We start from the raw sequence: 57,671 nt of genomic DNA, 5'->3' as shown, positions 1-57,671 counted from the left end.
TGCCTTTGTCTTTGGAGCTTTCTCATCGTTTATTGATTGAGCTGGCAGCTATTCGCCGGGAAGGTAGAGAGATGACTTATCTTCGTCCCGATTCCAAATCACAGGTTACCATTCAATATGCCGATAATGATACTATCGAAAGAGTGCATACTATTGTGGTTTCGACACAACATGATGATTTTGGTCCAAATGATGTGTTGATGCTGGCAAAAATCAAGAAAGATGTTCGCAATATTTTGATTCCTCGTGTGATTAAACAATTGCCGGAACGCGTACAGGCAATGTTCGATGAGGATTTTATTTTGCATGTAAATCCAACCGGAAAATTTGTGATTGGTGGGCCTCATGGCGATACCGGATTAACGGGGCGTAAAATTATTGTTGATACCTATGGCGGTAAAGGTGCTCATGGTGGTGGTGCTTTCTCGGGTAAAGATCCTTCCAAGGTAGACCGTTCTGCGGCTTATGCCTCTCGCCATATTGCTAAGAATCTTGTAGCGGCAGGTGTTGCTGATGAAATTTTGGTGCAGCTTTCTTATGCTATTGGTGTTGCCGAACCGGTAGGGATTTTTGTAAATACTTACGGTAAATCAAAGGTAAATTTACAAGATGGTCAAATCGCCGATAAAATTAAAGATCTGTTCGATTTACGTCCGGCAGCTATTGAGCAACGCTTGAAATTACGAAATCCTATTTATGAGGAATCTGCTGCCTATGGTCACATGGGTCGTACTCCCAGAACAGTAGTGAAGCATTTCGAATCTCCTTATTTCGAGGATGTAGAAAGAGAAGTAGAATTGTTCACCTGGGAAAAATTAGATTATATCGAGAAATTAAAAGAAGCTTTCCATTTGTAAGCGATTACAAAAACAATAGATATAAGCCATTCCATTTATTTGGAGTGGCTTTTACTTTTTCTCAAGATCACATATAGTATCGAAAAGCAATGAATAATAATAAGAAATTGTAAATAAAGCCTAACAATACAAAATAAAACACCAAAAAAGTAAAGGGAGATAATAATAAAGCAAGGGGAATCACTAATAAAGCAGGGAAAAATACAAAGAAATCAAAATAAAATACTAAAAAAAATAATAAAAATTTGTATTTTGTATTAAACGAACGTGTTTTTAAGCTAAAATTTCATCATAATGATTCCCCAAGAGAAAACTCCAAGACCAATCAATGAATTGATTTTATCAGAAATGAATAAACAGGGACTTAGCGCATCTGATTTGGCTAAAAAATTGCAAATTAGTATGAATTCCATGTATCATATTTTGAAAAGCCCGACTTTGCAGATTCATCGACTTATTGATATTAGCTGGGCATTGCAGTTAAATTTTTTCAAAATTATTGCGGATGAAATCAATATTCAAAATCCACTCGATCCTGAAAAGGAAGCCCTAAAAGTCGAAAACAAAACCTTGAAAGAGGTGATAAAGCTTTTAGGAAAGGAATAGGAAATAAAGCTCGACACTTTCGTGGTGTATTAATTCTTGGCTTCCTTAGCGTGGGATTTTGGGTAATGCTTCGCCATATCGGTAATACTCTGCTCTATTGGGATAAACTCAAAATCCAAGCTGTTTTTTATTTTCTGATTAGTAAAGTATTTCACATTATGAGCAGCTCGCGCAGTTTCCTTCGTAAAGCCGGACTGCTTAAATAGAAATACTTTTTGCAGAGAAGCCAATCTCCAACCAATTTCAGTCATCTTTCTATTGGCATATTTTGTGGGACCGGCAATTCCTAAATACTTTGCGATGGTCTTGAAAATAAATTCATAAGTACAGTCTTCGCTGTTAAGAATAAAGCGTTCATTCACAATGTCACTTTCCATCAATTGAATCATTGTTTTGCTCACATCCCGAACATCAACATAACCGGTAATTCCTTTGGTATAGTATTTTAATCCTTTGGCAACAGTGCTAAAAAGCAAGGAACTCCCCTTGTTCCACTGTCCGGGACCAAGAATCACGGATGGATTTACAATTACAGCATCTAGGCCTTCCTCAATTCCTCTCCATACTTCCAGTTCTGAATTAAATTTACTGATAGAATAGGCCGATCTTTTATCTTCCGGTCTCCATGGTGTGTTTTCGGTAACGGTATTTTCGCCTTCAGCGGGGGTTCCCAATGCAGCTACAGAGCTAACCATGCAAAATTTTCTGATGTTGGCATCCAGACAAGCATTCACCAAATTGCGGGTACCTTTCACATTAATATCCTGCATGCTTTTACGATCTGATTTTCTAAAGGAAACCAGGGCTGCGCAGTGATATACCTCCCCGATTCCGACTAAGGCATCTTCCAAGCTAAAGGAATCGAGCATATCACCATCCAGCCATTCTATCCGATTAAAGAGTTCATCGGGAATTTCTGAATAGTAGCCAAAAGTTTGGCGAACGAGTTGTGTGTTGCTGGTTTTTCTTTTTAAGGCGCGCACTTTTTTCCCTTTCGACACCAAATCGAATAAAAGATGCGATCCTACAAGTCCTGTTCCACCGGTCACTAATATCATAAGAAGAGTGTATTACAATTATGAGGGGATAAAGAGAAACAAATGCTACTTTGCCCAATTTAATTTAATGGTTTGTTTCATGTGATCGTGCAAACTTAATGGCACCGGACTGGTTCCTGCAACGCTTTCGATAATCTCTTTTTCTGCCGAGGTGTATCCTTTGTCAGGAAAATTAAATTCTACCACTACTTCGGCAACTCTCCGAGGATCGCTGGTCATTATTTTGGTGATGTTCAGCTCTGTTCCAACAATATCAATATCATTATCCCGGGCAACAATTCCCATAATGGTCATAATACAGGAGCCTAAAGCGGTAGCAAGCAAATCGGTAGGCGAAAAAGCTTCTCCTTTTCCCTGGTTATCGGTTGGTGCATCGGTAAATATTTTATTTCCCGATTGCAAGTGAATGCATTCTGTTCTTAAATCGCCAAGGTATTTTGATTTTACTGTTGTCATGGTCTTTATGTGTTTTTTAATAGTGATTCATTTATCTATTGGTAATACTAGGTTTATTTTCAAATATAAATAAACCTGATGGAGCTTGTGGTAACAAGAAACAAGCAAGTAAATTTAATCAATAAAATTACACTCGAAAGAACGATTAAATTTTCTTTAGACTAACGAGTAAGCTGAATAAGAAAATTACAAACAGAATAAATACCAGTGCAAAATCTCATTGCTCTAAATAAATGTTCTGGATAATTCCCGACCAAGATTTATTGATACTTGTTACTATTATTGATAGAGAGAGCTTGCAATAGGCTCTCTCCAAATAATTTAAAAGCTATTTCCTGGTTTTTATTGTGGTATCTGTAGATATAAAGTTTTTTTTTATGAAAATAGTTAGCGCTTTTGTCATCCTTTTTATGAATCTGCCTGTTATAATTTAAATTAATAGAAAGAGCATGAAACCAAATGTGTTAAGAGGATTAGTTTACGTAGTTTTTTTTTCTTGTTTTTTGATTTTGTATCAAACGCTTTATGAGGGAAGAATCTTTTCTGTTATATCAGTTGTCCTTGCTGTTTTAGTAGCTGTATTAAGTTGGATCCTCATTCTTTTTCTTGAAAAACGACGCAATCTAAAAAAGAAGCAATAATGAATTAATGTTTTTAAAAGAATGAAAAATCATCATGAAAAAAATAAATCAAAACGTTATTAGAGGGTTTATATTCTTCGCGGTTTACCCGATTGTTCTCATTTCAATGGAGCATTTTGTTTTTCAGGAAGAATTTAATCGTGCGCTAATAATTAGTGCAATTATAGCATCCATATTTACCTGGTTTCTAATTCTTTTTCTTGAAAAATGGCGTAATCGAAAAAAGAAGCAATAATGAATTAATGTCTTTAAAAGAATGAAATATCCTTATTCTCTTGGATAAGGATTTCAAATCAAAATCATCATGAAAAAAATAAAACAAAATATAATTGGAGGGCTTATATTCTCCACGGTTTGCTCGATTGTTTACATTTTAGTGGAGCATTTTGTTTTTCAGGAGGAGTTTAATCGTAAGCTTATAATTGCTGCGATTATAGGATCTACATCTGCCTGGTTCCTAATTCTTTTTCTTGAAAAAAGGAGTAATCAAAAAAAGAAGTATAAGTAATATTTTAATTTTTTTGAGATTGTTTATTGTAGAATTTTAGAAGATGTAGATTCTACAAGATTAAAATTTCAGCTAAATAGAATACCCTAAGCAGAAATGTTTGGGGTCTTTTTTTCTATTTTAACTTTCAAATTATAAGCTAATTTTATCTATTAATTTCGATTTATAAGCGATCTGCAATTTGTCTGGAATTACCCTCATTGACTCACTGATTGAAAAATGTTTATCCCTTTGTAAATGCGATCACTAGGTTCAGCAAGTCTTGTATTTTTTCTATATTTGTAAACTTTTTAGCGAATACAAGATAAAATTAATATAAATGAGCACTAAATTTCCGGAATACAAAAACCTGGATCTTTCACAGATCAATAAGGATATTTTAAAAGAATGGGAAGCAAATAAAACCTTTGAAAAGAGTTTGGAGACTCGCGAAGGTCATCCCGATTTTGTTTTCTATGAGGGACCTCCATCCGCTAATGGAATGCCAGGTATTCACCACGTTATGGCACGTACCCTTAAGGATATTGTGTGCAGATACAAAACACTTAAAGGCTTTCAGGTAAACCGTAAAGCTGGTTGGGATACACATGGATTGCCTGTGGAATTGGGTGTTGAAAAGGAACTGGGAATTACAAAAGAAGACATTGGTAAAAAGATTTCGGTGGATGATTACAACAATGCTTGCCGTACCAATGTGATGAAATATACCCGTGAGTGGGAGGATTTAACTTCCAAAATGGGTTACTGGGTGAATATGGAAAACCCATATATTACCTACGATAATCGTTATATCGAAACGCTTTGGTGGTTGCTGAAGCAGATGTTCGAAAAAGATTTGTTGTATAAAGGTTACACCATACAGCCATTTTCTCCTGCTGCCGGAACGGGATTGTCAACCCACGAGTTAAATCAGCCTGGCTGCTATAAGGATGTAAAAGATACTACGGCGGTTGCTATGTTCAAGATAGCCCGTGAGGAGAAGAGTGAATTCTTGTACGAAGGATTGGATTGTGATGCTTACTTTATCGCATGGACAACCACTCCCTGGACACTTCCATCCAATACTGCTTTGGCAGTTGGCCCTAAAGTGGAATATTATCGTGTTCGCACTTTTAATCCATATACCGGAAAACCATGTGCAGTGGTGCTGGCGAAAGATTTATTCTATAATTTCTTCGATAAAAAATATGAAGGTCTGGAATTGCATGATTATCAACCAGGCGATAAACGTTTAACTTTCAAAATTCTTTCGGAGTGCAAAGGAACGGATTTGGAAGGAATTCGTTACGAGCAGCTGATGCCAATGGTGAAACCGGAAGGTGATGCTTTCCGAGTAATCTTAGGTGATTTTGTAACTACCGAAGATGGTACAGGTATCGTTCATATTGCACCTACTTTTGGTGCTGATGATGATAGGGTTGCGAAAGCTTCCAATATCTCCCCACTCATCCTCCGCGATAAGGAAGGGAAGATGCAACCAATGGTTGATAGAACCGGTAAATTCTTCTTGTTAGAGGATTTGGATGAGGAATTTGTGAAAAATTACGTGAATGTAGAGGCATATAACGAATATGCTGGTCGCTTCGTGAAGAATGCTTACGATGAAAGCCTTACTGATGATAATGCTACTTTAGATATCGACATAGCTGTTGCATTGAAAAAAGGCAATCTGGCATTTAAGGTGGAAAAACATGTTCACAATTATCCTCATTGCTGGAGAACTGATAAGCCTATTCTATATTATCCTTTGGATTCCTGGTTTATTAAATCAACAACCGTACGCGATCGGATGATTGAATTGAATAAAACTATTAACTGGAAACCAAAATCAACTGGTGAAGGTCGTTTTGGAAAATGGTTGGAAAATTTGCAGGATTGGAATCTTTCTCGTTCTCGTTATTGGGGAACTCCTCTACCTATTTGGGTTAGCGAGGATCGTAAGGATATAAAATGTATTGGTTCGGTTGCTGAATTAAAGGCCGAAATTGAAAAATCAATCGAAGCTGGTTTCATGACCGAAAATATTCTGGCAGAGTATGTGGAAGGTGATAACAGTAAAGAGAATTACGAGAAATTCGATTTGCACCGTCCGTATGTCGATAATGTTATTCTGGTTAGTGATTCTGGTAAAAAACTGGTTCGTGAATTAGATTTGATCGATGTTTGGTTTGATTCCGGTTCTATGCCATATGCACAGCAACATTATCCTTTTGAGAACAAGGAGAACTTTGATAAGATGTTCCCTGCTCAATTTATAGCCGAAGGTGTGGATCAAACTCGTGGATGGTTCTTTACCTTGCATGCCATTGCAACTATGGTCTTCGATGGTGTGGCTTTCGAAAATATCATTTCTAATGGTTTGGTATTGGATGCCAAGGGAAACAAGATGTCGAAACGTCTCGGAAATGCCGTGGATCCATTTTCTACAATAGAAAAATATGGATCTGATCCTTTGCGTTGGTATATGATTACAAATGCCCAACCTTGGGATAACTTGAAATTTGATTTGGGGGGAGTGGAAGAAGTTCGTCGTAAATTCTTTGGCACCTTATATAATACCTATAGTTTCTTTCAATTGTATGCAAATATCGATGGCTTTGATTATTCCGAAGCTGATATTACAATGGAAGATCGTCCGGAAATTGATCGTTGGATTCTGTCCTTATTAAATTCTTTAATCAAAGAAGTAGGGGAATGTTACGAATCCTACGAACCAACTCGTGCCGGTAGAGCAATTCAGGAATTTGTTTCTGAAAATCTATCAAACTGGTATGTACGTTTGTCTCGTAAGAGATATTGGGGAGGTGAAAAAACTACTGATAAGGTTTCTGCATATCAAACACTTTATAAATGTTTAGAGACCATTTCTGTTTTGGCTTCGCCAATTGCACCATTTTATATGGATCGCTTATTTAACGATCTGAATTCGGTAACCAATCGATTTACCGAAAATTCTGTTCATTTGCTTGATTTTCCTCAATATGATGGGGAAGTTATCGACAAAGCATTGGAGGAAAGAATGGATATGGCTCAGAAAATATCTTCTATGTCGTTGGGATTACGCCGAAAAGTGAAGATTCGGGTTCGTCAGCCATTAAGCAAGATTATAATTCCTATCCTGGACGAATCGATGGTAGATCAATTGGAAGCAATTAAAAATATTGTTCTTGCCGAGATCAATGTGAAAGAAATGGAATTCATTACGGATACTTCGGGTGTTTTAGTGAAAAAAATTAAGCCAAACTTTAAAACTTTAGGTCCTAAGTATGGCAAGATCATGAAACAAATTGCTGCAGCAATTGCACAGATGAGTCAGGAAGATATCGTTGCATTTGAAAGGGCTGGAAGTTATAGTATTCTTGTAAATGAACAAAACGTTGAGCTTAGTTTGGAAGATGTGGAGATCATTTCAGAAGACATACCTGGTTGGTTAGTTGCCAACGATGGGAAACTTACTGTGGCAATGGACGTAAACATCACCGAAGATTTGCGACAGGAAGGAATTGCTCGTGAGTTTATCAATAGGATTCAAAACTTGAGAAAAGACAGTAATTTTGATGTTACAGACAAGATCAAGCTTGAAATTATGATGCATGAATCAATCAATGATGCTGTGCTTGCTCACAAAGATTACATTGGTAGTCAGACACTAGCAGTTAGCGTAGAATTAGTTGAGAAGCTTGCAGAAAACGAAGCGAAAGCTGTAGAAATTGAACAAGGTATTGAGAGCTTTATTAAGATTGAAAAGGTTAGTGAATAATCGATTTTTTGTTATCTTTAAAAAAAAATGAAATAATGACAGAAAAGAAGCGATATACAGATGAGGATTTGCAGGAATTCAAAGAATTGATTCTAGCAAAACTTACAAAAGCCAAAAAGGATTTTGAAACGTTGAAGGCTGTTATATCTAACAGTTCCGGTAATGATATTGAAGATACTTCCCCAACATTTAAGGTTTTGGAAGAGGGCGCTTCAGTTTTATCAAAAGAAGAAGCTGGTCGATTGGCTCAACGTCAGGCAAAGTTTATTTCTCACTTGGAAGCTGCCTTGATTCGGATAGAAAATAAGACTTATGGTGTTTGCCGTGAAACTGGTAAATTAATCTCCAAGGAGAGACTTCGCGCAGTACCTCATGCTACTTTAAGTATCGAGGCCAAGAATAAACAAGTCTAAATTTAAGCATTAGGATATATAAAATGATTGGAAGATTTTCTTCCAATCATTTTTGTTTAAAATCAGAGGTTTACATTGCTTTGGAAGCAATAAATCTCTCAATAGATAATCAAAAAAACAAGATATGTCTTTATTTAAGAAATCGGTAGCACTTATCACATTGCTTTTGATTTTAGATCAGGCACTAAAAATATGGATTAAAACCCATATGATGCTAGGCGAAGAATTCTCGATATTCGGAAATTGGTTCGTGATCCATTTTATTGAAAATAATGGAATGGCATTTGGAATGGAGTTAGAAGGAGAATGGGGAAAGATTCTGCTTAGCTTATTCCGTATTTTTGCAGTTTGTGGTATCGGATGGTATCTGTATGATATTTGCCTGAAGAAAGCACCTTTAGGATTAATTGTATCTATTGCACTGATTTTTGCCGGTGCAATGGGAAATATTATAGATAGTGCCTTTTATGGATTAGTTTTTAACGATAGCTTCTATCAGGTGGCAACATTCTTACCCAAGGATGGTGGTTACGCAAGTTTTTTACATGGAAAAGTGGTAGATATGCTTTACTTTCCTTTATTAGAAGGTAGATTTCCGGATTGGATGCCAATATGGTCTGGTGAACATTATATATTTTTCCGACCAGTTTTTAATATCGCTGATTCGTATATTACGATAGGAGTTTCCTTTATCCTTTTATTTCAGCGGAGCTATTTTGTGAAAAATAAATAGATTGAAAATATAGTCATAAAAAAAGCCCTTTAGGGCTTTTTTTATGACTTGGTTTGAGCTGCTTTTCTTTTTCGTTGTGCTCTAAAATAATTAATCTGACTTCTAATACTCCAGACACCTCCCATAATAATAAGTAGGAATATCCATTGCTTTCGTCCCCAACCAGTATCCCCCAAAATCCCTTTGGATAACATTACAATGGACATGATAATGAGTAAACTGGTAAGCAATGCAGCTACATGGCCTATTGCGGGATTTTCTTTTCGAATTCCTTGAGTACAGAAATAGAGTATTATTCCGAAAAACATTGGAATGAGCGCTGTAAATTGTGTGTCGCCAATCTCAATATATCTGGAGAAAAACCCAAATATTCCTGCTAAAATCAGAAGTATAGAATACACCTTATTAATTTGATATGCTTCTTTCATGTTTTTTATTTTAATTTAGAACGAATTTAAATACTAAAATACAAAAACTCAGTAACATTCAAAATAAAAGCAAATATTCTAACAATATTAGACTCGGTGGAGGTGTAATAATCGAGCGATGCAATTGTTCTTTTCTATCGTAATAGTTTTAAGCTAATTTTTTTGCTGTCAAGAGGAGATGGATAGCAGTGAAAATCTTACTTACATACTTTAATACTACTAAAAATAAGAAAGGCCATCCCTCCGGACAGCCTTTCTTGGACAACCTTAAAACTCAACCATGAATTGATTATCTTACCGAAACTACCAGATATTTTGAAGATTTCCAGAATTCTGCTGGATCCAATATTGTAATTCCCTCAACCTTATCAACTCCCTCAACCTTATAAGAGTTGCTTGGACGACTTGTTACAAAACTGATCTTCTTACCATTCACTGGAATTGTAGTAGTTTTGGTGATATCAATTTTTTTAAATTCATTCGTATTAAAATCTTTATTTAAAATTGCAGTTTTTCCAATTCCGATAAATCCACCGTCTTTGGTAATTACATGTTTTTCCTGCAATTCTTTGCTGGTTCCGCATACATAGTAACCAGTGTTCAATTCACTAGTTTGTTCTGCAATAACCTTAGTTTTAGTATCATTTTCTGTATTTAATGCTACTACTGTTCCGTTTAGTTCTGTTACAGTGCCATTTAAGTTTTCTACTTCAATGTTAAGCTTTGCAACTTTTTCATTTAATGCAGTTACTTCAGTTTCTTTTGCATCTAACTCAGTTCTTAATCTATCGGTTAGCTTGCGTAATTTAGAATTCTGATACCAGCTATTATTTAATTTCTTTTCAAGATCTGTAATCTTGGTTTTATTTTGTTCCAACAAATTGTTGATGGAAGTCATATCGCTTGCAATTTTTTGTTTCTGAGATTGATTAGGATTTTCAGAATTTACTGCGATAATCGCTTCCTTTTTCTTAATGATATCAAGATTTTCTTCTATTGTATTTAAAGACTCAATAAAATCATTTATTGTTGAATCTTTCTGCTTAGCCATAGAAGTTAGTTGTTGATTTTGCTCTTTTAGTTGCTTTAACTCTTTTTGGTTACAAGACATAAAAAAAGGGACAATCAATAATGCTATAATTATTCGTTTCATAGAGTAATATTTAGAGATTTAGTTTTTGTTCATATTAAGTAAGGGAATATTGTGCCAGAACTAGTTGTTTGTTGGTAGTCTTTTATTTCGAAGCTGTAGTTGTCACAATATCAGTAGAATGTAATTTTGTAATAGTTGAATAACCATTTCTTGATTATTTGTGACATTTCAAATGTGTGGAATATTTCTACAGAAAATGTGTAATGTTTCTACAGGTTGAGATATTTGAGGAATAAGAGGGTTTGAGTTAACCTATGAAAATCTTCTTTACTTTCCGTATCTTGGATAAGATTTTAAAATATAGTTCCTTATCAGATGGCATCAGAACGTCGAAGTAGCATAAAAATAAAAGTTATAATGGGATATGTTTTTGTATTCCTGGCAATATTAGCTTCGTTGTTTATTGCATATCAATCCTATAATAAGCTTTTTAATTCGGTAGTTTCATTGTCGAAACCGGATGCAGAAATAGCAAGAATGAATCACATTCTCACAAGTCTCTCCGAGGCTGAGAACCAAATTAGAATCTATTCCCTTACCAAGAAAGAGCGTTATCTGGAACTATATGCCAGGAATGTATTCGAAATTCAGTCTGAACTGGATTCTTTGCGTCATTTTAATTTGGATAGTAGTGTATCTAATCTGTTAATTGATTCGATGAATTACTTATTAAATGAACGTGCTGATCGACTGGAGAAGTTTGTGATTCTGAAACGAAACAAAGAGAAAGAAAATCTATCGCAAAAGGCAATTCGGCAACTTAGCGAAGTTTCTGATTCTGCGAAAACTAAAATAAAAACAACCACCACCACTTTTACTTTTCTTGATACAGTAATGACTGCTGCTGAAGTTAAAGAAAAGAAGCAAACCTTTTTTAATCGTTTATTTAAAGGCAAAAAAGCCGAGGAAAGGGGAGTGGATTCTCTGGAAACAGTAGTGAAGAGAACGGAAGTAAAAGTGGATACCAGTTATCTGCCGCAGGAAGATAGTTTGTTGCGGAGTTTGGAGAATATGTTACAAATAGCTCAACAAAAAGAACAATTGAATAGAGATATCGTTTCCAGGGAGGAACTTCAGTTGGTGGAAGAAAATAGCCTTATCTGGGATAAAATTAAGCTATTGCTCAATCAATTGGAAAAGGAAAGGATGCAACAATTAACGAAAGCATCAGTGAAAGCGAAACAGATTGCAAGTAATTCAATATTTACGATCTCCATTATCATCATGATTGCTTTTGTTCTGGGTATCTTATTCATCATTTTTATTTTGATGGATATTACCAAGAGTAATTTTTATCGGAAAGAACTTTTGGTGGCCAAAGGCAGGGCTGAAAAATTGGCCAAGGTTAAAGAGGACTTCTTATCCAGCATGAGTCATGAAATTCGTACTCCTTTAAATGCCATTATTGGATTTACAAATCAGTTGAATAAAACAAAACTGGAAGCACAACAACAGCATTTTGTGAAGGTGTTAAAAAATTCATCCAAGCATTTATTGGGCTTGGTGAATGAAATTCTGGATCTTTCTAAAATTGAAGCAGGGAAGTTGCGTATCGAAAATATTGGATTTAAACCATATTCCATCATTTCTGATGTTTTTGATGTGCTGAAGATTAATGCTGAGTTAAGAAAATTGGATTTCACTTGGGAATTTCAGGGGGATTCAGAAATACTATTATCTAGCGATCCATTTCGTATTAAACAGATAATATTAAACCTGGGATCGAACGCATTAAAATTTACCGCTAAAGGAAGTGTAAAAATTAATGCCGCTCTTATTCCGCAGGGAGATCGATTTCTCTTTCAAGTAGATGTGAAAGATACAGGAATTGGGATTGCTGATGATAAATTGGAGACTATTTTCGAAGATTTTAGTCAGGCAGATTCTTTTTCGGCAAGAAAATATGGTGGAACAGGACTTGGTTTAGCTATTAGCCGACGCTTGGCTCATTTGCTTGGCGGAGACCTGTATGTAGAAAGTGAAATAGGAGAAGGTTCCTGCTTTACACTTCGAATTCCTTTGGCAGTATCAACTCACGGAGAAGTTGTGACTACTAAGCAAATCATGAATGGGCAAGTCGCTAAGCTGCAAACCAAAAGGTTTCTGATTGCTGATGATGATGAATACAGTTTACTGCTGATCAGGACGATTTTTAATGGTTGGAAACTGAAAGCTGATTTTGTGGAAGATGGTTCTAAAGCCTGGGATTTGCTCCAAAAGAATTCTTACGATATGGTGTTAACGGATATTCACATGCCTGAAATGGGCGGAATTGAGCTTTGTCGTAGAATAAGAAATATAAAAGAGGGAGAAATGGGGAGTATCCCAATAGTAGCACTTACGGCTAATGTTCGGGAATCCGACCTTCAGAAATATATAGCCTCCGGAATGACGGAATGCTTGGTGAAGCCTTTTGATGAGGATATCTTGATGAATATACTGAATGAATGTTTGATTGAAAAATCTGAAATTAATTCTATAGAAAATAGTCAAATTGAAGAGGATTCCGCTCCCATATTGTTTGATCTAAGTCCAATAAAGCAATTTACATCGGATGATCCGGAACTGATCCAGCAAATTATAAATCAATTTATACGTTCTGCAGAAGAGAATATTAGGGAGTTGAATATGGCTTATAAAGAGGAAGATTATCTTAAAGTTGGCTCAATTGCACACAAAATGCTTACTTCTTTTAACCAATTAAAAGTTGAATCTGTTACACCAAATTTAAGACAATTAGAGGAATTGTTACATTGTAAATCTGATGTAAAACCAGACGTAAATCTAATTAAGCAATTGATTTTTAGAGTTGAAAAAAATACAAGTGTCGTGATTTCTTCGATACGAAATGAGATAATTTCGTAGTATAATTTTATACTTTTATTCCGTATTGTTTTATCTTATTGTATAGGGTTTTGCGATCGATATTTAGTAATCTTGCCGCTTTCGATTTATTAAAATTCACTTTTCGAAGAGTGTTTATTATTAATTCCTTCTCATTTGTCGCTTGAATTAATTTTAAATTGGATCCCTCCAAAACCACATCATTGCTTTTGTTCTCCCTTAATATTTCGTTGGCCAGACTACTAATTTCGATTTGTTTTTCCGGGCTTAATAATACAGAGCGGCGGACAACATTACGTAATTCACGAAGATTGCCAGGCCAGGAATAATCTTTGAACTTTTCTAATACTTCGGGGGAAAATTTACTTACATTTTTATGTAATTCGTTATTGGATAATTCCAAGAAGTAATTTGCGAACAATTCAATGTCTTCTACTCTGTTTCTTAAAGCGGGCACTGTAATTTTAAATTCATTCAGGCGATGGTATAAATCTTCCCTGAATTCCCCATTACTTACAGAAAGAGAAAGATCTTCATTTGTGGCAACCAGGATTCGTACATCCACATCAATATCTTTATTGCTTCCTATTCTGCGTATTTTTCTTTCTTGTAGGGCACGTAGGAGCTTTACCTGTATTTCGTAAGATAGATTACCTATTTCATCTAAAAATAAGGTGCCACCTTTTGCGGCTTCAAATTGACCTTCTTTGTCGTTAATTGCACCGGTGAAGGAGCCTTTTGCATGTCCAAATAATTCGCTTCCGGCTAGTTCTGTAGATAGTGCACCACAATCAACAGCAACAAATACCTTTTTTTTACGATTGCTTTCCGCATGAATTCTGCGTGCTGCAATTTCTTTTCCAGTACCACTTTCTCCCTCGATGATTACCGACATATCGGTTGGTGCTACCAACTTGATATATTGATCAATTTGAAGCGCATTGGAACTATTTCCCCGAACAAATTCAATGGTATGCTTTGATTTAATTTTTTTGGCTCTCTCTGAATTTTGAAGTAATTCTGATTTTTCAAGAGCGGAATTGATAAGCAATAAAATTTCATCCGGATTTAAAGGCTTGGTTACATATTCAAAAGCTCCCATCTTTATCGCACTAACTGCCGTTCTGATATCCGCATAGGATGTCATGATGATGACAGGAACCTGAGGAAGCATCGCTTTTATTTTCTGCAATAGTTCCAACCCATCAAAATCGGGTAAACGAAAATCACTTAATACCAGATCAAATGCCTGAATCTCCAACTTCTTAAGGGCTTCTCCAGCAGAAAAGACGGTGTCTGCATCAAAATTTTTTCGCTTCAGCAATCCTTGAAGCATCATGCAAATTGTAGGGTCATCATCTATGATTAGTACTTTCTTCATGCGAAATAGGATCGTTTGTATGTTGTTTGAGATATATTCAGGAATTCATCGAAAGAAAAATGCCGGAAAATCAGCCTTTCAACCAAAATTACATAAAAAGAGCGGATGTACGAAATGAACGCTTTCTTTTATATTAAGGAATTTGAACTCCAGAAAGGTGGACATGCTACTTTTTCTGTTAGTAAAATTCAGGAAGAAATTATTTCCCTTTCATAAAGGAATAGGAAATGTTTTGATAGATGTTTATAACTTCTTAATTTTTAAGAAGTAGAAAACTGTTTATCCAAGTAAAAGGCAGTTCTATTAACATTAATAGAACTGCCTCTTTTGTGATATTTAAACTTCTGATTCCTTATCAGCAAGAACAAAATCGAGTTGTTTGGCAACCAGATTGGCTTTAGCAACGCGAATGTTTATTTTGTCTCCCAACTGATAGATCTTTCGGTGATGACGTCCAACAATGCAGTAATTGTCTTCATCAAATTCATAAAAGTCATCTTCCAGTTCGCGAATCGAGACCATACCTTCACATTTGTTTTCGTCCAATTCCACATAAAATCCCCATTCGGTTACACCGGAAATAGTTCCTTCAAAATCTTGACCTACATGCTCCTGCATAAATTCAACTTGCTTGTATTTAATGGAGGATCTTTCTGCATTTGCTGCTTTCTGCTCCATTTCGCTACAATGTTGACAAAACTCTTCGTATTTGTCTGCATTAGCCGATTTGCCTCCCGCAAAATACTTCTCCAACAGGCGATGCACCATCATGTCTGGATATCTTCGGATAGGTGAAGTGAAATGCGAATAAAAATCAAAATGCAGGCCATAATGACCAATATTTACAGTGGAATATTCCGCTTTTGCCATAGATCGAATGGCAAGCGTTTCTACCAAATTTTGAATGTTCTCGCCTTTTACTTCATGCAAAAGAGAATTTAATGAAGTAGAGATGGCATTTGCATTGCTTGTTTTAATTCCATAACCAAACTTGCGAATGAACTGATTAAAGGTATTTAACTTATCAGGATTGGGTTGATCGTGTGTCCTGTAAACAAAGGTTTTTACCTTTTTCCCTTTGGCAACCTTTCCAATGCTTTCGGCTACTCGTTTGTTGGCAAGCAGCATAAATTCCTCAATCAATTTATTCGAGTCTTTCGATTCCTTAAAGAAAACTCTTGTTGGTTTTCCCTTTTCATCAATTTCGAATTTTACTTCAAAACGATCGAAGTCAATCGCTCCATTTTTAAAGCGTTTCTCACGAAGAAATTTGGCTAAAATATCAAGTTGTAAAACTTCTTCCTTAAAGTCTCCTTCTCCTGTTTCAATGATCTGCTGAGCTTCTTCATAGGTAAAACGCCTATTTGAATTGATTACTGTTTTGCCTATCCAGCTATTATGAATATCGCCCTTATCGTCCATTTCGAAAACAGCAGAAAAGGTAAGTTTTTCCTCATTAGGCCGCAGGGAACAAACTCCGTTTGACAATCGTTCCGGTAACATCGGCACCACCCGATCTACTAAATATACTGAAGTGGCTCTCTCAAAAGCTTCCTGCTCGATAATACTTCCTTTCCTAACATAGTGGGTAACATCCGCAATATGAATGCCGACCTCCCAATTTCCATTTTCCAATGCACGAATCGATAGTGCGTCGTCGAAATCTTTGGCATCCTGAGGGTCGATGGTGAAAGTAGTAATGTTTCTAAAATCTCTTCGCTTGGTAATTTCCTCATCTGTGATCTTATCAGAAATTAATTCTGCTGCCTCATTTACTTTCTCCGGAAATTGATGAGGCAAATCAAATTCAGCAAGTATGGCGTGCATCTCGGTGTCGTTTTCTCCTGGTTTTCCAAGCACGCTAACAATCTGTCCAACCGGATTTTTAGATTTTTTAGGCCATTCGATGATTTGCGCAATTGCCTTATCGCCGTTTTGAGCTCCATTCAGCTTACTTAATGGAAGAAATATATCGTAGGGCATTTGCCTGCCTGATGATACTAAAAAGGCATAATTTTTTGAGATATCAACAATGCCTACAAAAGTGGTTTTTTTGCGTTTTATAACTTCCACCACTTCTCCTTCGGGTTGTTTGCTTTTTTTTCTGGCATATAGAGAAACTTTTACCACATCACCATGCAAAGCTCGGTTTAAATTGGCCTGCGATACGAAAACATCCTCTTCCAGATCTTCCGAAACAATAAAGGCAGCACCTCTTGCAGTCATGTCAACCACACCAGTTATATTGCCTATTTTTGATTTTAGTTTATATTTTCCTGTTGAGATTTCATGAAGATATTCCAGCTCCACCAAATCGAATAAAATTCCAACAATGAGCTGTTTTATACCCATGTCTTTTATATCCAATTCTCTTGAAATTTGTTTGTAGTTAAATGTCTTGGTTGGATTATTTGTAAAGATGTTAATAATCAGTTTTTCCAGGCTTTTACGATTATGTCGTTGTCCTGTTGTTTTACGTTTTTTTGTCATTTTATAAATCTTTATTAAGATTTGATCTGAAAAATAGCTTTTAAATTAAAGTAAGAATAAAATTTGTATTTTACCCGGCAGTTCCATCAATTTTATATTAAAGAATTGGCTTATTTACAGCCATAGACATTTCATGAAATTACATTTTTTCAAATCGATTAAGCCAATATTTCATCGCCTTATTTTATGGGTAATACCATTGGTGATTTGTCATGTTTCCTTTGGAGAAGTTGTTCAGAATACCATCAACCAGGTTGATAAAGAAAATCGAAAACAAGGATCTTGGATAGAATATTGTAATGGTGTAAAGATAAGAGAAGGAAATTATATTAACAACAAAAAGAATGGTATCTGGAAAAACTATCGGAAAGATGGTATTTTGTCCTATGTAATTCAATTCGTAAATGGCATACCCAATGGAGAAATGTGTTCCTATTACGCTAATGGAAACCTGTTGGAAAAAGGGAATTGGGTAAGTGATCATTGGGAAGGAGAGTATTATTGTTATTCTGAGAAAGGAAATATATCGGGTCACTTTTTCTTTAATAAATATGGCAAGCGAACGGGATATCAGGAATATTATCATGAAAATGGAAAAGTATCTATTAAGGGAAATTGGTTTAATGGTAATAAGGAAGGTGAGATTCAGGAGTTTTATGAGAATGGTGAGTTAAGGAGTAAAAAGCATTTCTCCCAAGGGCAATTAGAGGAAGGATCTTGTGTGGAATATCCGCGGACGCCTGAGAAGGCTCAGAAACAAGGTACTACAACTGATGTATTTTCTGGAAATGGGCATTATATTCTTTACAACAAATTCAGGAAACCCGATCGGGAAGGAGATTTTGCCGATGGGAAATTTCTCAACGGAAAAAGGTATTTCTATGATGCAAATGGCATATTGGTAAAAACTGCTATCTATCAGAATTCTAAGATTATTCGCTGGATTACACATTCCGAGCAATAATTTTTTATAATTTTACAGCCCCAATTACAATTTCGACTTATTATTACGAATATGGAAAACAAGTTGTTCATTTATAATACACTAAATCGCAAAAAAGAATTGTTTGAACCCATTAATGCATCCCATGTTGGTTTGTATGTTTGTGGTCCTACGGTATATGGTGATGCTCATTTGGGGCATGCTCGTCCGGCAATTACTTTCGATTTACTTTTCAGATATTTAACTCACCTGGGTTATAAGGTACGTTACGTTAGAAATATTACCGACGTAGGACATTTGGTAAATGATGCCGATGAGGGAGAGGATAAAATTGCAAAAAAGGCTCGTTTAGAAGAATTGGAGCCAATGGAAGTGGTGCAATTTTATACCGATCGTTACCATAAGGATATGGATGATTTGAATGTGCGAAAGCCTAGTATTGAGCCTCGTGCCTCAGGACATATCATGGAGCAAATGGCTATGATTGATCAATTGCTTGCTAATGGTTTTGCCTACGAAAGCAATGGATCTGTTTATTTTGATGTGGAAGCCTACAGTAAAAAGTATGATTACGGAAAACTTTCGGGAAGAAAGATTGAGGATCTGATTTCTAATACCCGTGAACTGGATGGACAAGGCGAGAAGAAGAATAGCTTTGATTTTGCCCTGTGGAAGAAAGCAGCTCCGGAGCATATTATGCGCTGGCCATCGAAATGGAGTGATGGATTTCCGGGTTGGCACATGGAATGTTCTGCAATGAGCCAAAAATATTTAGGAGAAGAGTTTGATATCCATGGTGGTGGATTAGATTTACAATTTCCACATCACGAATGTGAGATTGCCCAGTCAACAGGAGCACACGGACACGAAGCTGTGCATTATTGGATGCACAACAACATGATTACCATCAACGGACAAAAGATGGGGAAATCCCTAGGGAATTTCATCACCTTGTCGCAAATGTTCTCGGGCGAGAACGACGTTTTGGAACAGGCTTATAGTCCGATGACTGTTCGTTTCTTTATGCTTCAGGCTCATTATCGCAGTCCACTGGATTTTTCGAATGATGCATTAAAAGCTGCTGAAAAAGGATTCAAGCGATTGATGACCGCCCTCGCAACATTGAATAAAATTAATGTTTCTGAGACCAGTACTATTGATGCAGAGGAATTGACAGGCAAATGCTACGATGCTTTGAATGACGATTTAAATACACCAATTCTAATTGCTCATTTGTTTGATGGTGTGAAAACAATAAATGCTTTGGCTGCCGGAAATGCGAAGATTGATGCAAACAACCTGGAAAAGCTAAAGACTTTGTATCAGAAATTAATTTTTGATGTATTGGGATTGAAAGCAGAGGAAGAAGCGAATACCAGTAATGAAATGCTGGATAAGGTTATATCCTTATTACTAACAACAAGAAATGAAGCCAAAAAGAATAAAGACTGGGCTACAGCCGATCGCATTCGAGATGAATTAACTAATTTAGGCATCGTGGTGAAAGACACCAAAGATGGTTTTGAATGGGAAATCAATAAATAAAAGTAAACTGTCCTGAGTCTTCGGGGCAGTTTTTTGTATTTTTATATTCCTTCTTATTAGTGATCTAAAAACAATATCGAAATGAAATGTCAATCTGTAATATTTGGTTTGCTTGCTGTTGTATTAGTATCGTGTAACGGTAATAGTGAAAATCGAAGTCTTAGCAACAAAAAGAAGTCTGCAAAATCATTGGAGAAAACAATACAGATTGTAAATAGTTTGCGTTTGAAAAGTCCGCATCGGGGCGATTTATTTGTTTTTGGCAAACCAATTGATGTGGTGATGATACCCAGAAAACGTGCTGCAGATATCGATTCCGTTCAATTATTTGGGGATAATGAACTTTTGGAAACTAAAACGAAAGCTCCCTGGAATTGGAAATGGACTCCCACTAAGGCAAACATGGGAAAACACAATTTAAAACTGATGGCATACCATGTGGATGGAACTATTGGCGAAGTGAGCACGCATGTATATTTAAAATCGAATGTGGCACCTGAGCAGTATTCCTTTGAAATTGTGAAATCATATCCGCATGATAAACACGCTTATACACAGGGCTTGTTTTATCGTAATGGCTACTTGTACGAAGGTACCGGACAAAATGGGGAATCATCCTTGCGAAAAGTGAAATTTGAAAAGGGAGAGGTTCTATCTATTTTTAATATGGAACAGGAATATTTTGGCGAAGGAATTACCTATTGCGATGGTAAAATTATTCAGCTAACATGGACTGCCCAAAAGGCCTTTGTAATGGATCCCGAAACTTTTGAACAAGTAGATGTTTTTGACCCGAAAACCAGCAACGGACAGGGATGGGGTATTACTACTATGAATGATGAATTGGTGATTTCTGATGGTACGAATATCCTTACATTTCTCAATCCGAAAGATTATTCGCACCTAAAAACAGTAGAAGTGTATGATAACGCAGGGAAAGTTACCAACCTGAACGAGCTGGAGTATATCAATGGAAAAATATTTGCCAATGTATGGCTTACCGATCGTATCGTTATTATTAATCCGGAAACGGGACGTGTAGAGGGCGATCTGAATTTAAAAAATATTCTAACCTCCAGAGAAAGACTCCGATTGAATCAAAACGATGATGTTTTGAATGGAATTGCCTGGGATGCCGAAAACAACAGATTGTTTGTTACCGGTAAACGCTGGCCTAAATTGTTTGAAATCAAAATTAAAGGCTTTACTTCTATTCCAAAAATGAAATTCTGAATTGGTTCAGGCTATCACCAAACAAATTTTTGATGCCGTAAATTGGTTCAGGCTATCACCAAACAAATTTTTGATGCTGTAAATTGGTTCAGGCTATCGCCAAACAGTTTTTTGATGTCGTAAATTGGTTCAGGCTATCGCCAAACAAATTTTTGATGCCGTAAATTGGTTCAGGCTATCGCCAAACAAATTTTTGATACCGTAAATTGGTTCAGGCTATCACCAAACAAATTTTTGATGCCGTAAATTGATTCAGCCTATCTCCAAATAGTTTTTTGATGTTTCGAATTAGTTTTGGTTTTCTTCGGGTTTATTCTGTAATCTCCACCTTCCCGGATTTCTTTTTAAAGAAAGAGTTTTTTGTGTTCCGAAGTCCTTCATAGGAATCCAGAATTCCTTTTACACTCCCAACCAAAACTTTGGCTTCCACCATAATTGGGATACGATTATCATCGTTACTAAGCCACACGGTCATGTCTTCGCCACCTTTAAACATGGTTCCTTCTACTAGTAAAGGAGAGAATTTAAGGCATTCGAACCATTCGCCCGACTTGGTTTTAATGGTTTCTAATCCGAGATAACGAATATAAAGTGCATGAATTTCATTATCCACCAACATGCTAATCGGAATCTTTGTGCCTTTCTTGTATTTCGAAAAATCAAGATTGCGCACGTAATAAGCTATGGAAAGAATGTCGAAGGTGCATGGCTTATTCGCTATCGTATCGAATAGAACGGGCTTGCTTTTTTTTTGTATGCGGGAATAAATCTCCTTTTTATTGGAAGAGAACCAGTACTCGTGGTGAGCATGATATTTGGCTTCATTGGTTCTTCGGTCGAAATAAAAGGGTGCCAGCGTTTCCCGATTGGCATAGCAACTTAAAGTATCCCGAAGTTTAAAGAACCAATCGAAAGCACTCACATTTTTGCCCTTGCCGTAAAAATGAAAGGCTTCTTTATTCTGATAATGACTTTGCTGTACACTCAATTCCACCTCTCCGGCAGCAACCCATATAAATCCCCAGTTGTAATATCCGCGATAGGTTAATTTTTCGCCTTCCTGAAAAGCAATATTCTTTTCGATGCATTGTGCCTTTGTAATTTGTGCAAAGGCCAATAACAGGAGTAGGCAGGCAAGGTGTTTCTTAATCAACTTATTTAAATATTAGTGGTGATATAGGTATGCCATAGAATATGGTTTGGATATACCTTAAACAGTAACAAAAATTATTTATTTACAGCGCCAATCTTATTTTCGATGGCTTCCACCTTCGTTTTTAATCGATTGTTTTTGTCCTTTTGGATATCCATATTCATGGTGATATATACTCGTTTAGAATCCTTTTCCAATACCTGATAGGAACGATTCAAAATATCCAATGCTTCAGGAAGTGTAGCTGTCTCCACCAGGGTTCCCATGGCAGTTAACTGGTAAGGTACTCCACTATTTCTGATTAAATCGATAACCTTGCTAACGTGTTTACTTACGCTATCGCCTTTGTCGGTTGGGAAAATGGCGAATTCTACTAATACAGACATATTTTAGATTTTTTGTTCTAGGGTTGAATTACAATTCCATTCGTTGGAATATTAATTTTTTCTTCTACATCCCAATTTGATCTCAGCTTAATTTCTTTACGGAAGTAGTAAACTTGTTCTGGTTGAAGTTTTTGAGCATAATTTCCGGTATCCCATAGTCCGTTATCATTTGAATCTTCAATAATTTTAATGATATAAGTTTCTGGTGCCAGATAGTCGAATAAAACTGTTTGATCAGAATAAATTTTCTTCGTTTTTATTACTTTTTCATTTTTTCCGCTCTTTAGTAGTTGAACCAATACCGACCCATTTACTCCTGAAACATTTAGGAATAGTTTGCCATAGTATTCCTGATCGCGGGTGGTGATTCTTCCTGTGTATTTATCGCTATATAGGCCATAGATATTTTGAAAGGCTGTAGAATCTGCAATCAGCTGATATTTGGTTTCTGGCTTCCATTTTGTTTGCAAACTATAGCTTAAAATTTTTCCGGAATCTTGTACAAATGTAAATGCCTGAGGAATTTTTAGGGTATCCTTCAATTCAAAAAAATGAATACTATCGAGATTGACTTTGGCAAGTGGCTCTTCGAATTTAATATTGATATTTTTATTTAAATCTTGAGTACTGCTCGTTTTTACCTTAAAATTATAAACCGGTTTCCTGATTTTGGTTTTCTTCTTTTTCTTCCTCGAGATTTTGGCTTTCTTCGGATCTTTATAGTTCAGTTTTACCGTATCCATAAAGGGAACGAGTTGACCCACAGAATCTGTTTTCAGGTACTGAAGTGCTACCAGTAAAGTGTCCCGATTATATATATTTGCATCCGTAATCCAATAGCTCAACGTATCATTAGTTCTGTTTTTTTGCATTAAAAACCAGTCCGATTTTTCGTTCACACCCACAAAATCAATCTTTAAACTATCGCTTCGTTTGGCATTGAATTTAAATTCTAACTTTTCACGTCTGCTTCTTTTGTAGGTGGTTAAATACTGCAACGGATTTTCTTCATCAAACATTCTGATATGAATATTGGTTGGCGTCAAGGCGGTATATTCTTTCAATACAACAGAATCTTCTGCAATGGTGTCGAGTTGTTCGTACCGATGTGCTGTTGGCTTAATCAGGGAATCGAAAAACCCCATGCTTTCCCCGGGGCCATTATACATATAATCACGGTTACCATCTACAAGAGCAAAAAGCTTATAAGTACCTGCTTGTAATTGATTGAGTTGGAAGTTACCAGCAGAATCTGTTTTGGCTATATAATCGGGAATTAAAGTAAGGGGAACTGAATCATTGGTGTTTAAATAAGCCATTACCATCGATTTCTCTACCGGTAATTCGTTAAAAGCATTGTCTACTTTGCCACGAATACTTAACGAATCTAAACTAGCACCCGTAGAAAATACAAATTGATATTCTCCCAGCGGATTTGTTTCGTTATTATCGGCAATTCCTTTTCCAAAATCAAGCGTATAAGTGGTATTCTCTTTTAGTTCTTCCTCCAATTTTAGATAAATAGATCTTCCCGTTAATTTCACTAATGGTTTCTTTTTTAAAGGTGGAGAGATCACAAAATTTTCGCTGATGTCATTTAACTGAACAAATTCATCGAAGAAAATTTCTATTTTTCCGCCTTTGAAATTCAAAGCATAATTTTCCGGAAAAGTCTTGATCACCTTGGGAGGCGTTTTATCAACCGGTCCTCCTGTTGGGTAGCCAACATTTGCACAGGAATATATAAAAGCTGAAATTGTGAATCCTAAAAGGATACTAAGCGCTGTTTTTTTCAAAGGTTATGATTTTGATAATTGATATTCGACTTCAAAATTACAAAGATTCAAAACAAAAATAAGTTAATAAAAGTAAAATGGGTGATTCCTTGGCATTTTCCGCTCTCAACAGAGAGAAATTCCTGCAAAGAGCAGCAAATACTGATTTCGATTTTGTATTTACTACCTGTGGATTTAAGGAGGCTGCGTTCTGTTTGCTTGCCTCCAATCAAGGATTGAAATGCGCTCTTTTTTATGGAGAGGATTTTTCGTGTAAGCTGCATCCAGTTGTGGATGCGAAATCTGCATCACAAAAATTAGTGCTAGCTTTTCGAAAACAGTTTCCTCACCTAATATTACCCGATGAATATTTGAATGTAAATCCAAAGGTATCAGTATTAAAAAGTATGCTTCCGGGTAAAATTCAACACAAGGATATTTTTAAATATGAATCCAAATTGCAAGGGAGAGAGGGAGACTGTGTTTTCCTCGATCGGGAATATAAATTAAATGCGAATCGCCTTCTGATGTCGATGATTAAAACTGCTGTTCGAAATGGAGTAATAGTATTGAATCATATCTCTACAGAAAGAAGAGGTAGCAGCAATTTGTTAATCAGCGATAAACTGAGCGTTGATAGCAAGCAGATAGAATTACACAGCAAACAGATTTTGAAATTGGAGGAGCCAAATGAATCTCTAAAGGCTAACGAATTACATTTTTTACTGAATCGCAAGCAATTGTTCTTGAAACGAAGCTTGAAGTTTCAGGTTCAAAATCAATTGGTGCGCTTCATTCGCTATCAGGATTATTTTTTAGGGATCTCGAAAATAGGTAAAAATGAAAAGGATACCATTAAAGAGGTTATAAACCAGTTGAATGATCTGCTGGTAGGCGACGACAAATTTGAGGAAGCGGATGTTTTCGTAAGTCATATATTGCAGCCATCTGAATGGCAATTTTTAGACCGAGCCTTACTTTCGCTTCAAGCTATGGCAAAAGAGTATTTACAATTCTCTTCAGGTCAATTTATAGAGGCGATTGCTAAAATAAATGCTATTGATACTAATTTTGAAGGAAGCATTGAGATTCAGCAGTTGATAGAATATGGCGATTTTCGTTTTGATGAGGCGAAACAAACGGGGGTTCATCCCATTGCTTTTAAGAATATATTTTACCGATTTGGTTCGGAAATAGACCAACTTACTGAGGCTGCCTACGAGGGAAGAAGTAAATTCGATTCGGGAAATAAGCTATGGGAACACGTGCAGTTTTGGTATCTGCTCCAAACCGAGATGATATGTCATAAACAGGATTATTACAACCGAATTGGAAAAAAAAGGATGTTTTCGAAATACGAATTGATTGCTGATGAGCAGTTTTTAGATGATTATTTTTCTAATGTTTAGGTGGTGGATGTTAAAAAGCATGTTTTTTTAAAATTTATACCAACAATTAGGTATTGTGTTGTTTGATTTGAGGGCTTACTTTTGTTACGTAAAATAAAATGTAATGCCAATCGGATTGCAATGAACAAATTCCGGAAATTTAAAATTGTTTTTTTAAGTCTGCTACTTCCAGCATTTTTGTTACTGGAGGCAAATGCAGTTTTAAACTGGCATGTTCATAAATTTGCCGATGGAAGTATTATTGTGCATGCCCATCCGTTTCAGAAATCAGGAAATTCTCCGCTCATACCTCCGCATCATCATTCTGCAAAAGCATGCTTTTCTATTCAACATTTAACAGGTTTCCTGTTTGCGCTTGAAGCAGCTTTCTTTTTAGCACTTTGTTTGGTGAAACTGGTAGATTGTATTTCATCTTATGAATATTGTTATCGTGGCAATATTCAGGAATTTTTATTACCCAACCGCGCACCGCCATTCTTTGTTTAAATATTAGAATTTAAGCATATCACCACTAATTGTGGTATTCCACCATTTCGTTTAGTTAGGATATTTTGTGCAGCTTGATGAGCTGTGCTAGAATTCTATTGTGTGTATTGGCTGGAAAATAACAACAACAAATAATCTAAAAAAATAAAGAAATGAGAATAATAAAGTCTCTGGGCATTAGCATTGTCTTGCTAATTGTCGTGGTATTTTCTGTGTCAGCAAAGGATTTAACCTCTAGTATAAAAGGAAAAGTAACAGACCGTAATAGTAAGGAACCAATTCCTTATGCCAGTGTAGCATTGGAAGGATCTTCCTTTGGTGCAGTAACCGATTTCGATGGCGAATTTGTGATTGATAATGTACCCGTAGGACATTATCATGTAGTGGCAACTTGTGTTGGGTATAAATTAGATAAGCAGGAAATCAGTTTGGTAGATGGGAAAGCTGCAGTACTGGATTTTGGAATCAGCGAAGATTTTATTGGATTAGATCAGGTAGTGGTTACTGCCGACAGAAATAAGATAGCACGAAAGGATGCTCCTATAGTGGTAAACTCTATTTCAAGCAAATTACTAGAACAAACTTCAGCCGCTACACTTGCTGATGGATTGGTATTTACACCGGGTTTACGGGTAGAGAACGATTGTAATAATTGTGGATTTACACAGGTGCGAATGAATGGTTTGCAAGGGCCTTACACTCAAATTCTTATTAATAGTCGTCCTATTTTTAGTGGGTTGGCCGGTGTTTACGGATTAGAGCATATTCCTGCTAATATGATTCAACGTGTAGAGGTAGTGCGTGGAGGTGGTTCTGCACTATTCGGAGGGAATGCGATAGCCGGAACCATTAATATTATCACCAAAGATCCCATTAGTAATAGTTTTAAGGCAGGAGCTAAATATGGAATCGTAGGTATTGGTGCAAATGGTAGTGGTACTAGTAATGACATGTCGGTAGATTTTAATGCATCGGTAGTTGCAAATGACAAGCAAAGTGGAATCTTTATTTTTGGAATGAATCGGAATCGTGAAGATTGGGATGCCAACGGCGATGCTTATTCCGATTTGGTGAAAATTGAAAATATTAGTGCCGGATTGCGCGCGTATCATCGCTTTGGGAATTTAAGCAAGTTGACGCTTGAATACCATACCGTAGATGAATATCGAAGAGGTGGTGATCAGTTGGATTTACCTGCTCATGAAGCTAATGTAGCCGAAGAAGTACGTCATAGGATTAATTCAGGAGGTTTGGTTTTAGATCAGTTTTTTAATGAGGATAGAATTAGTAAACTGTCGGTTTATGCTTCGGGTCAGCAAATTAATCGAAAAAGCTACTATGGAGCAGCTACTTTGGAGGATGAAAATGGGAATGCCTTATCCGTTGCTATTCCGGATTATAGTGCCTACGGTAAAACGAAGGATTTGGCCTTATCTACAGGGATTCAGTTCTTTACAAAATCGGAGAATCTTCTTTTTGCTCCGGCAGATATTACCTTGGGGATAGAAAACGTGTATAATAGTTTAAAAGATGACAAATTAGGTTATTACAATTTCGAAGAGAATAAACATGTGCCAACCACAAATATTGCTGATCAAAGTTCAAATACTATTGGAGCTTTTGCACAAACAAAGTGGACTTTGGGTTTTGTAAATTTTCTGCTTGGGGTTCGGATGGATACTTATAAAATTAAGAATACCGTAGATGGTGCAGATTATTCCAATACTGTTTTCAGCCCACGAGCTAATGTATTATTCAATCTTTCTAAGGCAAGTCAGTTGCGGGTGAGTTACGCAAGTGGTTTCAGAGCACCTCAAATTTTCGATGAGGATTTACACATTGAGGCTTCTGCTGCCCGACGGATTATTCATAAATTAGACGATAATTTAAAAGAGGAGACTTCAGATAGTTATACGCTTTCATGGGATTACACCAAATCTATTGGAAAAGTTCAGACTTACTTTCTTGCGGAGGGATTTTATACTCATTTAAAAGATCCTTTTAAAAATGAATACAGCAATATAGATGAAAATGGAAATTTGGTTTCATTGCGAAAAAATGCAGATGATGCAGTAGTGCAGGGGGTGAATGTGGAGTTTAAATTAGCACCTTCCTATAAACTCGATTTTCAATTGGGATTTACTTTGCAGTCCAGTAAGTATGATGAGGCTAGCGATCAGGGCGAAGATGATGAGGTGGCAAATAGTACCACCGACGAAATTTTGCGAACTCCTAAACGTTACGGATATTTTGCTTTAAATTGGAAACCTCTTCACGAATTTACTACTACGCTTAGTGGTAATTATACCGGAGCGATGACATTAATGCATTTGTCGGGAGGAGAGGATAAATATGGAAATGAAATTCAGGAGAGTTTGGTGAAGACAAAACAATTTATGGATTTGGGTATCAACTTTGCATATCATTTTGATTTAGGTAGAGAAGTGAAATTGCAATTAGATCTTGGAGTGAAGAATATATTTAATTCTTTCCAAAATGATTTTGATTATGGAGCTTCGCGGGATGCCGGATATGTTTATGGTCCGTTAAATCCCCGAATCATCTATTTGGGTGTGAAAATTGGAAATATTTTGTAGCGAAATATTGCATTTTTTTCATTAAAAAACGATAATATTTAATAATCCGGGGCAAGTACTAATGTGGTATTTGTCCCGTTTTTGGTTTTCTTAAAGATGTGTTTTTCGAAATATACCCCCTTTCGGGATCAACATACCCCTTCCGGTTGAAAAATATATAGCTTGTCGGTATAGAAATAGGCTATATTTTCAAAAATATATCGATTGTGTGAATTGTAAATGGCTCTTTTTTTAAAAATATATCCCCTTTTGGGGCAAGTTTTGAAGCCACGAAGTGGTTTAATTTGACTAACCGTGGGGAAAACCCATGGCTTGCATACTTTTAGAGTTGTAAGTTAAATATTCAACCCTTGATTCGAATTTGTTAATGAGCAACAGCCTTGCGCAATATTTATAGCTTAATATTTTATGCCATATCAAAAGGTGCAGCGCACCGAAATATTACATGCTTGTATTTTTCAAATGCGATTGTTTTGCTAGTTTAATAAAATCAAGATGTTTTTTGCAGATTCATATTTCAATTTTAGGCAAGCTTACAAACAAATAGGAGTCCAAATCTTCTATTTTAAAAAAGATAAGTAAATTTGCACCAAAGCATTAAAAATACAAGTTTTATGACGGAAAATGGAGTAAACGAAAGGAAGGATAAGATTTATAAAGGAGTTCTGATTGGACTTGGTGCTATTCTTCTGATTGTTGCCGGGATGTATTTTATGGAACATCGCGAGAATAAAAGATATATTGGTGAGATAACAACCGAGAAATTAAGTTTGGAAAATGAGCTGAAACTTCTTTCTCAGGATTACGATTCTTTGCAGACTAGTAACGATACTTTGAATGTTCAGTTGAAAATGGAACAGGGGAAAATATCTGAGTTATTGGAACGAATGAAGGTTTTTCGAAATAATTCATATGCCGAAATCAATAAATATAAGAGAGAATTGGGCACATTAAAAGGTGTTCTAAAAGATTACATTGTTCAAATAGATTCTTTAAATACTCGTAACAAACTACTTTTTGCAGAAAACTCACGCGTAAAAAAACAGATTTCCTGGGTGAAAGAGCGAAATGAGAAGCTACAGGAATCGACGGATAATATGAAGGAGGTAATCAGTAAGGCTTCTGCACTGGATGTGATGAGTCTTACCTGTTATCCTATCAATAAAAAAGGGAAGGAAATTAAGAAGATTTCCAAAACCAAAAAACTGAAAACAAGCTTTACACTTCGAAAGAATATTACGGCTGCAACTGGTGTTAAAGAGCTATTTGTTCGAATTAGCAGACCAGATGAAGTGGTTCTGGGAAATCCGGATAACGGCTTATTTGAATTTGAAAATATCCAATTGGTATATACTGCAAAGCGTGAAGTAGATTACGAGGGAGATCAACTGGAAGTCGCCATTTTTTGGGATAACGATGGAAGTTTAATTCCCGGAGAATATAAAGTGGATGTTTTCGTAGAGGGAAATCATATCGGAACTTCTCAATTTATTTTGAAATAAGCATTCCTCAATATTTGTTGGGAAGTCAACGGGATATAAAAAGAGGCAAGTGATAAACTTGCCTCTTTTGTCATTTATAGGTAATGTCTTATTCTACAGTAACTGATTTTGCCAGGTTTCTTGGCTGATCCACATTACATCCTCTTAAAACAGCGATGTAATAGGAAATTAACTGGAATGGAATAACGGTTAATAATGGAGCTAATGCTTCCTGTGTCTCCGGAATTTCAATCACATAGTCGGCCATCTTGCTGATTACCGAATCTCCTTCAGTAACAATAGCAATCACATGTCCTTTTCGGGCTTTTACTTCCTGAATATTACTAACAATTTTCTCGTAGGATTTATCTTTTGTTGCTGCAACAAAAACAGGCATTTGTTCATCTATCAGTGCAATAGGACCATGTTTCATTTCAGCAGCAGGATATCCTTCTGCATGGATATAGGAGATTTCCTTTAATTTTAAAGCGCCTTCCAATGCTACTGGGAATAAATATCCACGTCCCAAATAAAGGGCATTGGTTGAATCAACATATTGCTTTGATAATTCTTTTATTTCAGCATCCTTTTCTAAAATTTTCTTGATTTTAGCAGGTAGCTTTCCAAATTCCTGAATTAATTTGTGGTACTCCTCTTTTGGTAAGGTACCTTTTCTATATCCTACTACCATTGCCATCATGGTAAGAACTGTTACCTGCGCTGTAAATGCTTTGGTGGAGGCAACTCCAATTTCTGGTCCGGCGTGTGTGTAAACACCGGCATGTGTTTCTCTCGGAATACTGGAACCTACAACATTACAAATTCCTAAAACCGTTGCTCCTGCTTCTTTGGCTAATTTAATTGCTGCCAAGGTATCTGCGGTTTCCCCACTCTGACTAATGGCGAGTACAATATCATCTTTAAATATTACTGGGTTTCTATAACGAAATTCAGAGGCATATTCTACTTCTACAGGAATTCTGGCGAACTCTTCAAATAGATATTCTCCTACCATTCCTGCATGCCAGGAAGTTCCGCAACCAATAATTAAGATTCTTCTGGCATTTACTAATTTGGGAATCACATCATTTATTCCGCCTAAAAAAACTTCGTTGTTCTTGGTGGAAACTCTACCTCTGATGGTATCATGAATTGAACTGGATTGCTCAAATATCTCCTTAAGCATGAAATGATCATAGCCACCCTTTTCAATTTGTTCAATGTCCAAGTCTAGTTGCTGAATATGAGGTGTTAATTTGCCATTTTGAACCGTTTTCAGTACCAACTCATCTCTGCTAATAATTGCAACATCATTATCGTTTAGGTAGATAACACTTTGGGTATATTCAATAATTGGGGTTGCATCTGATGCTAAAAAATATTCTCCCTCACCAACACCAACAACTAGCGGACTACCCTTCCTGGCAGCAATCAACTGATTTGGTTCATCTTCGCAAATCACCACCAATCCATAGGCTCCAATTACTTTTGTAAGCGCTAAACGAACCGCTATCTCTGAAGAAACTCCTCCTTTTAAATAAATGTATTCGATCAGGTTCGCTAATACTTCTGTGTCAGTATCACTTTGGAAAGTATAACCTCGCTTCTCCAATTTCTCCTTAAGAGTAGAATAATTTTCGATGATACCATTGTGAATAATGACAAACTTATTATTCATTGAACTATGAGGATGCGCATTTGCATCATTTGGTTCTCCGTGAGTTGCCCAGCGTGTGTGACCAATCCCTAGTGTTCCTGACACATCACTACCTTTTACATGATTTTCAAGATCCTGAACCTTGCCTTTGCATTTAAAAACCTGAGTTTGATTTGTACGAAGTGCTATTCCTGCTGAATCATAACCTCGATATTCCAATCTTTTTAGACCATTTACTAATATTGGATATGCATCTCTACTGCCAATGTAACCAACTATTCCACACATAAATATTAATGTTTCAGTTTCGGTACCACACGAAACCAGTTCGCAATTTGTATTGAATTAAAACAACTCACAAGTCTTATTATTCCTTACAGGATATTTTCTTGCGGATGATATATAATTATCATAAATTTCCCTCTAAAAATACAATAAGTTGAACAATCAGCCAAACATCGTTGTTATTTTTACGAAGTACAAAAAAGGTGCATTCAACCTTTTGATTTAATGCACCTTTTTTCTTAATAAAATGATATTTGTTTATTCTGCTACTAGTGTATCATACAACTCAGCATAAGCAGTAATATATTCTTCTTTATTCTTGTGATCCAAAAATGGTTTTCCTGAAGCTAAAGCGTATGCTTTTATTTCTTCATTAATTTTTGGACTTCCCATGATAATAGCATCAGATTGATCAATCGCAATTTTGTGTAAGGAAACATAGTTTGCATTTTCCAGTATTTCCACATCCTTTTCACTCACACCTTCCACAATTGATTTCCTCTTAAATTCATTACTGAAACGTGTAGGGAATTCATCATCATAAATGGAAAATACCACTTTTGTATCTGTAAATAAAGGATCCTCGTTAAATGCTTTTTTCAAATATAAAGGAACTAAACCCGTAAACCATCCTTGACAATGTACCACATCGGGAGCCCAGCGAAGTTTTTTTACTGTTTCCAAAACACCTCTTGCAAAGAAAATAGCTCTTTCATCATTATCAGCAAAGCCATCTCCATTTTCTTCCAATAAGATCTTTTTTCTATGGAAATAATCTTCGTTATCGATAAAATACACCTGCATTCTGGCGGCTTGAATTGATGCAACTTTAATAATTAATGGATGATCTGTGTCATCAATTATTAAATTCATTCCAGACAAACGGATTACCTCGTGTAACTGATTTCTCCTTTCATTGATACAACCGTATCGTGGCATGAAGGTTCTTATTTCTTTACCTTGTTCTTGAATTCCCTGAGGAAGATATCGGCCTATCTCAGACATTTCGGATTCAGGAAGGTAGGGGGTAATTTCTTGTGAAACAAACAATACTTTTGTCTTTTTCATATAGTCGCTAATATTAATACAGATTATGAGCGCAAAATTAGTAAAAATATTTAACAAATCGGAGGTCAGAAGAGTGTTAAAGCTCCTACAATACAATTAAATGCATTTATAATTTCGCTTGTATTTATTTATTTATTTTATTTGCACTCGCAAACAAAAATCTATAGGATTTATTAATGATTAGCATAAGAAGATGGAAATAGTAAAGCTTGTAGCTGATTTGAAGTCTAAAATCAGTAGCTATAAATCTAAAGGAAAAAGTATTGGCTTTGTTCCTACCATGGGTGCTTTGCATCGAGGACATTTGTCTTTGACGAAGGAATCTGTGAAAAATAATGATGTTACTGTCGTTAGTATTTTTGTGAATCCAACACAGTTTAATAATCCTGATGATTTAAAAACTTATCCCAGGACTATTACGGAAGACTTGGACAAGTTATCAGCTTATCAACCGGATCTTATTTTTATTCCGGAGGTGGAGGAAATATATCCGGAATCCGATTCCCGTGTTTTTAAATTTGGGCATTTAGATCAGGTAATGGAAGGAAAAAACCGTCCTGGTCATTTTAATGGAGTGGCACAGGTGGTAAGCAAACTTTTTAATATGGTGGAGCCGGATAACGCTTATTTTGGAAGAAAGGATTTTCAACAAGTGGCTGTTATTAAGCAGATGGTGAAGGATCTTCACTTAAGTGTAAGTGTTGTAGCCTGCCCAATCATTAGAGAAACAGATGGTTTGGCAATGAGTTCCAGGAATCTTTTACTTTCTTTAGAAGAGCGAAAAAATGCATCAAAAATATCTGAAACTTTATTTAAAGCTCGTAACTTAGTGCCCGCTTTAAGCGTAATTGAATTGAGGGACTGGGTTATTGAAGAAATCAATAAAAACCCATATCTTTCGGTCGAATATTTTGAGATTGTGGATGACACAAAGCTGCTCCCGATAGAAAGCTGGGAGGACACAAATGAAAAAATTGGCTGTATTACTGTTCAGGTGGGAAAAGTGAGGCTAATTGATAATGTTACTTTTTAATATTAGTTGAGGATAATATGTACATTGAAGTTTGTAAATCGAAGATTCATAAAGCAACAGTAACCAATGCTGATTTGCAGTATGTTGGTAGCGTTACCATTGATGAAGATCTTATGGATGCGGCCAATGTGATCGAAAATGAAAAAGTTCAAATTGTTAATGTAAACAATGGAGAACGATTGGAAACCTACGTCATTCGCGGGGAAAGAGGATCTGGTGTGATTTGTTTAAACGGTCCTGCTGCTCGGAAATGCGCTGTTGGTGATGTGGTAATTATTATTTCTTATGCCTCAATGGAATTTGAAGAAGCTAAGAGCTGGGAGCCTTACTTGGTCTTCCCGGATACTGCAACCAACAAATTGATTTAAAGAAATTAAAATATTTTAATGAAGGCTGTTCCTGTGAGCAGCCTTTTTTGTTGTCTGATTATTTTAAAAGGTATGATTCTGCATCCTCTAAATAAAGGGATTGGTATTCATCAATAAAATGAATAATTTGCAGGCATCTATTTAGTCATCCACAAAAAGATAATAAATGAAACCTCTGGATATCATTAAAAATAAAATAATTTTTGAGAAGGAAAAGGCTCTTAATGCGCTGCAAGTTTGGCGTTTTAGAGAGGATAAAATCGTTTTCACCAATGGTTGTTTCGATATCGTTCATCGTGGGCATCTGGAGTATTTGGCAAATGCTGCCTCTTTGGGAACAAAAATGGTAATTGGTTTAAATACCGATGCTTCAGTGCAGGTTTTGAAGGGTGCAAACCGACCCATTAATGATGAATATTCCCGAGCTTTGCTTTTGGCATCCTTAGGATTTGTTGATATGATTATTCTCTTTGGGGAGCAAACGCCTTATGATTTAATCAATTTTGTTCAGCCTGATATTTTGGTGAAAGGAAGCGATTATAAAGCTGAGGATATTGTTGGATATGACATCGTTAAAGCAAAAGGTGGTGAAATTAAAACACTTGATTTTATAGAAGGATTTTCCTCTACTTCCATCATCGATAAAATTATCAATTCCAGTAAATGAATTAGAAGTATATGGCTGCAAAAACAAAAAGTGCCTGGTTTTGTCAAAATTGTGGAGTAGAATCGCCTAAATGGGTTGGTAAATGTCCCTCCTGCGGAGAATGGAATTCCTTTGTCGAAGAGATTGTTGTAAAGTCTAAATCTACCAATTTGGTTGGCTCTCGTTCCAAGACAAAGAATAAGCCTTTAAAAATATCAGAAATATCTTCCTCTGAAGAGAAAAGGTATGATACGAAAAGTCTGGAGCTAAATCGGGTTTTGGGAGGTGGATTGGTGCCAGGTTCTTTAATATTGATAGGAGGTGAGCCGGGAATTGGAAAATCTACGCTGGCTTTGCAAATCGCGCTTCATTTAAAAAATTATACCACTTTATATGTTTCCGGCGAGGAAAGTGCGCAACAGATCAAGCTTCGGGGAAATCGAATTAATTCGGATAACGAAAACTGCTTGATTGTGAGTGAAACTGCAATGGAGAATATTTTTTCACACATAAAGAACACCGATCCGGATATTGTAGTGATCGATTCTATTCAAACTCTGGCCACAGAGAATATTGATTCGGGCCCGGGAAGCGTTTCTCAGATTCGTGAGTGTACCTCGCAGTTATTGCGATTTGCAAAGGAATCCTCTACACCAGTAATCCTTATTGGTCACATCACGAAGGATGGTAGTTTGGCCGGCCCTAAGATTTTAGAGCATATGGTTGATACGGTACTTCAATTTGAAGGAGATCAAAATCATATGTATCGGATATTGCGATCCACTAAAAACCGTTTTGGCTCAACTGCCGAAATGGGTATTTACGAGATGCAACATACAGGACTTCGCGAAGTTTCTAACCCCTCGGAATTGTTACTTTCACAATCAGACGAGAGTTTGAGTGGTGTAGCTATCTCTGCTTCGATAGAAGGTATGCGACCCTTTTTAATTGAGATACAGGCTTTGGTGAGTTCTGCTGCTTATGGCACCCCGCAGAGATCTTCTACTGGATTTGATTTGCGCAGAATGAATATGCTTTTGGCAGTTCTGGAAAAGCGAGCCGGATTTCGATTATCAACAAAAGATGTTTTTTTGAATATTGCCGGTGGAATTAAGGTGAATGATCCGGCAATTGATTTGGCTGTTATTATTGCTGTTCTATCATCGAGTACCGATATTGCTATCCCTAAAGAAGTTTGTTTTACAGGAGAGATAGGATTGTCGGGAGAAATTAGACCAGTGAACCGAATCGATCAGCGAATTGGAGAGGCAGAAAAGCTAGGCTTCAAACAGATTTTTATTCCCAAAAACAATTCTAAAGGACTGGATATATCTAAATTTAAGATCAAAGTTCATCTGGTAAGCAAGGTTGGGCAAGTGTTTCAGATCTTATTTAAATAGTGTTAGCTATCAGAATAATGCTGAAAAGTAAACGCCTAAAGAATAAAGTAAAGGGTACGAAGTATAGTAAAGTGCACGAATAAGTATTCCTGATCAAAAAAAAGAGGATACCCATGGCAGGATATCCTCTACAGTAAACAGTTACTATGAATTTTCGATTCGAATATGGCGATTCGAATGCGCTAGCATCGGAATAGAAAGAAATAAACTGAATCTTTCTGCTTTTCTTACCCGAAAGCTACAATCCATGATTACAGGTAGGTCTTCTGGCTTATTCCGGTTTTAAACACCTTCCCATTCCATCAAGAACAGTGGTAATATTGCTCAAAACACAGATTCACAAATGCGAATCGGAAATTACAGCTGCGGGGACAGCTCCTGCTTTAAACAGGATTCCCTATTATTCCCTAAAATGGAAACCTGAATCTCGATACAATTTTAAAGAATTTATATGGTTCTTCCAATTAAATATTGTCTTCTAATTTAAAAGAAATCTTCCTCTTCGGATTGTTTTAAATCTTTGTTTTTTGTATCGCTAGAATCATCACAATTAAGATTTAGAATCATGCCGCGGGGTTTTTCAAAATTTCCCTGATAGATATTTAATTGCTTGTCGGCATATACTTTTTGCATATATAAAGCCCAAATAGGAAGTGCCATATTCGCACCTTGCCCCAGTCTAATTTCCTCGAAGTGGATTGCTCGGTCTTCTGCTCCCACCCAGACACCGGAAACCAATTCGGGAGTGACTCCCATAAACCAACCATCGGAGTGGTTCTGAGTCGTTCCTGTCTTTCCACCGATAGGATTGTTCAATCCATATTTGAGTCTTGCTCGAATTCCGGTTCCTCTCTGCACTACTCCTTGCAACAGGTTGGTCATTAAGTAGGCCGTCTTTTCACTCATAACTTCCCTTTTTTGAGGTATCGATTGAGCGATAATATTTCCTTTACTATCTTCAATCTTTTCAATAAATCGAGGCTTTATATAAACTCCTTTATCGGCAAAAGTTCCGTAAGCACCGACCATCTCGTAAACAGAAATTTCTGATGTTCCTAGAAAGATAGAAGGCACCGGATCCATTCTGCTAATCACACCCATTTTATGAGCCATTGCTACCACCGATTCAGGCGTTGTTTGTTTTAAAACCCAGCCTGATATATTATTTACCGAGTGTGCGAGACCCCATCTTAGAGTTACCATTTCACCAGTTTTCTTAGAGGTTGAATTTCTCGAAGCCCATGGAGTTCCGTCAGGTAAAATGAATGTTTGAGGAATGTTAGGGACTTTGTCGCAAGGACTTAAGCCCTCTTTCATGGCTAGTGTATATAAAAATGGTTTAATGGTAGAACCAACCTGTCGTTTCCCTTTCGTAACCATGTCGTACATAAAATGCTTGTAATTAGGACCACCAACATAAGCACGAACTTCACCGGTTTGAGGAACCATCGACATAAATCCAACACGAAGAAATCCCTTATAATATAGCATGGAATCATTTGGACTGAAAAGTGTGTCGCGTTCCCCTGTCCAAGTAAATATTTTCATTTTGATAGGGGTCTTGAATACTTCGCGAATGGAATCGAGAGATAATCCCTTTTTGCGCAAAACACGATACCTTTCGCTTCTTTTCATCGATAATTCCATGTTGTGTTCAACATCTTCATTCGATAAGTCGTCAGAAAATGGAGGATTGCGATGTTTTTCTTTTTCTCTATCGAAAGCTTTTTGAAGATCTAGACCTAAATGTTCACTTACAGCTTCCTCTGCATATTTTTGCATTCGGGAATCTAGTGTTGTATAGATTTTTAAACCATCCTTATAAATATTGTATGGTGTACTGTCTGCTTTTTGATTTTTGTTGCACCATCCATAAAATGGATTATTCTCCCATTCTAATGAATCTTCAACAAAGCGTTGATATGCATACGTTGGATAGTGTTCTCGTTGTGGTTTATTTGCGGTAAGCGAAGTTCGTAAATACTCTCTAAAGTAAGGAGCCATTCCTCTTTTGTGATCGACCTTTTGATAATCAATACCAAGAGGTGTATTCTTTAGAGAATCGTATTGCTGGCTTGATAGATAATCATATTTCACCATTTGTGATAGTACTACATTCCTTCGTTCTAAGGTGAGCTCAGGTCTCCGAAGTGGGTTGTAGTAGGAGGAATTTTTCGCCATACCTACTAACATAGCAGCCTGCTCAATTTTTAAAGAATCTGGAGTTGTGTTAAAATAGACATTTGCAGCAGATTTGATACCAACAGCAAGATTTAAGAAATCATACTTGTTGAAGTACATCGTTAATATTTCTTCTTTGGTATAGCTTCGTTCTAGATTAACGGCTATCACCCATTCCCGAAATTTTCGAAACACAATATCCAACTTATTCTTAAAATGTTCTCGGGGAAATAGCATTTTGGCCAACTGTTGAGATATCGTACTTCCTCCACCTGCATTTTTATTTCCAGTTGCCAGACCTTTTAAAACTCGCATTAAACCACGAATATCTACACCAGAATGTTCTTTATAACGAACATCTTCGGTTGCTATAAGCGCATCAACTAAATACGGAGATAATTCTTCATATTTTACAAATGAACGATTTTGATAATAGAATTTACCTAAAAGTATACTATCCGAAGAGTATACTTCTGTTGCCAGACTACTTTGTGGGTTTTCTAACTCCTCAAAGCTCGGCATAAAACCAAATGTACCTTTGGATACTCCTGCAAAAAAGAAGACGACTAATAAAATTCCTATCAAAAAAACGGACCAGAATATTATTAATGGTTTTTTGTTCATTTTTATAGATTGCTGTGATTGATTATTTGAATCGTTCTTAGACATTTTTTCTTTTCATTACTTAGAATTGAGCTGTAAAAATAGCAAATAATATTCGAACTAAAATTTCTGGTTTTTCTTACCGATATTCTGTTTTTTTAGTTGCTTACTTAGTATCTAAACAAAAAATAAGTGCCACAAAATTTTGAACTTAGGAAGCTTATTGTTTTACTTTGCAAAAAATTTAACCTAAACTTTCCAAAGCAAAGATACGAAATGGTAGAGAATTTAGTAATAGTTGAGTCCCCGGCAAAAGCAAAAACTATCGAGAAGTTTTTAGGAAAAGACTACGTGGTGAAGTCCAGCTTTGGTCATATTCGGGATTTGGAGAAGAAGGATTTTGGAATTGATATTCAAAATAATTTCACACCAAAATATATTGTTTCTACCGATAAGAAAAAGGTAGTTGCAGAACTTAAAAAATTAGCAAAAGATGCTCAGACAGTTTGGATAGCATCTGATGAGGACCGCGAGGGAGAGGCTATTGCATGGCATCTTTTTGAGGTACTTAAGCTTAAAAAGGAAAATACAAAAAGAATTGTTTTTCATGAGATCACGAAGGATGCGATTCTGAATGCTATTCAAAATCCACGTCAAATTGATGAGAATCTTGTTAATGCTCAGCAAGCAAGAAGAATTCTGGATCGTTTGGTTGGTTTTGAAATTTCACCTGTTCTTTGGAAAAAGGTGAAACCACAACTTTCAGCTGGTAGAGTGCAATCTGTTGCTGTTCGCTTAATTGTGGAAAGAGAACGTGAAATTATCGCTTTTAAGGCAGAATCTTTTTATAAGCTGGCAGCTAACTTTACAATTATAGAAGAAAATGGAATCGTTAAGACTTTAAAGGCAGAATTTCCTAAGAGATTTTCTACCAGAGAAGAAACATTGGCATTCTTGGAAAGTTGTAAAAACGCATCTTACAAAGTGGCTGAAATTGAGAAAAAACCTGCTGTTAGAAAGCCTGCAGCTCCTTTTACAACGTCTACATTACAACAGGAAGCAAGTAGAAAGTTGGGCTTTTCGGTTTCGCAAACAATGACAATAGCACAACGATTGTACGAAGCAGGAAATATCACTTACATGAGAACCGATTCGGTAAATTTAGCAGATACAGCTTTGGTCGCAGCTAAAGAGGAAATTACCAAACTTCATGGTGCGGAGTATGTGAAGATTAGAAAATATAAAACTAAAAATAAAGGAGCACAGGAAGCTCACGAGGCTATTCGCCCCACCTACCTAAATAGAGAACAAATAAGCGGGGAATCCAATGAAATTAGACTTTATAATCTTATTTGGAAGAGAACCATCGCTTCTCAAATGAGTGATGCTAAACTTGAAAAAACCAATATAAAAATAGGTATTTCTACAAATGGCAAGCAATTTATTGCCAGTGGAGAAATGATTAAATTTGACGGTTTCTTGAAAGTATATATGGAATCTTCGGATGATGAAAATCAAAAGCGGGAAGAAACCTTATTGCCAAATGTTAAAGTTCAGGATATTCTAGAGGCAGAATTAATAAATGCAACTCAGAATTTCACTTATAAAGCTCCAAGATATACCGAAGCAAGTTTGGTGAAGAAATTAGAGGAGTTGGGGATTGGTCGACCTTCTACTTACGCTCCAACAATTACAACAATCCAAAATAGGGGTTATGTTGTAAAAGAATCCAGAGATGGACAGGAGCGTCAATACGAAATTATCACTTTAAAATATAATTCACTTTCAGAATCTGTTAAAACTCAAATTACTGGAGCTGAGAAGAAAAAATTATTCCCTACTGATATAGGAATGGTTGTTACTGATTTTTTAAGTAAATATTTCCCTAATATCATGAATTATAATTTCACCGCTGATGTGGAAAAAGAATTTGATGATATCGCTTTAGGTAAATTAATTTGGCATGAAATGATTGCTAAATTTTATCATCCATTTCATGATAATGTTGAAAATACATTAGAAAAGTCGGAAAGATCAACCGGGGAGAGAATTTTAGGAGAGGATCCAAAAACAGGAAAGGTGATATTGGTTAGAATTGGAAGGTATGGTCCGATGGCTCAATTAGGGGAGACACCAGCAGATAAAGAAGGAGAAGCCCCGAAATTTGCGAGTTTGAGAATAGGACAACATCTCGAAACTATAACATTGGAAGAAGCAATTGATTTATTCAAGTTGCCACGGGATTTAGGCGTTTATGAGGATAAAAAAGTTGTTGTAGCTATTGGGCGTTTCGGTCCTTATGTGCGTCACGATGGTAAATTTGCATCTCTTAAGAAAGATATCGATGATCCGATGGAAATTGATTTAGAGAGAGCAATTATTCTCATCGAGGAAAAAAGAGAAAAAGACAGATTGAAGCATATTAAGTCATTTGAGGAAGATGCCGAACTTCAAATATTAAATGGTAGATGGGGTCCTTATATTTCTTATAATAAAGAAAATTATAGACTTGCTAAAGATATTGAAGATCCTAAAGCATTAACTTATGAAGAATGTTTGAAGATAATTAAAAGTAGTCCGAAAAAGAAAACTGGTAAGGTGACTAAAAAGACCACGGCTAAAAAGACTACTATAAAGAAAACTTCTGCAACAAAAAAGACTACGACAAAGAAGGCTTCTGCAGTAAAAAAGACGTCAAAAGCTAAAAAATAAAAAAAATATAAAAAAAGAAAAGGGGCTGTTCAGGGTGTGGATAGCCCCTTTTTATTGGAATGTAGCAATATTTCAGTTTTGAATGGAGAGTATTATTGTTAATTCAATTTTTAAAAAGTAAAATTTCATTAACAAAATAATAAAAACATCGTAAATAAGGATTACATTCTCAATAAGCTAATGTGATTTTGTTTTTTTTTAAAAGGTTAAAATTTGTTTAGCTTAATGTATTTAGTTCATTAATATTTTAGAAATAGATAAATGATAAATGTTGATAAAAGTGCCTGAACCTCTGATAAAACTTGTAAGGAATATTTATTTTTATTTACTTTACTCCTCACAGTTTTTGAACATTACTGAGCAATAATGTCTTTCATGAAAAAATTATTTTTCTTCATAATAATAACCTGTTTAGGCTTTAATTTAAAGGCGCAACAAGACCCGCAATTTAGTCAGAATATGTTTAATATATTGTCTGTAAATCCTGCGTTTGCAGGTGCTGAAGAGGAAATTGTGGCATCGGCAATTAATAGACAGCAATGGGTTGGATTTGATAATGCCCCTGTGACAACTGTTTTTAATTTAAGCACTCCTGTTCATTTTGCAGGAAGAAGTCATGGAATAGGTTTAAGTATTATTCGAGACGAATTGGGACTGGAGAAAAATACTGGAATTCGATTTAGCTACGCATATCAAAAAAAACTAAATTCAGGCTCATTATTTTTTGGGCTTAGTTTTGGATTTCAAAATAATGCCTTAAAAGGGGAATGGTTTGTTCCGGATGGTGATGAATACACTAGCATAGAACAAGATTTAGGATCTACTTCGGTAGATGGAAGTAAGATGGTTTTTGATTCTGGGTTGGGAATTTTTTATCAAACAGATAACCTTTATGTGGGTGCTTCCGTAACGCATCTTACAAAACCAAATATAGGATATAGTGAGTCTGTTGAAATTTATCTATCGAGACATTACTATGCTATGGCAGGTTATAGATACGAATTGACTGATTCATGGGAAATATTGCCATCCGTATTTTATAAAACCGATGCAGTAGTTTCTCAAATTGATATAAACACAAATATAAGGTACAATAAAAAGATTTGGGCAGGCGTTTCATATAGGATCGATGATGCTATTGTTGGAATGATTGGAACTTTGTTTAGTAATGGAATTCAGATTGGATATGCTTACGATGTATCTATATCCAAAATTGCAAAAGGTTCTCATGAATTTCTATTAGCTTATAGATTCAATACTAAAATTGCTGGCCGAAAACAAAAATATAAGAGTATTCGATTTTTATAAAAACATTAAAAATCTGTGCATAGCACGCATTATAAAACCACTATGAATAAATTACTTACAATACTTTGTGTAACTGTTTTGTTATTCTTGTCCAGTTGTGGAAAACGAACTGGTAACGGAGAGCTTGTTGGTGCTGGCCAAAGAGGAAAATGGTTTGAACCTAAACCTTATGGAATGGTATCGGTGCCAAGAGGAAGTTTCACAATGGGACCAAATGATCAGGATGTTGCTTGGGCATTGAATGCAACCGCAAAAACGGTTTCTGTGGAATCATTTTGGATGGACGAAACGGAGATTACAAATAATGAGTATCGTCAATTTGTAAATTGGGTTCGGGATTCAATCGCACGCCAATTATTAGGACAACAGTTTGAAGAGTTTCTAATTGCTGAGGATCAAAATGGAAATCCTATTGACCCTCCTTTTATCAACTGGGATGAAAAGTTAGAGTGGGATAATGAGGAATATACTGAAATTTTAGATGAGATGTATTTGCCTGCTCAGGAACGATTCTTTAGAAATAAAGAAATAGATTCTCGTAAATTGAAGTATCAGTACGAGTGGGTTGACTTAAAACAGGCAGCAAAAAAATCTAATCGTTATAATTACGAAACTGGTGAGTATGAAGGCATGGTGGATGATTATAAGGGAGGCCGTAAAAAAATTGAAGACAGATCTTCCTTTATAATGAAGGAGGCTCTTAATATTTATCCGGATACTCTATGTTGGATACAGGATTTCACCTATTCGTATAATGATCCTTGGACCAAACAATATTTTTGGCATCCAGGTTATGATGATTATCCCGTTGTAGGGGTATCATGGAAACAGGCTACGGCTTTTTGTATTTGGAGAACACGTTTTCACAACTCAGCATTAAAAGCGGAAGGTGATTATCCAGTGCAGGACTATAGATTGCCTACGGAATCAGAATGGGAATATGCCGCTAGAGGTGGATTGGCTTTGAACATGTATCCTTGGGGAGGTCCTTATACAAGAAATGATAAAGGCTGTTTTCTTGCGAATTTTAAACCACTTCGTGGAAATTACGTAGACGATGGTGGACTAGTAACTCTTCCTGTTGGTAGTTATGAACCAAATGAATTTGGTCTATACGATATGGCAGGTAATGTTGCAGAATGGACATCAGGTGCATATGATGAATCCGCCTATTCATTTACGCACGATATGAATCCAAATTATGAATACAATGCATTGCCAGATGATCCTCCAGCTTTGAAAAGAAAAGTGATTCGAGGTGGATCATGGAAGGATATAGGATATTATTTGCAATGTGCTACCAGAACGTATGAATATCAAGATACAGCTAAATCGTATATTGGATTCCGCTGCGTAAGAACTCATTTAGGTAAATAATTTACTGGTAATCTATTTATTTTAAGACCTTATTCAAAAAAACTCGAGTATGAATATTACTGAACTTGTACAATCACCAAAATGGAAAAAATTTATGGGATATGTGTATGGTTGGGGGGCTTCCGTTGTATTGATTGGTGCACTCTTTAAAATTCAACACTATCCTATGGCAGGCTACTTTCTTGCAGCAGGTATGATTACTGAGGCAATTATCTTTTTCTTTTCTGCATTTGAACCACCGCACGAGCAACCCGACTGGAGTTTAGTGTATCCTGAATTAATCGGTTTGGAACCGAAACAACAAATGGGAGGTGGTGTTCAGGTTGAAGGCTTGGAACAACTTCAAGCTTTATTGGAAAAAATGAGTGTTCAGCCTGATAAATTATCTCATTTAAGCCAAGGACTGGCTAAACTATCAAATGCAGCTGAGAATTTATCTAATTTATCTGATGCTGCACATGCTACTGATGGATATGTTCAAAGCTTGCATAAAGCTTCCGAATCTGTTGGACAATTTTCAGAAAAATATGTTGATTCTACTCAAGAATTGACAAATTCCGCTCAAAAACTTGGAACTTCCTATCAGGAAACTGCAGATGTTATTGCTAATTCAGGAAAGAATTTCACAAATAAGATGGATCACTCAGTTGCAGACTTAGCTAATAAATATCAAGATGCTGCGTCAACTGTATTGTCGTCAGGGCAGAATTTTGCAGAAAAAGTTAACAAATCTGGAAATAAACTTTTGGGAGCTTATCAGAATATTGATAAAATTTTACAGACAGATTTCGAGAAAATTTCAAAGAATAGCGGCAATTTTAATGATTCAATGGAAGGGTTAAATAAAAATATTTCCTCTCTTAATGCATTATACGAATTACAGTTAAAACATAGCAATGAACAGATAAATAATTCTAAAAATGTCCATAAGGATTTAGACAAAGTATTGGAAACACTAACTGCAACATTGGAAAATGCTCAAACGTATCGTAAAGAAACAGAGCAACTAAATCAGAATTTAACAGCACTAAATACCATTTATGGAAATATGTTGAGTGCAATGGATTTTAAGAAAAAAAACTAATTTAACAATCAAGCTGAGCTGAAATGGGAGCAACGAATTGTAAAGAAACGCCGCGGCAAAAGATGATTGGAATGATGTATTTATTTCTAACAGCAATGTTGGCGATAAATGTATCGGATGAAGTGTTGGATGTTTTCACTACCATTGATAATGGTCTTGCAAAAACGGTCCAGACTTTTGAGGAGAAGACAAAAATTAAATATTCTGATTTTAAAATTGCACTTGATGCTAATCCAAATAAAGTAAGGGATGCATGGAAATCTTCAGAAAAAGTTCGTTTGGAGTCTGATAGCGTATATAATTTAATTGAAGTCTTGAAAAAACGTATCGTCCGAACCGCTGATGGTGAGGATTACGATATGAAACATATTCAGGATAAGGCTAATATTGACGTTCCTGCTGCGGTTATGATTGTTTTAGGACAAGGCAAAAAATTGAAGGATGCAATTGTTCGGTTTAGGGAACTTGTTTTGGGCATGGTTGATGAAAAAGATGAAAGACTTCGGTTTGCAATTCAAGAAACTTTGGATACTTCAAAACCTCATAAGAAGCGAAAAGATGATCCAAGTTATACATGGGAATCAAAGCAATTTTCACATACTCCATTAATTGGAGCAATTACACTACTCTCTAAAATGCAGGTGGATATCCGTAATACCGAATCGGATGTTGTAAATTACTTGTTTAATCAAATTGAGGCCGAATCTTATAAATTTAATAAGCTAAGAGCTGAAGTTTATGCTCCATCAAATTATATTTTGAAAGGGGATACTTACAAGGCTCAAGTTTTCTTAGCTGCTGTTGATACTACTCAAAATCCAAAAATCGTAATTGATCGTAAGGGAGAACTAAAGGATTTTGATGATAATGGGCGCGGTTTATATACTGCTCCTGCAAATAAAGTTGGTCCGGTAAAATGGGGTGGAGTAATAACCTACAAATCACCTTCTGGTATAGAAAAACCATATGAGTTTGAGGCAGAATATATAGTGGCAGAACCTAATGTTGTTGTTTCCCCTACAAAAATGAATGTTTTTTATGTGGGATTAGATAATCCTGTTAGTATTTCAGCACCTGGATTTTCTTCTGATCGGGTACGTGCGAGTATGACTAATGGAAGCCTTGTGAAGAGAGGTAATGACTATATAGCTAAACCTAAAGTTGTTGGTAGACTTGCAAAGGTAAAAGTAGAAGCTAGATTTGACGATGAGTGGAGACCTCTGCGCACGGTTGATTTTAGAGTCAAACCAATTCCGGATCCTTTGGCTAAAGTTGCTGGTTTAAATGGTGGTAAAATCAAGAAGAACTTATTATTAGCACAAAATGGTGTTGATGCTGTAATGGATAATTTTGATTTTGATTTGAAGTTTAAAATTACGGGATTCACAGTTTCAACCATCATAAAAGGATTTACTGTTGATCAGGCTTCGCGTTCCGATCTTTTCTCAAAAGAACAAATTGGAATGTTTCGGAATTTAAAAAGAAATCAAAAAGTTTATATAGAAGATATTAGAGCTGTAGGTCCTGACGGGGTTACTAGAAATTTGCCTGCAATTGTATTTAGAATACAGTAATAAAAATTTATTGATGACGAATCGTTCGTTGTGGTAAAATTTGAAAATCATAAACACATGAAAAGAAGCTTATTACTAATTATTGGTTTAGCGTTGTTTTGTACTTTTAATGTAGAAGCACAGACAAATGCTACAAGCGTTTATACCAAAAATCATATTGCAAATCGAAAGCCAATTCCTTTTGCAAATATTCGTGAATCAGATGTGATGTGGTCGAAATTGGTTTGGCGGATTATTGATTTGAGAGAAAAAATGAATCTTCCTATTTATTATCCAACTACACCACAAGACGATCGTTATAGTTTAATCGATTTGTTAATCTATGGAATAGAGAACGAAGGATTAACAGCATATGATACTAATGATGATGAATTCAAGGTTCCCATGACGGTAGATCAAATTCGATCAAAATTTGATGCTCAAAACGATACCATAATGCAAAGAAATCGTTTGACTGGGGAATTAGAGGAAAAAATCATACCCGGTGAGATGCACACAGATGATGTGAAAAGACTTATGGTGAAAGAACAGTGGTTTTTCGATAAGCAAACCTCTACACTTCAAGTTCGTATTATTGGTCTTTGTCCAATTAGAGAATATCTAAAGGATGGAGATACTGCTATGGATGGAATTCAGCAAAAACAACTTTTTTGGGTTTATTTCCCGGAAGCTAGACCATTGTTAGCTACGCACGAGGTGTTTAATCCTCATAATGACGCAGCAAGATATTCTTTTGATGATTTATTTATGAAAAGACGTTTTACTAGTTTTATTACGCAAGTGTCTAATGTTCACAATAATCGTGGTATTAGTGAATATACTGTGGGAATAAATTCTATGCTCGAGTCGGAAAGAATTAAAAATGAAATTTTCACCTACGAACACGATTTATGGGAATATTAATATAAAAACTGAAAAGAAAAGGACCTAATTTAGGTCCTTTTCTTTTATATAAATTTTTCTCCTTTCGTAATTTTTACATCATTGACTATTTTTCGAATTTCCTGCTCATCCTTTTTTCTACATACCAAAATGGTGTTATCCGTTTCTACTACAATATAATCTTTTAAGCCTTGTATAACTACTAATTTATCAGCAGTTACATTTACTAAACAATCCTTAGTTTCGTAAAGCATCACATTGTTGCCTTGAACAGCATTTTCGTTATTATCCTTTTCTGAGTGTTCATACAGTGATCCCCAAGTGCCCAAATCAGACCATCCAAATTCCGAACAGTACACATAAACATTGTTGGATCTTTCAAGAATACCATAATCAATGGAAATGTTCTGACATTCAGGGTAAATATTGTCAATGAAATCCTGTTCTTGTTTTGTGTCTAATTTATCCAATCCCGATTCGAATAGGTTATTCACATCAGGAAGATATTTATTAAACGCCTCTTGAATAGATTTTAGGGACCATATAAAAATTCCCGAATTCCAGAAAAAATCTCCTGATTCATAAAATATCTTAGCAAGATCATGATGGGGTTTTTCTGTGAAAGTTTTAACTGGGTAAATGTCCTTGCTTTTTCCTATTGATTTCTTAGAAACTTGAATATATCCATAACCAGTTTCTGGTCTGCTTGGTTGAATTCCTAAAGTGAGTAATTTCTCTTCATTTTGTACAAAGGATATACCTTCCGTTAAAACATCCAAAAATTTGCTTTCTTTTAATATAAGATGATCAGAGGGAGTTACAATAATAGAAGCATTCGGATTTCTTTTTTGAATTTTATAATTAGCATAAGCGATACAAGGAGCAGTATTTCTTCTTAGTGGCTCTAATAAAACTTGACTCTGATCTAGTTCTGGTAATTGTTCAAGAACCAATTCTTTATAGATGGAATTAGTCACGATAAAGAAATTCTCAACAGGACAAATAGAATTAAATCGTTCAAATGTTTGTCTGAGTAAAGATTTTCCTGTTCCTAAAATGTCAAGAAATTGTTTGGGATGTTCATTTTTACTTAAAGGCCAAAAGCGTGAGCCAACTCCGCCCGCCATGATTACACAATAATTGTTTGTATCCATTGAATAGTATTTAACTAAATTCTTTGTGAAGAATATAGGTTGAATCCATATATTATATTCTAAAATACTGAAAAGCTATGTGAATTCAAAAATTGATACTTAAGCTCATTAAGAATGTTTATAAATTATTAGTAATTTTATCGTAAATATAATATTAGATGGGCCTTTTTGAACACGTCGGTAAATTCTCAAAGTTTTTGGTTTTGGTGGTTTCCAAACCTGAAAAAGGGAAAACTTTTTTTTCTCATATCATAAAAGAAATTCACAAACTTGGTATTAATTCAATAGGTATCGTTGTGATTATTTCACTGTTTATGGGTGCGGTTATTGCTTTGCAAACTGCGTATAACATGCAAAATCCTTTATTGCCAGATTATTTGGTGGGTTATACAACGAGAGAATCCATGTTATTAGAATTTTCTTCCACAATTGTAGGACTTATACTGGCTGGAAAAGTTGGTTCTAATATAGCCTCAGAAATTGGTTCTATGCGTGTAACAGAACAAATTGATGCTCTGGAAATAATGGGAGTGAATTCTGCAAATTTTTTAGTTCTTCCTAAAATTATTGCTGCAGTTTTTATCAATCCATTTCTCTATATATTGAGTGTGTTTGTTGGTATTTTAGGAGGGCTTTTTGCAGGTTATTTAACGGGAACTGTTGCAGTTTCTGATTTTATATACGGAGTGCAATTTGGTTTTATCCCTTATTATATAAGCTACTCCTTAATCAAAACATGTGTTTTTGCATTTATAATTACAGCAATTCCTTCCTATTATGGTTATTTTGTAAAGGGAGGTGCTCTGGAAGTTGGGAAAGCAAGCACAAAGGCAGTTGTGAATAGTAGTATTCTTATTCTGCTTTCCAATCTAATACTAACTCAAATTCTTTTGAAATGATTACGTTGAAAAATGTAAATAAATCATTCGCATCCTTAAAAGTATTGAATGACATTTCAGTAAATTTTGAGGCGGGCAAAACCAATCTGATTATTGGTCAGAGTGGTTCCGGGAAGACCGTTTTGTTAAAATCTATAATTGGTTTACATGAAATTGATTCCGGAAAAATTTTTTATAGTGATAGAGATTTTACCGCAATGAATCTGAAAAGCAGAAAGAATATCAGACAGGAGATGGGGATGGTTTTTCAAGGAGGAGCATTGTTTGATTCTATGAGTGTGGAAGAGAATGTATTATTTCCATTGGATATGTTTTCAAAGATGAGTGATACAGAGAAAATGGATCGAGTAAATTTTTGCTTAAATCGGGTAAATATTAAAAATTCAAATCATTTATACCCTACTGAAATTAGCGGTGGAATGCAAAAGCGCGTTGCAATTGCGAGAGCAATTGCTTTAAATCCTAAGTATCTTTTCTGTGATGAACCAAATTCTGGCTTAGATCCGGTAACTGCAATTGTGATTGATAATCTTATTCAGGAAATTACAAAAGAGTTTAATATGACAACGATTATTAATACTCATGATATGAATTCGGTAATGGAGATTGGCGAGAAGATTCTTTTTATCAGTAAAGGATTTAAGGCATGGGAAGGAACAAAAGAGGAGATTTTTGATACTGATAATCAAGCTTTAAATGATTTCGTTTTTGCCTCTGATTTATATCAAAAGATTAAAAAAGTGAACAGATAAATTTAAATTTTCTTGTTTGTCTCTGCAAATCTTATCTTTGCAAAGTGTTTAAAAAAAGATGAAATTCCATGTCTAAAATATTAATAGTTGGATTCTGTTTGTCAGTGTTTTTGTGCATTTCTTGTAAAAAGGAGATGGTGAAAAAACCTAAGTTAAGCGAAGATGAATTTACAAAAATGTTGATTGATATTCATATAGGTGATGGCACAATGACTGCAGAGAATATATATCGTTCGGGGCAAAATTATCGTCCCAGTTACTATTATAATTCAATTTACCAAAAGTATAATATAACAGCAGCTCAATTTGATTCATGTGTACACTACTATTCCCTGAATACAGTAAAATATACAAAAATTTATGATAAAATTATCGATTCTTTAAATCGATTGGAAACGAAATTGAGAATCGAATTGAAAAAGACTAAACTGGAACAGGATACTGTAAATCTCTGGAAAAAAAGACAAGATTGGAAAGTTCCAGCGCAAGGAAGACCAATTTTTAATTTTTCTATTCCCATTCGGGAAAAAGGGATTTATACAATTCGTGCAAAAATAAAAGTTTATAAGGGTGATCAGACTTATGATCCAAGAATGGAAGCTTATTTTTGGAAGAAAGATACTGTGAATGGTCAATCCGTAAAATTCGACCCTAAAAAGATTGTAAAGGATTCTGAATTTCATGAGTATGAAATTCAAATGGAGTATCCTGATTCTACTTATACTCAGCTTAGGGGTAATATTTTTGCGAATTCTAATGATTTACCTCAATTTACCCAGCATTACGAAATTAAGGATATTCTAATTTTTAATCCGCAAATTAAACCGGATACAGTGAATTTGGAAAGTGAAGAATTAAGGCTTTTAGATAGAGCTCCTGAAGATGTTCGGGTTCCTTAATAGTTTTTAAGAAAATGAGAAAGATTTCTGCAAACTACATCTTTCCTGTTATTTCCGATCCATTGAAAAATGGTATCCTTATTTTGGATGATGACAATAAAATTTTGGATATTATTGATACGGGAGGAAAGATTAAGGAAATCCAGGATTTAGAATTCTATAATGGAATATTGATCCCCGGATTTGTAGATGCTTTTAATTTACTCAGTTGGCCAGACTTCAATAAAGAGGATTTTCTTGCAACACTAAAAGGAGCTTTCAAGCTTAAATTAAGGAAACGAATTGAAGAATTACAAGCAGATCCTAATTTGATACAAAAAGGAATTAATCATTTGGAAGCGTATGGAACCAAAGGCTCTGCTGATTTTTTTCCCATTGCAGAAGGTTTCCGGTTAAAGCAAAAGTCTAAGGTGCTGTTTAAAAATATATATTGTAATGATTGTTGTATTCCTTTTCAGGATTATGATGATTTTAATAAAAAAACTAATCATTCTCCGATTTTGGTTAATCGATATACTGTATCTAAAATTTTAGGTCTGGATTTGCAATCAGAAAAACGATTTTGTATTGGAACGGGCTCTTTAGGAATGTATCAAAAACTTAGCGTATTTGAAGAATTAAAGCTAATTCAACTTCATTTTCACAACCTGAAAATTGGAGAAATAATAAAATGGGCTACTATCCAACCAGCAAGGTATTTAGGCTTTGAAGAAACTTTAGGTAGTTTAGAAAAAGGTAAGAGTCCTGGTTTAAATTTAGTATCTAATGTTGATTTTAAGGATTTTAAGTTGAGACAGGAGTCAACCATTAGAGTTTTGATTTAAGGTTTTTTAATTCAAATAAATGCATCATTTAGTGCCTGTTTGAAGATAAAAAATGGTTTGTTTATTGTAATTATTTATTCGATTCTTTAGCCAGCTATCTAGAAATTCCAATAAATCTGAAGCAATACTTTCTTCTTTTTTGCTAAATTGATTCTGGAAATTTGCAATACGGATAATGAAATCCTGATGATCCTTCTGTATGTCATCTAAATTACTTTCGGGGTATTTTTTGAGAAGGATTTCTTCCTGTAAAAAGTAATCTTCTGCATGATTCATTAGCTTAAAGAATATTTGAGGAATTTTTTTATTCACCTCATCCTGATTAATTGCATCAACTAGTAAATTTAGGATTGCTATAAATTTTTTGTGTTGATCATCAAGAACCTGAATCTTCAATTCAAATCCATTTTCCCACATATATTTTTGAAATTTCTTTTTCATGGATTATATATTTGGTTTTTTCCTTTGAATTAATTGATTAGAAATTAACCAATAATTCTCAGATGATACTAAATGATAAACTCAATTAGTTAAAGAAAGTTCTAAAATATAGCTTGAAAATAAAATGATAAAAGTCAAGGAAATATTGAAAATATGGAGTTTAAGAACGGTAGTAAAGGAATTTGTCTAAATTTGCGGCTTAAAGACTAAAGTATGGCAACATTTCTTTTTGATAAAATTATATTTGGACCTGTGAAAAGCAGGAGATTAGGAGTTTCATTAGGTATAAATTTATTACCAAATGATTGTAAACTTTGTAGTTTCAATTGCATTTATTGTGAATGCGGGTGGAATCCTGATAAACGAGATCAAAAGATAAGTTTTCATGATAGAGAATTAGTTAAGACCAGTCTTTGGGAGAAACTCATTGAGATGAAAAATGAAAATAAAGCTCCTGATGTGATAACTTTTGCTGGTAATGGTGAACCAACCTTACATCCTGACTTTGCCGAGATAATTGATTATACGATCCAAGTTCGAGATGAGATTTTTCCCAATGCTAGAATTGCAGTCCTATCTAATGCTACCATGATTCACAAAAAGTCTGTTTTTGAGGCGTTGAATAAAGTTGATGATAACATTCTAAAATTAGATGGGGGTTTCGAAAAAACAATTATAGACCTTGATCAACCAGTAGGTGAGTATAGTTTATCTAAAACGGTAGAATTGCTTGCTAAATTTGAAGGAAACTTAATTGTTCAAACCCTATTTATTAGAGGAAAATATAATAATAAAATCATTGATAATACTTCAGGTGAAGAAATAGCGGTATGGTTAGAGCATCTTAAGAAAATACAACCCAAAGAGGTTATGATTTATACTATTTCCAGAGACACTCCTATTGATGATTTGGTGAAAATATCTTTAAATGAGCTAAATTTGATTGCTGATAAAGTCGGGGAAATTGGATTCAAAACTCAAATAAGTAGCTAATTTCATCCCAGTAAAAATTCTTTTCGCGAATAGGAAACATTAGGGATACATTATATTCATAGACGACTGCTTTTTTCTAATAATTCCTGAAGTTTCTTTTCCAGAGTGTCAAATGAAAAATATTTCTTACCCAATTGATAGTTGTATTCTCCTATTTCCTGATTTAAAGCTTCATTATTAATGATTTCTTTCATATCTGATAAAGCCTTATCGGTGATTATATTATTTTCTAGCATAACGGTTTTGAATCCCTTACTACCAATATCTGGCCAATATACAGGTTTATAGTTATTTACAAAAACCGGGCATCTTCCCATCACAGATTCTATGAAAGCATTTCCAAATCCTTCGTAAGTACTAAAGTAGGTACTTGCTTTTGCGTGTGCATATGCATCTGATAAGGAATAGGCTTTACTACCAGGTATTTGCCTACGATTATTTTTAATGATATGAGATGCAAATATTACCTGTCCTTCCAATTTTAATTCATGAATTTGATCTATCAATTCCTGATAATAAATATTTCCCTCGTCATCGGAATGGCTTCCAGTAATAATTAACTTAGCGTGTTTATCTTCCAGCATATGTATTAGGCGAATTGCAGTTTCGATTCCTTTCCTTCGAACAATGCGTGTTACTTGGGCCAAAATATAATCTTCCTTCTTTAAGCCAAGATTTCTTTTCAGGTTAATATTCGTCTGGTTAATTTCACCAAACGGAAGGTCAAAATTCATAACATTAGGAACGAGTACCGATTCTCGATTGAAACGCTTTGCAAGAGTTTCCTGGCCATAAGTATTAATCACAGCGTGCAAAACATTTGGCAAGCGCAAGGGGAAGTTTTCGGATACAATATTATTAATTTCGTCATGAGGAGAAATGTATCGATCTCCCCTTTCCCAATAAAAATCGTGATCGTGTGTTATTGTAGGAATACTAAGTTCAACAACTGCTTTTTTTATTCCCAAGCCCATCTCTATATGTGCAGGAAGTGCTGATGCATTTTCTGATATCAAAATATCAATTTTCTTTTCTTTGGCCCAGTTTATTATCTTATTTTTTATTAAATCAGCATAAAAATGAATGTGTTCGAGGAGTTCTTCCAGATTATTATCAGGAAAATGAAATGCTTTCTTTTGACCCCAAAATCCTTCTGGTGAAAAAAATGACATTTCTGGAACTAAAGTTTCGTAATTAGGATTTAGTTTTCGTTCTTCAAATTGTCCGGATAAAGTATATACTTCATGTCCCATTTTTTGCAAGACAGCTATCCATTTTTCTGTTTCCAGTGCAACACCATCTACTCCCCCAATTCGGCCGATAAGTATTCCAATTTTCATAAGTTTAATATTTTTTGTAACTGTACTATTTTGTTGACTTTACATCTTTTGGTCTAATTTGTAGAAATTATCACATTTAATTTTAGCATTTAACCGAATGTTTACGCCAATAATTTCTATTTGTTTCTTCAATTTAAGAGTTTTTAGATGAATGGCGTATATATTCCTTTTTTATTTGTGGATGATTTATAAAAGTATAACTTTAAGTTTCTTACAAAAATGAATATCAGGGAAACGCTTGTAATTATGCTGAAAATATCTATTAAAATAATCTGTTTTGTTTTAGTTTTTGCAAACACTATGATGAGTTATGGTTGCCAAAATAAAAAGCAAGTTCCTGCAAGTCAGGTAGAAATTTCTATTCCTCAAATCAAGCAGGTCATTCCTGTTAAAAATGTGTTTTATAATGTGCCAAGCCCTATTGAGGTTACGGAGATTATAAAACAAATGAATTTGTTGTATCAGCCTGATTTAATGAATGATATTAGTAATGCAGAAAATTATCTTTCACAGGCAGACATTGCAATTAACATAGGAGTTTATGGGGCAGATTTAAGTTATATTCGAATTTATGAACAATTTCAGGATGCGGCTCGTTATTTAGCTGTGATAAAAAAGTTTACCAGAGAATTAGGAATACCTGAAGAACAAGAAAAACTTACAGCGCAAAGAGTGGAAAAGAACCTTGAGAACCAAGATTCTCTCCTGAATATTATATCAGATACTTTTACTAAATCAGATCTTTATTTGAAGGAAAATCAAAGGGGCGAGACTGCTGCTCTCATTGTATTTGGAGGCTGGGTAGAAACGTTATATTTAGCTACGAATATTATCGATTTAAAAAATCCCCAAAAGAAGATGATTAATTTGATTTCTCAGCAGAAACACTCAGTACCTAATCTAATTGGTTTACTGAATCAGTACCGAAATGATGACAAAATTCAGCAAGTTCTTCCTGATTTAAAAGAATTAGATGCAAGTTTTCGGGAAATAGAACAAAGTAGAAAATCTGGCTCTGGTGTTAAAACAAAGAATGGAAAGAATATCATTGGGAATCGGGTTACCCTTACTGCATCAAGCGAAACGATTAAGAAGATTCAAAGCATCAATAATCGTATTAGAGCAAAAATTACCGATTTGTAAATCTTAGCATGAGTTCCAAAAATTACTACAATGAAGATGACTCTTAAATTTATTATTTATATCAGTTTAACCATATTACCTTTGGTATCTTTTTCGCAATGTAATGAATATACCAAAAAGCAATGTATTCCTCAGTTGACACCCTATACATTTAATGGTCAGTTGAATAATGCGGTGCTTTCTGAAGGAGAAACTGCTGAATTGAGGCTAACTTTTTATAAAGATCAGGAATATAGAATTTTGGTTAAAGGGGAAGAGGATTTGGGTGCACTAGAATTTCAATTGTTTGATACAGAGTATAATTTATTGTATGATAATGCCGATGAAGGTTATACTAATCTTTGGGATTTTATGGTAGAAAGTACAGATGATTTTGTAATTCGAATTCTGGTTCCGGAAGATAAGGATAAGTCAAAACTAGAGAGTGGTTGTGTTTCAATTCTTATCGGTTTTAGGGCATTTGGTTCACGAACAATTTTTAAATAAAATCAATTTATAAAGGATTATATAACTACCTGATTCTAACTTGTAAAAAATTAAAAAAGAAGGGCTGTCTTTAAATCGGAGGCCACTGAAAAAGTAACATACTATCAAGCATCAAACCGAAGAATTACTCTTTGGCTTGATGCTTTTTTAATATCTTAGAGCCTGTTAGAAAAATAATATTATGCTCGTTCAACAACAAACATTAGGCTTAAGCCCATATACAGAT

The 57,671-nt window shown here is 35.3% G+C and carries 46 protein-coding genes and 1 riboswitch (1 of these 47 running past the window's edge); of the genes, 31 read left to right on the top strand and 15 right to left on the bottom strand.

All coding sequences use genetic code 11. The features are described 5' to 3' along the window. Both metK and DLK05_RS11625 read left to right on the top strand, forming a co-directional pair. Positions 1 to 857 carry the 3' portion of a methionine adenosyltransferase gene (gene metK, locus DLK05_RS11630; protein WP_127344176.1) on the top strand. Its footprint begins 400 nt before the window's first position, so the window shows 857 of its 1,257 coding nt (coding positions 401-1,257); its start codon lies off the left edge, out of view; its stop codon occupies positions 855 to 857. 294 nt (positions 858 to 1,151) lie between these two features. Next, the gene (locus DLK05_RS11625; protein ID WP_127344175.1) at positions 1,152 to 1,463 is read left to right on the top strand and encodes a hypothetical protein; all 312 of its coding nucleotides are present in this window, start codon (positions 1,152 to 1,154) and stop codon (positions 1,461 to 1,463) included. A 29-nt stretch (positions 1,464 to 1,492) separates the two neighbouring features. Here the strand turns inward: DLK05_RS11625 and DLK05_RS11620 are convergent, their stop codons facing one another. Both DLK05_RS11620 and DLK05_RS11615 read right to left on the bottom strand, forming a co-directional pair. Further along, entirely contained in the window at positions 1,493 to 2,521 is a 1,029-nt protein-coding gene (locus DLK05_RS11620; RefSeq protein WP_127344174.1) for an NAD-dependent epimerase/dehydratase family protein, read from the bottom strand. A gap of 45 nt (positions 2,522 to 2,566) precedes the next feature. After that, positions 2,567 to 2,977 (bottom strand): OsmC family protein, encoded by a 411-nt coding sequence (locus DLK05_RS11615; RefSeq protein ID WP_127344173.1) that lies wholly within the window; start codon positions 2,975 to 2,977, stop codon positions 2,567 to 2,569. 945 nt (positions 2,978 to 3,922) lie between these two features. Between DLK05_RS11615 and DLK05_RS11610 the strand changes: the two genes are divergently transcribed. The 4 genes from DLK05_RS11610 (at position 3,923) to DLK05_RS11595 (ending at position 9,032) form a co-directional block, all read left to right on the top strand. Then, entirely contained in the window at positions 3,923 to 4,126 is a 204-nt protein-coding gene (locus DLK05_RS11610) for a hypothetical protein (protein ID WP_127344172.1), read from the top strand. Between the two features lie 319 nt (positions 4,127 to 4,445). Beyond that, positions 4,446 to 7,886 carry an isoleucine--tRNA ligase gene (gene ileS / locus DLK05_RS11605; RefSeq protein WP_127344171.1) on the top strand — a complete coding sequence of 1,147 codons (3,441 nt, stop codon included), beginning with the start codon at positions 4,446 to 4,448 and terminating at the stop codon, positions 7,884 to 7,886. 35 nt (positions 7,887 to 7,921) lie between these two features. After that, positions 7,922 to 8,299, top strand: coding sequence for a TraR/DksA family transcriptional regulator (locus DLK05_RS11600; RefSeq protein ID WP_127344170.1), 378 nt, complete (start codon positions 7,922 to 7,924; stop codon positions 8,297 to 8,299). 124 nt (positions 8,300 to 8,423) lie between these two features. Continuing rightward, a complete protein-coding gene (locus DLK05_RS11595; RefSeq protein ID WP_127344169.1) occupies positions 8,424 to 9,032 on the top strand; it encodes a lipoprotein signal peptidase in 609 nt (202 codons plus the stop codon). Between the two features lie 41 nt (positions 9,033 to 9,073). Here the strand turns inward: DLK05_RS11595 and DLK05_RS11590 are convergent, their stop codons facing one another. Continuing rightward, on the bottom strand, positions 9,074 to 9,460 hold the full coding sequence (locus DLK05_RS11590; protein ID WP_127344168.1) for a hypothetical protein: 387 nt from the start codon (positions 9,458 to 9,460) through the stop codon (positions 9,074 to 9,076). A gap of 289 nt (positions 9,461 to 9,749) precedes the next feature. Further along, positions 9,750 to 10,613 carry a Cbp1 family collagen-binding glycoprotein adhesin gene (locus DLK05_RS11585; RefSeq protein WP_127344167.1) on the bottom strand — a complete coding sequence of 288 codons (864 nt, stop codon included), beginning with the start codon at positions 10,611 to 10,613 and terminating at the stop codon, positions 9,750 to 9,752. A 357-nt stretch (positions 10,614 to 10,970) separates the two neighbouring features. Here DLK05_RS11585 and DLK05_RS11580 point away from each other — a divergent pair, with 357 nt between their 5' ends. Continuing rightward, entirely contained in the window at positions 10,971 to 13,478 is a 2,508-nt protein-coding gene (locus DLK05_RS11580) for an ATP-binding protein (RefSeq protein ID WP_209319849.1), read from the top strand. 7 nt (positions 13,479 to 13,485) lie between these two features. Here the strand turns inward: DLK05_RS11580 and DLK05_RS11575 are convergent, their stop codons facing one another. Both DLK05_RS11575 and rnr read right to left on the bottom strand, forming a co-directional pair. After that, entirely contained in the window at positions 13,486 to 14,838 is a 1,353-nt protein-coding gene (locus tag DLK05_RS11575) for a sigma-54-dependent transcriptional regulator (RefSeq protein WP_127344165.1), read from the bottom strand. A 336-nt stretch (positions 14,839 to 15,174) separates the two neighbouring features. Beyond that, positions 15,175 to 17,328: a ribonuclease R gene (gene rnr, locus DLK05_RS11570; protein ID WP_127344164.1), complete on the bottom strand. Its 2,154-nt coding sequence runs from the start codon at positions 17,326 to 17,328 to the stop codon at positions 15,175 to 15,177. Positions 17,329 to 17,461: 133 nt separating this feature from the next. Between rnr and DLK05_RS11565 the strand changes: the two genes are divergently transcribed. The 3 genes from DLK05_RS11565 (at position 17,462) to DLK05_RS11555 (ending at position 21,049) form a co-directional block, all read left to right on the top strand. Then, a complete protein-coding gene (locus DLK05_RS11565) occupies positions 17,462 to 18,292 on the top strand; it encodes a toxin-antitoxin system YwqK family antitoxin (RefSeq protein WP_127344163.1) in 831 nt (276 codons plus the stop codon). Between the two features lie 51 nt (positions 18,293 to 18,343). Then, complete coding sequence (cysS, locus tag DLK05_RS11560) at positions 18,344 to 19,816, top strand: cysteine--tRNA ligase (RefSeq protein WP_127344162.1); 1,473 nt, start codon at positions 18,344 to 18,346, stop codon at positions 19,814 to 19,816. 81 nt (positions 19,817 to 19,897) lie between these two features. Continuing rightward, the gene (locus DLK05_RS11555; RefSeq protein WP_209319848.1) at positions 19,898 to 21,049 is read left to right on the top strand and encodes a glutaminyl-peptide cyclotransferase; all 1,152 of its coding nucleotides are present in this window, start codon (positions 19,898 to 19,900) and stop codon (positions 21,047 to 21,049) included. 310 nt (positions 21,050 to 21,359) lie between these two features. Here the strand turns inward: DLK05_RS11555 and DLK05_RS11550 are convergent, their stop codons facing one another. The 3 genes from DLK05_RS11550 to DLK05_RS11540 form a co-directional block, all read right to left on the bottom strand. Then, positions 21,360 to 22,202, bottom strand: coding sequence for a DUF3108 domain-containing protein (locus tag DLK05_RS11550; protein ID WP_127344161.1), 843 nt, complete (start codon positions 22,200 to 22,202; stop codon positions 21,360 to 21,362). Positions 22,203 to 22,276: 74 nt separating this feature from the next. Further along, a complete protein-coding gene (locus tag DLK05_RS11545) occupies positions 22,277 to 22,588 on the bottom strand; it encodes an MTH1187 family thiamine-binding protein (protein WP_127344160.1) in 312 nt (103 codons plus the stop codon). A gap of 17 nt (positions 22,589 to 22,605) precedes the next feature. Beyond that, positions 22,606 to 24,384: an Ig-like domain-containing domain gene (locus tag DLK05_RS11540; RefSeq protein ID WP_127344159.1), complete on the bottom strand. Its 1,779-nt coding sequence runs from the start codon at positions 24,382 to 24,384 to the stop codon at positions 22,606 to 22,608. 77 nt (positions 24,385 to 24,461) lie between these two features. Between DLK05_RS11540 and DLK05_RS11535 the strand changes: the two genes are divergently transcribed. The 4 genes from DLK05_RS11535 (at position 24,462) to DLK05_RS11520 (ending at position 30,357) form a co-directional block, all read left to right on the top strand. After that, positions 24,462 to 25,772 carry a hypothetical protein gene (locus DLK05_RS11535; RefSeq protein ID WP_127344158.1) on the top strand — a complete coding sequence of 437 codons (1,311 nt, stop codon included), beginning with the start codon at positions 24,462 to 24,464 and terminating at the stop codon, positions 25,770 to 25,772. Between the two features lie 120 nt (positions 25,773 to 25,892). Beyond that, positions 25,893 to 26,258, top strand: coding sequence for a DUF8478 family putative metalloprotein (locus DLK05_RS11530; RefSeq protein ID WP_127344157.1), 366 nt, complete (start codon positions 25,893 to 25,895; stop codon positions 26,256 to 26,258). A 152-nt stretch (positions 26,259 to 26,410) separates the two neighbouring features. Then, entirely contained in the window at positions 26,411 to 28,855 is a 2,445-nt protein-coding gene (locus DLK05_RS11525; RefSeq protein ID WP_127344156.1) for a TonB-dependent receptor, read from the top strand. Positions 28,856 to 29,469: 614 nt separating this feature from the next. Further along, positions 29,470 to 30,357, top strand: a complete 888-nt coding sequence (locus DLK05_RS11520) for a DUF8429 coiled-coil domain-containing protein (RefSeq protein ID WP_127344155.1) — start codon at positions 29,470 to 29,472, stop codon at positions 30,355 to 30,357. Between the two features lie 88 nt (positions 30,358 to 30,445). On the opposite strand, the gene glmS is transcribed toward DLK05_RS11520, so the two are convergent. Together glmS and DLK05_RS11510 are read right to left on the bottom strand one after the other, a co-directional pair. Next, the gene (gene glmS, locus DLK05_RS11515; protein ID WP_127344154.1) at positions 30,446 to 32,281 is read right to left on the bottom strand and encodes a glutamine--fructose-6-phosphate transaminase (isomerizing); all 1,836 of its coding nucleotides are present in this window, start codon (positions 32,279 to 32,281) and stop codon (positions 30,446 to 30,448) included. 255 nt (positions 32,282 to 32,536) lie between these two features. Beyond that, complete coding sequence (locus DLK05_RS11510; RefSeq protein ID WP_127344153.1) at positions 32,537 to 33,346, bottom strand: glycogen/starch synthase; 810 nt, start codon at positions 33,344 to 33,346, stop codon at positions 32,537 to 32,539. A 193-nt stretch (positions 33,347 to 33,539) separates the two neighbouring features. Between DLK05_RS11510 and panC the strand changes: the two genes are divergently transcribed. The 4 genes from panC to radA all read left to right on the top strand — a co-directional run bounded on the left by panC (position 33,540) and on the right by radA (position 36,793). Next, entirely contained in the window at positions 33,540 to 34,379 is an 840-nt protein-coding gene (gene panC, locus DLK05_RS11505) for a pantoate--beta-alanine ligase (protein ID WP_127344152.1), read from the top strand. 17 nt (positions 34,380 to 34,396) lie between these two features. After that, positions 34,397 to 34,747, top strand: a complete 351-nt coding sequence (panD, locus tag DLK05_RS11500) for an aspartate 1-decarboxylase (RefSeq protein WP_127344151.1) — start codon at positions 34,397 to 34,399, stop codon at positions 34,745 to 34,747. Positions 34,748 to 34,913: 166 nt separating this feature from the next. Beyond that, a complete protein-coding gene (gene rfaE2 / locus DLK05_RS11495) occupies positions 34,914 to 35,414 on the top strand; it encodes a D-glycero-beta-D-manno-heptose 1-phosphate adenylyltransferase (RefSeq protein WP_127344150.1) in 501 nt (166 codons plus the stop codon). A gap of 11 nt (positions 35,415 to 35,425) precedes the next feature. Continuing rightward, the gene (gene radA, locus DLK05_RS11490; RefSeq protein WP_127344149.1) at positions 35,426 to 36,793 is read left to right on the top strand and encodes a DNA repair protein RadA; all 1,368 of its coding nucleotides are present in this window, start codon (positions 35,426 to 35,428) and stop codon (positions 36,791 to 36,793) included. 239 nt (positions 36,794 to 37,032) lie between these two features. Beyond that, positions 37,033 to 37,232, bottom strand: a riboswitch (cobalamin riboswitch). Positions 37,233 to 37,276: 44 nt separating this feature from the next. Here the strand turns inward: radA and DLK05_RS11485 are convergent. After that, entirely contained in the window at positions 37,277 to 39,643 is a 2,367-nt protein-coding gene (locus DLK05_RS11485) for a transglycosylase domain-containing protein (protein WP_235831993.1), read from the bottom strand. Between the two features lie 210 nt (positions 39,644 to 39,853). Here DLK05_RS11485 and topA point away from each other — a divergent pair, with 210 nt between their 5' ends. The 6 genes from topA (at position 39,854) to porN (ending at position 48,535) form a co-directional block, all read left to right on the top strand. After that, positions 39,854 to 42,289: a type I DNA topoisomerase gene (topA, locus tag DLK05_RS11480; protein WP_127344148.1), complete on the top strand. Its 2,436-nt coding sequence runs from the start codon at positions 39,854 to 39,856 to the stop codon at positions 42,287 to 42,289. A gap of 375 nt (positions 42,290 to 42,664) precedes the next feature. Continuing rightward, positions 42,665 to 43,597, top strand: coding sequence for a PorP/SprF family type IX secretion system membrane protein (locus tag DLK05_RS11475; RefSeq protein ID WP_209319847.1), 933 nt, complete (start codon positions 42,665 to 42,667; stop codon positions 43,595 to 43,597). A 42-nt stretch (positions 43,598 to 43,639) separates the two neighbouring features. Next, the gene (gene porK / locus DLK05_RS11470; protein WP_127344146.1) at positions 43,640 to 44,974 is read left to right on the top strand and encodes a T9SS ring complex lipoprotein PorK/GldK; all 1,335 of its coding nucleotides are present in this window, start codon (positions 43,640 to 43,642) and stop codon (positions 44,972 to 44,974) included. Positions 44,975 to 45,023: 49 nt separating this feature from the next. Next, positions 45,024 to 46,058, top strand: a complete 1,035-nt coding sequence (gene porL, locus DLK05_RS11465; protein WP_127344145.1) for a type IX secretion system motor protein PorL/GldL — start codon at positions 45,024 to 45,026, stop codon at positions 46,056 to 46,058. Positions 46,059 to 46,081: 23 nt separating this feature from the next. Beyond that, positions 46,082 to 47,632: a type IX secretion system motor protein PorM/GldM gene (porM, locus tag DLK05_RS11460; RefSeq protein WP_127344144.1), complete on the top strand. Its 1,551-nt coding sequence runs from the start codon at positions 46,082 to 46,084 to the stop codon at positions 47,630 to 47,632. A 57-nt stretch (positions 47,633 to 47,689) separates the two neighbouring features. Continuing rightward, positions 47,690 to 48,535 carry a type IX secretion system ring subunit PorN/GldN gene (porN, locus tag DLK05_RS11455; protein WP_127344143.1) on the top strand — a complete coding sequence of 282 codons (846 nt, stop codon included), beginning with the start codon at positions 47,690 to 47,692 and terminating at the stop codon, positions 48,533 to 48,535. Positions 48,536 to 48,579: 44 nt separating this feature from the next. Here the strand turns inward: porN and DLK05_RS11450 are convergent, their stop codons facing one another. After that, complete coding sequence (locus DLK05_RS11450; RefSeq protein WP_127344142.1) at positions 48,580 to 49,668, bottom strand: mannose-1-phosphate guanylyltransferase; 1,089 nt, start codon at positions 49,666 to 49,668, stop codon at positions 48,580 to 48,582. A 158-nt stretch (positions 49,669 to 49,826) separates the two neighbouring features. On the opposite strand from DLK05_RS11450, the gene DLK05_RS11445 reads away from it, so the two are divergent. The 4 genes from DLK05_RS11445 (at position 49,827) to DLK05_RS11430 (ending at position 53,042) form a co-directional block, all read left to right on the top strand. Further along, entirely contained in the window at positions 49,827 to 50,567 is a 741-nt protein-coding gene (locus DLK05_RS11445) for an MlaE family ABC transporter permease (RefSeq protein WP_127344141.1), read from the top strand. Next, on the top strand, positions 50,564 to 51,319 hold the full coding sequence (locus DLK05_RS11440; protein WP_127344140.1) for an ABC transporter ATP-binding protein: 756 nt from the start codon (positions 50,564 to 50,566) through the stop codon (positions 51,317 to 51,319). The genes DLK05_RS11445 and DLK05_RS11440 overlap by 4 nt, the downstream gene beginning before the upstream one ends. A 68-nt stretch (positions 51,320 to 51,387) precedes the next feature. Next, the gene (locus tag DLK05_RS11435) at positions 51,388 to 52,218 is read left to right on the top strand and encodes a DUF4296 domain-containing protein (RefSeq protein ID WP_127344139.1); all 831 of its coding nucleotides are present in this window, start codon (positions 51,388 to 51,390) and stop codon (positions 52,216 to 52,218) included. 14 nt (positions 52,219 to 52,232) lie between these two features. Then, positions 52,233 to 53,042 carry an amidohydrolase family protein gene (locus DLK05_RS11430; RefSeq protein ID WP_127344138.1) on the top strand — a complete coding sequence of 270 codons (810 nt, stop codon included), beginning with the start codon at positions 52,233 to 52,235 and terminating at the stop codon, positions 53,040 to 53,042. Positions 53,043 to 53,066: 24 nt separating this feature from the next. On the opposite strand, the gene DLK05_RS11425 is transcribed toward DLK05_RS11430, so the two are convergent. After that, positions 53,067 to 53,483, bottom strand: a complete 417-nt coding sequence (locus DLK05_RS11425) for a bacteriohemerythrin (protein ID WP_127344137.1) — start codon at positions 53,481 to 53,483, stop codon at positions 53,067 to 53,069. 213 nt (positions 53,484 to 53,696) lie between these two features. On the opposite strand from DLK05_RS11425, the gene DLK05_RS11420 reads away from it, so the two are divergent. Continuing rightward, positions 53,697 to 54,476, top strand: coding sequence for a radical SAM protein (locus DLK05_RS11420; protein WP_127344136.1), 780 nt, complete (start codon positions 53,697 to 53,699; stop codon positions 54,474 to 54,476). Between the two features lie 56 nt (positions 54,477 to 54,532). Here DLK05_RS11420 and DLK05_RS11415 read toward each other — a convergent pair whose 3' ends face one another. Then, complete coding sequence (locus tag DLK05_RS11415) at positions 54,533 to 55,816, bottom strand: glycosyltransferase family 4 protein (protein ID WP_127344135.1); 1,284 nt, start codon at positions 55,814 to 55,816, stop codon at positions 54,533 to 54,535. Positions 55,817 to 56,035: 219 nt separating this feature from the next. On the opposite strand from DLK05_RS11415, the gene DLK05_RS11410 reads away from it, so the two are divergent. Further along, positions 56,036 to 56,959, top strand: coding sequence for a hypothetical protein (locus DLK05_RS11410; RefSeq protein ID WP_127344134.1), 924 nt, complete (start codon positions 56,036 to 56,038; stop codon positions 56,957 to 56,959). A gap of 30 nt (positions 56,960 to 56,989) precedes the next feature. Beyond that, positions 56,990 to 57,445 carry a hypothetical protein gene (locus tag DLK05_RS11405; RefSeq protein WP_127344133.1) on the top strand — a complete coding sequence of 152 codons (456 nt, stop codon included), beginning with the start codon at positions 56,990 to 56,992 and terminating at the stop codon, positions 57,443 to 57,445. Positions 57,446 to 57,671: the final 226 nt, after the last annotated feature.

This window comes from Ancylomarina longa (genome assembly GCF_003996985.1).
Taxonomy (GTDB): Bacteria; Bacteroidota; Bacteroidia; order Bacteroidales; family Marinifilaceae; genus Ancylomarina_A; species Ancylomarina_A longa.
The sequence above is the reverse complement of the archived record's forward strand: the minus strand, read 5'-3'. Positions and strand labels throughout refer to the sequence as shown.

Excerpts from the sequence above, each read along its gene's own strand:
- DLK05_RS11625 (WP_127344175.1), top strand. The coding sequence starts at position 1,152 with ATGATTCCCCAAGAGAAAACTCCAAGACCAATCAATGAATTGATTTTA.
- DLK05_RS11620 (WP_127344174.1), bottom strand. The coding sequence starts at position 2,521 with ATGATATTAGTGACCGGTGGAACAGGACTTGTAGGATCGCATCTTTTA.
- DLK05_RS11615 (WP_127344173.1), bottom strand. The coding sequence starts at position 2,977 with ATGACAACAGTAAAATCAAAATACCTTGGCGATTTAAGAACAGAATGC.
- DLK05_RS11610 (WP_127344172.1), top strand. The coding sequence starts at position 3,923 with ATGAAAAAAATAAAACAAAATATAATTGGAGGGCTTATATTCTCCACG.
- ileS (WP_127344171.1), top strand. The coding sequence starts at position 4,446 with ATGAGCACTAAATTTCCGGAATACAAAAACCTGGATCTTTCACAGATC.
- DLK05_RS11600 (WP_127344170.1), top strand. The coding sequence starts at position 7,922 with ATGACAGAAAAGAAGCGATATACAGATGAGGATTTGCAGGAATTCAAA.
- DLK05_RS11595 (WP_127344169.1), top strand. The coding sequence starts at position 8,424 with ATGTCTTTATTTAAGAAATCGGTAGCACTTATCACATTGCTTTTGATT.
- DLK05_RS11590 (WP_127344168.1), bottom strand. The coding sequence starts at position 9,460 with ATGAAAGAAGCATATCAAATTAATAAGGTGTATTCTATACTTCTGATT.
- DLK05_RS11585 (WP_127344167.1), bottom strand. The coding sequence starts at position 10,613 with ATGAAACGAATAATTATAGCATTATTGATTGTCCCTTTTTTTATGTCT.
- DLK05_RS11580 (WP_209319849.1), top strand. The coding sequence starts at position 10,971 with ATGGGATATGTTTTTGTATTCCTGGCAATATTAGCTTCGTTGTTTATT.
- DLK05_RS11575 (WP_127344165.1), bottom strand. The coding sequence starts at position 14,838 with ATGAAGAAAGTACTAATCATAGATGATGACCCTACAATTTGCATGATG.
- rnr (WP_127344164.1), bottom strand. The coding sequence starts at position 17,328 with ATGACAAAAAAACGTAAAACAACAGGACAACGACATAATCGTAAAAGC.
- DLK05_RS11565 (WP_127344163.1), top strand. The coding sequence starts at position 17,462 with ATGAAATTACATTTTTTCAAATCGATTAAGCCAATATTTCATCGCCTT.
- cysS (WP_127344162.1), top strand. The coding sequence starts at position 18,344 with ATGGAAAACAAGTTGTTCATTTATAATACACTAAATCGCAAAAAAGAA.
- DLK05_RS11555 (WP_209319848.1), top strand. The coding sequence starts at position 19,898 with ATGAAATGTCAATCTGTAATATTTGGTTTGCTTGCTGTTGTATTAGTA.
- DLK05_RS11545 (WP_127344160.1), bottom strand. The coding sequence starts at position 22,588 with ATGTCTGTATTAGTAGAATTCGCCATTTTCCCAACCGACAAAGGCGAT.
- DLK05_RS11535 (WP_127344158.1), top strand. The coding sequence starts at position 24,462 with ATGGGTGATTCCTTGGCATTTTCCGCTCTCAACAGAGAGAAATTCCTG.
- DLK05_RS11530 (WP_127344157.1), top strand. The coding sequence starts at position 25,893 with ATGAACAAATTCCGGAAATTTAAAATTGTTTTTTTAAGTCTGCTACTT.
- DLK05_RS11525 (WP_127344156.1), top strand. The coding sequence starts at position 26,411 with ATGAGAATAATAAAGTCTCTGGGCATTAGCATTGTCTTGCTAATTGTC.
- DLK05_RS11520 (WP_127344155.1), top strand. The coding sequence starts at position 29,470 with ATGACGGAAAATGGAGTAAACGAAAGGAAGGATAAGATTTATAAAGGA.
- glmS (WP_127344154.1), bottom strand. The coding sequence starts at position 32,281 with ATGTGTGGAATAGTTGGTTACATTGGCAGTAGAGATGCATATCCAATA.
- DLK05_RS11510 (WP_127344153.1), bottom strand. The coding sequence starts at position 33,346 with ATGAAAAAGACAAAAGTATTGTTTGTTTCACAAGAAATTACCCCCTAC.
- panC (WP_127344152.1), top strand. The coding sequence starts at position 33,540 with ATGGAAATAGTAAAGCTTGTAGCTGATTTGAAGTCTAAAATCAGTAGC.
- panD (WP_127344151.1), top strand. The coding sequence starts at position 34,397 with ATGTACATTGAAGTTTGTAAATCGAAGATTCATAAAGCAACAGTAACC.
- rfaE2 (WP_127344150.1), top strand. The coding sequence starts at position 34,914 with ATGAAACCTCTGGATATCATTAAAAATAAAATAATTTTTGAGAAGGAA.
- radA (WP_127344149.1), top strand. The coding sequence starts at position 35,426 with ATGGCTGCAAAAACAAAAAGTGCCTGGTTTTGTCAAAATTGTGGAGTA.
- DLK05_RS11485 (WP_235831993.1), bottom strand. The coding sequence starts at position 39,643 with ATGTCTAAGAACGATTCAAATAATCAATCACAGCAATCTATAAAAATG.
- topA (WP_127344148.1), top strand. The coding sequence starts at position 39,854 with ATGGTAGAGAATTTAGTAATAGTTGAGTCCCCGGCAAAAGCAAAAACT.
- DLK05_RS11475 (WP_209319847.1), top strand. The coding sequence starts at position 42,665 with ATGAAAAAATTATTTTTCTTCATAATAATAACCTGTTTAGGCTTTAAT.
- porK (WP_127344146.1), top strand. The coding sequence starts at position 43,640 with ATGAATAAATTACTTACAATACTTTGTGTAACTGTTTTGTTATTCTTG.
- porL (WP_127344145.1), top strand. The coding sequence starts at position 45,024 with ATGAATATTACTGAACTTGTACAATCACCAAAATGGAAAAAATTTATG.
- porM (WP_127344144.1), top strand. The coding sequence starts at position 46,082 with ATGGGAGCAACGAATTGTAAAGAAACGCCGCGGCAAAAGATGATTGGA.
- porN (WP_127344143.1), top strand. The coding sequence starts at position 47,690 with ATGAAAAGAAGCTTATTACTAATTATTGGTTTAGCGTTGTTTTGTACT.
- DLK05_RS11450 (WP_127344142.1), bottom strand. The coding sequence starts at position 49,668 with ATGGATACAAACAATTATTGTGTAATCATGGCGGGCGGAGTTGGCTCA.
- DLK05_RS11445 (WP_127344141.1), top strand. The coding sequence starts at position 49,827 with ATGGGCCTTTTTGAACACGTCGGTAAATTCTCAAAGTTTTTGGTTTTG.
- DLK05_RS11440 (WP_127344140.1), top strand. The coding sequence starts at position 50,564 with ATGATTACGTTGAAAAATGTAAATAAATCATTCGCATCCTTAAAAGTA.
- DLK05_RS11435 (WP_127344139.1), top strand. The coding sequence starts at position 51,388 with ATGTCTAAAATATTAATAGTTGGATTCTGTTTGTCAGTGTTTTTGTGC.
- DLK05_RS11430 (WP_127344138.1), top strand. The coding sequence starts at position 52,233 with ATGAGAAAGATTTCTGCAAACTACATCTTTCCTGTTATTTCCGATCCA.
- DLK05_RS11425 (WP_127344137.1), bottom strand. The coding sequence starts at position 53,483 with ATGAAAAAGAAATTTCAAAAATATATGTGGGAAAATGGATTTGAATTG.
- DLK05_RS11420 (WP_127344136.1), top strand. The coding sequence starts at position 53,697 with ATGGCAACATTTCTTTTTGATAAAATTATATTTGGACCTGTGAAAAGC.
- DLK05_RS11415 (WP_127344135.1), bottom strand. The coding sequence starts at position 55,816 with ATGAAAATTGGAATACTTATCGGCCGAATTGGGGGAGTAGATGGTGTT.
- DLK05_RS11410 (WP_127344134.1), top strand. The coding sequence starts at position 56,036 with ATGAATATCAGGGAAACGCTTGTAATTATGCTGAAAATATCTATTAAA.
- DLK05_RS11405 (WP_127344133.1), top strand. The coding sequence starts at position 56,990 with ATGAAGATGACTCTTAAATTTATTATTTATATCAGTTTAACCATATTA.